Raw genomic sequence first — 47,468 nt, 5'->3', positions numbered from 1 at the left:
GGTTAACGCCAAATGAGTCAGAACGTTTATATTGGAATGACTCTAAAACCGTGGCCAATTTTACTTGACCACTACAAAGGATCCTCTTGATCTCTGCTTGTAGGCAGCCATTCCCATCCATATGTAGAACCCAATACGCCTTCAATGGGACTTGCAGCCGAGAGCCAGTCAATAAATTCAACTTGTTTGGCTAGATATTCAGGTGTCATAGGAGGTTAACGCCGTGTTAAAGGAGTTTCAAACTGAAGCAGCAGTTTGAACTTCCAGTGAGTAAAGCGAAGGATTTTAAACGCTTTGTTACGTTTTGGCTCCTTAGCTTAGTTTACCAGCCAAAGTCTAGCCACCCATTTTAAATCAACAACATAATGCACTTTCGGTTTCTCTACCACCTGTACTGGCTAAAATTACTTGAACAAGAGCCATCATATGTGGATGTCTGGCTAAAATGCTTAGCTAAAATTGCCTTTCTGAGTAACACAGTATTGCGCGGGAATAATAGTAGTAAAATTTAGTCAGCAACTCACAGAAAATTAAGCTCTTCATCTTGAAGGGATAAAGCACTATCAATGGAGGCTAATAACACACCATAGGTGTAACCGCAGTTGCCCACAAAAATCACTTGATTACCATTGAGTACCATCACTTCTACCCCATGATCGGTTTCCCAGTTGCAGGCGTAATGATAACGAATTGCCCGAGTCTCCATTGTGCTGGTGTCATCCAATATAATGTACAACGGCTGGGTATTTGCGGCTATTTCATTGATGGTATTTAAAGAAACCTCCAAATCACCACAATAATCTTCAAAGTACTTATGCATTTTGAGCATAGCATTTAGAATTTGATGCTTCGTTTCTGGTGTCATCAGAGAAACGTCTTCGAGCATTTTTATGCGTAACTTATCGTTGCCCTGAAGCTCACCTTCAATAATCAGTTCACTCGGTTTGTTGAATAATGGATCGTACATTTTTGTTATCCTTAATCCTCAATTAATTCATATGGATATAGCGCGATTTGCGCCAAGGATTGTGCAAAAAATTGGCTTAGGTTTGGGCTGATAAAGTCCATCATATCGGGGTCATGGGTGTATGCGATCACTTGTCCCATTTTACCTAATGCCGAGGGCGAATGATCTGCAATCAAGAGTAATGTGCCACCCCCAAATTGGGCAAAGGGCAGCCAACCTTCTTGATACCATCCCGATTGGATTTTGGGATCCCGCACTTCTGGCTCTTGGTAATCAGCGTAGTGCTGGGCCCGTTTTTTCATTCGGTCACGATATGTAAGAGATGAGGCTAATGACAAAAAATCATACCGGCAAAAGTAATCTTTCCGGGCAAAGACTGTGCTCCACTCATTGCCGCCATTGGCATATCCCCAAAGCTCCCTTAACGGAGAAACAAATTTAAAACCTAATTGTTTTTCGGCTTCATCTAAGACTGAGTTTGATAAGCCACGATCCAGTTCTAATGTTTGATTCATGTTGGCGTAAATAGCACTCAATGCTTGTAGATACGTCTTAACATCCATTGTATTTATTCCTTCATCTTGACACTTGGCCGCAGTGTTAATCCGTTTGCTTTATACCGCTAACATATACACTTGGCGAACTTATTTAATCGAATTAACCACATAAATTCTATTTTCATATTACTGCGACAGATTTTGTCGCAGCCTTCTATTACTAGAATGCTATTCCAGCCATACCTTATTAACTAGATATACAGCCTAATTTTCAGCGTCAAGTGACCCTTACTCAGTTTGAACCCTCGCTCGCCCCGCAAAATATCGGTGAATGAATTAATCGAGCGTCTTGAAAACCACACGCAGAATACGAGTAAACGTTCGGTGCAACATCCACTACTCGATGATATAGACCAAGCACTGGCGGCAATTGTGAGTGTAGTCGCGAGGAACACCATAGAACTCAGTTAATACAATCAGATAGGCGTGCTAAACAAACACCTTCCCCCACGATGCCCTAGTGATTATCGGGCTAACGGCTAACCCTAATCTTGAGTCAGAGCTTGAGGTATTAGTAATAGCCACTGGCATTGCAACAAAGCCCATAGAAAATCAGGCATCTATAGCGTCACAAATTGATGATAAGTACATTTAAGCGACAACAGCATTAACTCGACTGATGAATTCCTTTATGCATCTCTTTATGCCTCCCTTTATGCAAGAAGACTACGTCCTTATCAATAATTTCGAGTCGCCAGCCATAGTGATGCGCGATCCACTCAAAGGTCGCTTCAGCGTAAAAATTGATGTGGGTGGGATCGTTTTTATAGTGCCAGTGGGCAAATGCGATTTTATCCTGCACGCGCTTGGTCATGACCGCCAAAATGCCGTTGGGTTTTAATAACCTATCGAGCTGAGTAAGCAAACCTGCGGCACCACTCACGTGTTCTATGACTTCGGTTAAGGTAATAAAGTCGTATTGGCGGGCTAACGTTTCGGGATTATTGGCGTAATAAAGGTCGTAATTATCTATCTGATAACCGCGCGCCTTTGCCATTAGACTCAATGCCTTACCTTCTCCGCAGCCAAAATCGAGCCCTTGGGCCGAAGTGCTAACACGGCTAAGTAGTGGCTCGAGTGTGCGATTTAAAAATGTTTGATAGCCGAGATCATCGGCATGATTCTCGTGCTTATCGTACTCGGCTTTTTCTGCCTCGGCCGAAAGATAAAACTCAGAAGGCACGCTCACCAGTTGGCAGGTTTGGCATTGCTGGTAACTGCGCTTCCTATCTTGATGATAAGTGAGTAATTCAACGCCATGGCATAAGGGGCAGATATTCAACAACAATTCCTAGTGATAGTAAGGTGCATAGTAATGAGAATAGTCATAATGCCCACAAATAATGCTAGCACTGACCAGCTGAAATCGACTATGTCGATGGCCTGATTAAGGTTTAGGGATTTTACGCTCTTTTGCGGCGGCTTCTTTTGCTTCCCGTAAATATTTTTGCTCGCGACTTTCTCTTTCGTCGAACTGTTTTTGTGCCTTAAGTTTTTGCTGCGCTTCCCAATCGTTGGTTTGGGATTGTTGCTTAATGTTATCTTCCCGCTCTGTCGTCTCTTTAGTGGCTTGACGGGCCTTTTCTAATTGAGCCTGTTCTAATCGCTGTGAATCGATGCGTGCCTTATCGGCTTTTTGCTCTAGGGTCAATCTAGGCTTTGGCGCCTCGGCGGCATTCGCTAACGCGAGATGAAAACTAAAGATGAGGACTAGCGATATTAATATTTTAGAGATTAACACTTTAAATAAATACGCCATTCCATATCTCCTTGTATTCGATAATTGAATGAATCAATGATAAAAGCCAATTCACGCAAGATGTGCAAAACATAGCATAAAATCTGCCTAAGCTTGAAATATGCAGCAGGTGTTCTTAAAAAATATGCTTGAATACAAGTCTTAAACTACACTTTTTAAGTTTCTATTTGAGTGAAACAACAATTAGGTTTATTTTTAACCCCATTGGAATGATGTACTATTGGGCAACTTCGTGTTCAACGAAGACCTAAAATGGGATGTGACTATTTTGCGTCACAAGGGAGTATCCTGAATGATCAGATGGCAACACTTACTTAAGAAACTCAGTACAGATGATCCTGTACTGCAAGAAAAGCTGTCTCTCTGGCAAGCACATCCCCATAAAACCCCCTTAGCCTTAATTCAAGGCTTTAGCTTTATTAGTGCCAACCAAGCCACCCTCAGTTATTTTGAGACTGAATACGATGCTTTTGTGAATGCGACTCCCTATGATTTTTCTCCGAGAATCCAATCTTCAGGCCGCAATAGTGTTGAATTTGCGCGGGAAATGATCCTTGAAGCCATTGCTGGCAATAATGTTGAATTCAACTGGCTGCACATGAGCCAACAAGGCAATGAACTGCCGACTCGAATTAATCTCTATCGCTGTTATCTGCAACAACAGCCCGTGGTACTCGTTGAATTACAAGCTCTTAATCGCCGCAATCAAATACGCGAAACGATTTCTGATGGTTTTGCTCATATTCCCAAAGAAATTTTGTCGACCACGCTCGAAGAAAGTGCCGAAGCTGTGTATATCACTGACACTGATAATCAAATTTTGGCTGTCAATAAAGCCATGTGCCGTATTTGCGGCTATAGCGCTGAGCAGCTCATCAGTAAAACCCCTGAATTTTTAGAGGTAAGAACCCATAATATGGGGGAAGAAACTGAATGCCAAATCGCCTTGAAACAAAGGGGATTTTGGCAGGGCGAAACGTGGAAAAGACGTTCAGATGGCAGTAACTTTCCTGCTTGGCAGAGCAGTCGTAAAATCGTCACTGAAGATAATGCTCATTATAATGTGAATATTTTCAGTGATATTAGTACTAAAAAACTATTAGAAACCCAGCTAACAACTCGGGCTATGTACGATACCTTGACAGGATTACCTAACCGGTTCCATCTCAAGCAGATCCTCAATAGTGCCCTCGAAAAACTTAAAACAGATCCCCTCGCACTGGGGGCGTTGATGTTTTTAGATCTCAATGGTTTCAAGAATATCAATGACAGCTTCGGTCACTCCATGGGCGATAGAGTATTACAACTCGTCGCAGCCAGACTCGAAGCAGGTTGTATCGAAAAGGCCGATATAGCCCGTATGGGAGGAGATGAATTTACCTTAGTGCTGCAAGACTGTAGCTGTAAAGATGAAATTCAGCTGTTTGCAGAGCAAATTCTTAGCCTATTTGAGAGCCCCTTTGAAATTGAAGGCCAAAAGTTCTTCCTCGGCACCAGCATAGGCATTGCGCTATTTCCTACCCACAGTAACCAAGCGGGACAGCTGATTAGTCTTGCCGATACTGCCATGTATTGCGCTAAAAAGAGCTTACCGCATCTCGTGTTTTACGATAAGGCAATGAGCCTAGCAGCCGAGTTAAAATTACAGTTAATCAATAACCTAAGGCATGCGCATAGCCTAAAACAATTCACTCTCGCTTATCAAGCCATAGTCGATTTACACACAAATCAAACTATTGCTGCCGAAGCCCTGCTCCGCTGGCAGAAGTCACCGACAGAATATTATGAAGCTGCCGACTTTGTGCCATTGCTTGAGGAAACAGGATTAATTGTCAGCATTGGCCAATGGGTATTAGAACAGGCCTGTGTACAAGCGGCCCTCTGGCGAGCACATTATCAACCCGACTTTAGAATTTCAGTCAATGTGTCACCACTGCAATTGGAACACTTAGATTTTATCGACCAAGTGATAAATGCCTTAGAAATGGCGAAGTTACCCGCTGATGCACTGATTTTAGAAATTACCGAATCGGCATTGTTACGACAACCGGAGCAAGCACGACTCACACTTAATCGTATCAAAGCGTTAGGTGTCAGCATAGCCATCGATGATTTTGGGACTGGGTTATCGTCACTCAGTCGCTTAGGGACTTTGCCAATAGACAGCGTCAAAATTGATGCCGAGTTTGCCTTGCGCTTAAACGAAGTCTCAGGACAAAAGCTCTGCAATGCTATAGTGCAACTCGCACAAGCACTCGACATTCACTTCGTCGCAGAAGGTATTGAAACTCAACAACAAAAAGACATAATGACTAACATGGGCCAAGGTTTCGCCCAAGGATTTCTATTTGGCTACCCGAGTTCAGTTGAAAACTTCACCCAAGCCTTTCTTGCTGAAAAACGCTTAGCCTAGAACAGATTTAGGACTGCCGATGTTCGCATCGGCTCGATAATCCGACTTGCGTACCAAATTATCGCTCTCAACGTTTACAACGGAAAACGAAAGATTTCGCTAAGGTTTTATCGAAATATTTTGATGGGGCGCGAACGAAGTGGAAAGATTTTCTTGCAGAAAACATATGATTTAAGCTCGATAGCCCTGCCAGCACGCCATTTACTAATAGTAATGAATGGAATCACTCCCCTGCAAAGCCAGTGATGGCCTGGCAAAGCGCTCTCATCATTATCAATAAAAAACCATATTTTAAGCTCGATAGCCCTGCCAGCACGCTATTTACTAATAGTAATGAATGGAATCTACTCCCCTGCAAAGCCAGTGATGGCCTGGCAAAGCGCTCTCATCATTCTCAATAAAAAAACCATATTTAAAGCTCGATAGCCCTACCAGCACGCATTTACTAATAGTAATGAATGGAATTACTCCCCTGCAAAGCCAATGATGGCCTGGCAAAGCGCTCTCATCATTATCAATAAAAAAACCATATTTTAAGCTCGATAGCCCTGCCAGCACGCCATTTACTAATAGTAATGAATGGAATTACTCCCCTGCAAAGCAATTGGCTGGCAAAGCTATCTCATCATTTGCTGCGCAAATGAATCCCAGTTATTAAACCGTATTTCACATTACGTTAGCGTGATCTGAATAAGATTTTGACTATTTTAATTCGTACGGAGTCTCAAAACTCAATAACTTAAAAGCACTAATTCATACCTAAAACATCTAAGACTCAATAGCCTTAACCCCATCAACTATACCTTACCATTGGATTCATTTGAGTTCTGATAACGAGCCTGCACTGTACTCGGCATCGCCTTAATCCGCAGTTCCACCATAGTATCAAATGCCATCATTAACGGCTGAACATCAAGGGTAGGATCGAGGGCGCTTAACATATAAGCACAAGCTTCTAAGGTCGATAAACTATCGCTACGACTCGATTTACGGATCCGATAGCGCGATTCATAACCTTCAGCCAAATGCACCGCAGGATACTGGGCTAACCAAGGATTCAGCTGCAGCATTTTGAATGCCTTGCGCCAAGTGCCATCGAGCAACAGCAATATACAATCAGGATTAATACTTTGCTGTTCAACACTTACACTTAACGCAGAGGGATAGACGAGATAAATAGGCTTATTACACACCGCTAAATATTCCCGTAAACCGTTGAAATCAGACTCGCTTTCGCCCACATAAACTTGCGTTTTAGGTACAGCAAGACTCAATACCCGCACACTATTCTTCTTATGCTCGACTTCACTCGGGTGCTGTAAAACCACCAACTGAGTTATTGGAGAGATAGGCTGAACGCTCGCACATAAGCAAGCATTTTGCGGATAACGACAGATAGCACAATAGTGACGGGACAAGCTTTACCCTCGATTTAGTGAGTTATTTTACGAGTATACCAAAGGATAAAAGGGTATTAGACACAATAAAAAATACCCACAGTTCGCGGTCAAACAAACTGTGGGTAAAGGGTGTACTCTGTAATTAATCAGTGCCGCGAACTAATGCTCGCCAACTAACTGCTCTTGGTGCCAGTGGTCGAATCGACTCAGCGCCATCATCAACAATAAACCGATAGAAAACACACCCATGACGAGTGCCACTGCGTAAGGTGCAGTTAAATTCGTTTGCTGTATAAGTCCAGCTAAAACGGATGCACCACTCATCTGAATAAAACCTAGCATAGCCGCGGCAGTCCCCGCTCGCTCACCGAAAGCTGACAGCGCCATACTCGTCGCGGGGCCGAGTAAGAAGGCAAATCCCACACATAACAACATCATAGGTAACATAAAGTTAAAAGCTGCTGCCATCCCTGTATTTGGACCAAACTGTTGCCCCGCCACTGTCGCCACTGAAGACAAAACGAGTAAAGACAGAGCCAAAATAACCGTTGGACGATTACCCAGTTTGCGAATGACGATCGGTGCAGCAAAACAGGCCACGATATTAAACACAGCATTGAGCCCGAATAAACCACTAAACGCCAGCTCAGAAACCCCTAAATGCCCAATCAACCACACAGGCGCATAAGACACATAACTCAAAATAGCCGCCATAGCCGACATACAAGCAAAGGCATAAAACAAAAAGTGGGTGTTACCGAGTACAGGTTTGAATCTGCCCCAACGGTAAAGTGGGCCAGTAGTAACAGTGTTAACTGGACGAGTCTCAGGTAAGCGATAACCAACAACGAGCATCATCAACATGGCATATAACGTCATGAAAACGAAAGTTGAACGCCAGCCGAATTGCATCGCTAGCAAGCCACCTAAGGTTGGTGCTAAAGCTGGGATCACGCAAATCGCTCCATTTAAGTAGCTGTAAATTTTAGCGCCTTCTTTTTGTGAGTAGCAGTCACGCACCGCACTAAACACCACGATAGAAGTTGAACAGGCGGCTAAACCTTGCAGCACACGAGCAATCTGTAACCAATGAAACTCGATGGCCGCGGCAGCGAGAAGACTACTTGCGCCGTAGAGTAAGACCCCGAAAATGGCCACAGGACGGCGGCCATAACGGTCGGCTAATGGCCCAATCAACACTTGGCCTAAGCCCATGGCGAATAAAAACAATACGAGCGTGGATTGCACATCACTGGCAGATACGGCGAATTCTGTCGCCATAGTTGGCATTGAAGGTAAATAAATATCGATGGCTAATGGGCTGAGCAGCACCATAGACATCAGGATAGGTAACAGATTGCGCCGCATAAATAATCTCAGTTGATCAGGGAAAGGTATTTCAGTGGGCGCTATTTTAATTAACTCAAGGTATGAACAGAAATGGTATAATTTCCAAAGTAAATTTCCTCTGAGGAATATCTGTGAATATCGACAACTTAGCCAGAATCGATTTGAACTTGCTGGTCATACTCAAAGTGCTGCTAGAGGAGCAGAGTGTCACTCGCGCCGCCAGCCGATTACATATAAGTCAGTCAGCCCTCAGTAAGAGCTTAAATCGACTCAGAGAAACCTTAGATGATCCCCTATTTCAGCGCACGGCACATGGCTTAAAACCCACCGCGCACGCCCTCATTCTTGGGCAAAAACTGCCGAATATATTGCAAGACTTGTATCAACTCACTCAGCCTCCGACCTTTAATCCTGCCAGTAGCAATCGACAATTTTCTTTTGCCATGGTGGAAAGCGCCTATGAAACCTTAATCCCATATTTTATCGGCCCTATGCTGACCACGGCACCCAACGTCAAACTCGACTCCTATGTCTGGACCGAAAAATCGATGCAGGATTTGCAGCAAGGGCAAATCGACTTTGGCATTTCAGGGCGGGATTTGCATCCACTGTCGGATTTTCAAGTGGATCGCTTGCCAGAAGGGATTGCCTATCAAACATTATTTACCGATCAACAAGTCTGCTTAGTGCGAGAGGATCACCCGCTGATGGCGGCGCTCACCTCAGAACAATGGAATTTACCCCTTTACCTCGATATGGCCCATGTGCAGGTTCGTTGTGAAGGTAGTGATTGGTGGGCACTGGATTACTTTCTTGCCGATCTTGGGCATAGACGCCGGATCAGCACGACTGTACCCGACTTTTATGGTGCCGCCAGCGTTTGCGCCCACAGCAATTTAATCTTCACTCTGCCGTCGAGCTTTGCCCGCCACGCCTGCCAACTTTATCCGCTCAAACAACTGCCACTGCCTTTCGAATTTATGCCAATGGCCTATGTGCTGTTATGGCATCAAAGAAATGATGAAGATCAAGGGCATAAATGGATTAGAGAAACCATTTGTCAAAGTGTGGCTAAGTTATTCAATCCCACAGAAATGCTTTAACACGACAAAAACGGCTAGTAAAAAGCCCGACAAAGCAAAGGCTTTATCGGGCTAATATCGAGACAAACAATTAAGAATAGCGATTACAGAATAAATGTCGCGACTTGCGCATTCAGGTCATTAGCGCGGGCTTTTAAGCCCCTCGCCTGCGCCAAATCTGCCATGGCCGATGCGGTAATCTCATCGGTCACATCTTTAATCGCAACCGTATTCTGGGTTATTTCACCCGTCACTTGAGTCTGTTCTTCCGCTGCGGTAGCAATTTGGCCTGCCATATCTGAAATCACGTTGACCGCTTGCGTAATCTCTTCAAGGGCTTTCGCCGCCGCATTGGCATCCTCTACGCTATGACCCGCTAATGCTTGGCTGCTTTCCATCAAGCTGACTGCTCGAGCGGTAGTGCGTTGTAGCGTTTCAATCGTGGTATGTACTTCCTGAGTCGAATCCTGTGTACGACGTGACAGTACTCGAACTTCATCGGCAACGACCGCAAAGCCACGACCCTGCTCACCGGCACGCGCCGCTTCAATGGCTGCGTTAAGCGCCAACAGGTTAGTTTGCTCGGCAATCCCTTGAATTGTCGCCAGAATACTCGAGATAGACTTAGCGTGACGACTTAAATCGCCAATGACATCCGTTGCTTGAGTCACTTCATCGGCAAGGGAATTAATCGAGTTACGAGTTTTATTCACTAACTCTTTGCCCTGTAAACTGCTCGCTGCAGACTGTTGAGCCGCTGTTGCTGTGTTCTCAGCATTGGCTGCGATCTCATTAGTCGCACTCGCCATTTCAGTTACCGCAGTCGCGACCATAGCGACTTCTTGCTGCTGACGTTGTAACTCGGCAACTGAAGTTTGCGTGGTGGCAAGACTACGTTCAGCATCGGCATCTAACTCATTCGCTAATTGGCGAATATGGCTGATCAGCTGATGTTGACTGCCCACAAAGCGGTTAAAGCTGTCGGCAAGCACGCCCACTTCATCTTGAGTATCAACAGAAATACGTTGAGTTAAATCACCATTGCCATCGGCAATACGCGCCAGTGCTTGCGATACTCGACTCAGAGGACCCAGCAAGACACTTACTAGCCAAGAAATGGCTAATACACTTAAGATCAACACGAGTGCAGAAAGCCCAAACTGAGTGAGTAACAAGCTCGACAGTGGCGACTCTAGCGTTTCCTTATCAAGCACTAACACTAATTCCCAATCTGTATTAGGGATATCAACGCTCCAGACTAATTTGTCACGTCCTTCATTTTCAAAATACATAGGCAACAGAGTGCCCGCTGCACGGCTCTGTTCTGGTAAGTTACGATTAAGCTCGTTGTCGATTTCAGCTATAGGTTTCATCGTCTTAGCTTGATCTTTATAAGCGATCACTGTGCCGTCTTTGTGCATCATGATGGCATAGCCGTTTGCCGGTAATTTCATGCGGTTGACCTCTTCGATAAGATTACTAATCGATAGATCTCCAGCAATAACTCCGCCTGCAACAGGCTCGGCCAAAGTCACCACTAGAATATTAAAAGCAGTATCAAGATAAGGTCGAGTAAATACACTTCCACCAGTTCGCATAGTCTCTTGATACCAAGGTCGTGTACGAGGATCATAATTTGTATAGTCAGTTGCAGGCTCTGAATCTCTCATATTACCGTTAGACTCACCAAAATATGTCGATTCAAACCCTCCCGATTGCTTAGCCTGTTTCATTGCTTGCACAATGTCATTATTGCGCTGCCCAGCAAGACCTTTAACAATTTTCTGACGACTTGCAAGCCACTCACCAATCAGTAACGCTTGCTGGTCTCCAAGACGTTGAGCCTGTTCTAAATTCACGTCTAATAGTACTTTCTTCTGACTTGTATAACTTTGCCAAGATAACAGTAAAATTACCGATGAGAGAGCGAGAATTACGGAAAAAAGGATTTTTTGTCTTAATGAATATGATTTCATAATATATTTCACGAATAAAAACTGGATAATTATGCTGACCAAAAATAATAACTATTCCTAGTAGCGCTTAGTTTACTTAGATACGTAAAAATGACGGCGAATACACTTACTTTTGACCGCAAGAATAAACAAACGCAAAATAAAACCCAAGATAAATCAACGTATGTATCTGAGCATCGGTCTCTTATTTAATAGGACGCCTAATTTATGCATATTTAAATATGCACTATAAATCTCATTTAATTTAAAATGACTCTTATCTTAATGCTCACAGTTACGAATTAAATTCAACTTAAATAGAAATGAGTTATAAAAGCATTTAGATGAAAGTAATAAAAGTGCCATTTTTATTACATGGCACTTTTATATCAAGATCAAATCATTCGCTATTTTAAGCTTAGGCTACAGAATAAATGTCGCGACTTGCGCATTCAGGTCATTAGCGCGAGCTTTTAAGCCCCTCGCCTGTGCCAAATCTGCCATGGCCGATGCGGTAATCTCATCAGTCACATCTTTAATCGCAACCGTATTCTGGGTTATTTCACCCGTCACTTGAGTCTGTTCTTCCGCTGCGGTAGCAATTTGGCCTGCCATATCTGAAATCACGTTGACCGCTTGCGTAATTTCTTCAAGGGCTTTCGCCGCCGCATTGGCATCTTCTACGCTATGACCCGCTAAGGCTTGGCTGCTTTCCATCAAGCTGACTGCTCGAGCGGTAGTGCGTTGTAGCGTTTCAATCGTGGTATGTACTTCCTGAGTCGAATCTTGTGTGCGGCGCGATAATACTCGAACTTCATCGGCAACGACCGCAAAACCACGGCCCTGCTCACCGGCACGCGCCGCTTCAATGGCTGCGTTAAGCGCCAACAGGTTAGTTTGCTCAGCAATCCCTTGAATTGTCGCCAGAATACTCGAGATAGACTTAGCGTGACGACTTAAATCGCCAATAACATCCGTTGCTTGAGTCACTTCATCGGCGAGTGAATTAATCGAGTTACGAGTTTTATTCACTAACTCTTTGCCCTGTAAACTGCTCGCTGCAGACTGTTGAGCCGCTGTTGCCGTGTTCTCAGCATTGGCTGCGATCTCATTAGTCGCACTCGCCATTTCAGTTACCGCAGTCGCGACCATAGCGACTTCTTGCTGCTGACGTTGTAACTCGGCAACTGAAGTTTGCGTGGTGGCAAGACTACGTTCAGCATCGGCATCTAACTCATTCGCTAATTGGCGAATATGGCTGATCAGCTGATGTTGACTGCCCACAAAGCGGTTAAAGCTGTCGGCAAGCACGCCCACTTCATCTTGAGTGTCGACAGAAATACGCTGAGTTAAATCACCGTTACCATCGGCGATACGCGCCAATGCCTGCGATACTCGGCTCAATGGGCCCAGTAACATGCCAACTAACCAAGAAATAGCTAACACACTCAAGAGCAATACAAGTGCCGATAGCCCCAGTTGGGTGAGTAACAGGCTCGAGAGTGGCGCTTCTAGCGTTTCCTTATCAAGCACTAACACTAATTCCCAATCTGTATTAGGGATATCAACGCTCCAAACTAACTTGTCACGTCCTTCATTTTCAAAATACATAGGCAACAGAGTACCCGCTGCACGGCTCTGTTCTGGTAAGTTGCGATTAAGCTCATTGTCGATTTCACCTATAGGTTTCATCGTCTTAGCTTGATCTTTATAAGCGATCACAGTGCCGTCTTTGTGCATCATGATGGCATAACCGTTTGCCGGTAACTTCATCCGATTAACACCGTCAACTAGGCTTGCGATAGATAAGTCACCACCCACAACACCTTGTGCGGTAGGCTGCGCCATAGTCACAACCAGAATGTTATAGGCAACATCCACGTAAGGTTTTGTCAAAATAAGACCGCGCTCACTGATGGCTTGTTGATACCAAGGGCGGCTGCGAGGATCATAGCCCGTACGATCAATACTCGGATCAGAATCCAACATTTGCCCTGCTTGAGAGCCAAAATAGGTCAGCTGAAAACGGCCCGATGCCTGTGCTTGTTGAAGTGTATTGAGGCTGTCACCTTCAACTTTGTTCGCCAGGGCTCCCATAATATCTTGGCGGCCAGCCAACCATTCTTGGATCCGCTCAGCCTGCTGTTCACCTAAGCGCTGCACTTGTTCTAGGCTGTTTTGTAACAGCTGGGATTTTTGGCTGGAATAACTTTGCCATGACAACAAACCAATCACGAGTGAAAGGGCTGCCACGACAGAGAACAGAATTTTTTGCTTGAGCGAATATGAGTTCATGTTGGCGTCTAATTAATTAACAAAGCAGTGAAACAAGAGGGTGTTTGAGCGGGTCGAACGAACATTTACAACCAATATAATAAGGCGGCTAACTGAGTTAAAACTGCAGTTAAATTTGAGCTGAATTTTCTCATATTATGTACAGTTAGCAAAGAAATTGCTCAGATTTACATCAAAAAGATTTTAGCAAACACATATAATTAACCAACCGCTATTCGAGCAACAACATATAGATAGGCATGCGATTACATATCAAAGCAATGCGCAACACCAAAATGGTCTATGGAGTAAAATAAAGTAAATTAATCAAGATTAACGTGACCTAGACGCACTCGCTATTGCACACTAAATGTCCACTGCCTATCGAGGAGTTCTTATGATTTTTCAACAGTTCCAACAGAGCCCACTGCAGACCCGAATTTCTGGCCCACGGGCTTGGTTAGCGATGGCAATTAGCATTAGCCTAATTTGTTTATCACTATTTTTATTGCCCTTCGTGCTCTTATTTGGCGCAATGGCGCTCGGTTGTTTAGTCCTATTTAGCCGCTTTTATATGGCACGTCAGTTGGCTAAGTTTAATCAGGCTCAGGCAAACGCAACGCAGCATGCCCACGCGACAGAGGAGCCGCAGAGTCAGGTTTATGGATCTGACACTATTGTTAGGGAATCTAATGCGACACGCCATCAAGGGCGCACTTTTGAGCATAAAGAGGATGAACACTAGTTCAATCGAAGCAAAACTGCGCTCAAGCGAGTAAGGTCTGGGCGCGTTTAAGGCTATGAATTTCGGCGGGATCTTGGGTTACCTCAAGCACATTTTCAATCTGTAATACCAGTGAACGCCACAGAGGCTCGATAATATCCGCCTCTTTTTTATTGGCATTTTGCCGTGCCAGCTTAAGTAAAGCCGCAGATCCAACGACATCAATTCGCCCTAAGATACCGTCGGCCAGTGCCATACTCAGCTCAATCATCGCAGGCACACTGTGGCTATATTTGATCACTTGGCGCAAATAATCCTCAGCTTGAGTCAAATCACTGCCAAAGGCATTGTCATCATTGAGCATATGCTGCGCCCGCGTGAGCATAGCATCGAGTTGTCCTTGCTCGGCAGCTTCGGCCATCCAATGCTCACTGGCAATCATATCTCGAGTACAACCATCTCCATTGGCAAGCATTAATGCTAAATGATACTGGGCATGGGGATAACCTGCTTGTGCGGCTTTGCTTATAAAATGATAGGCTTGAGTTAAGTTCTTTTGCTGGTAATGCAACACTCCTAAATTCGCCATCGCTTCGGTTTGCTCGCCATCTGCAGCACCTTGTAAATATTGCTGTGCTAACTTACTATCGGGTTGAAACGACTCACTGCCTACAAGATAAAAATATCCCAATAACGCCATCGCATTGACCACACCTGCTGCTGCTGCAGTGGCAATGATCTGTTCACCTTTAGCCACTTCTGGCGCGCCTTGATAACCGTGGATCAGTGCTACGCCATGCTCATGTAAGGCTTCCATGTGCTTAGGTGCCGCAAGGGAAAACCAATAGGCCGCCCGGGCAAAACTGTCAGCTGCGCTAATGTGAGAAATGGCATTTAGAGGTGAAACTATGGATAAATCTTGGCTTGATATAGCTTCGGCTTCTGCCGCAAGCTCTTGCTCTTTGAGCAGTTCTTGTTCTTTCAGTATCAAAGCCTTGGTCTTAAACGATATCCCCACCAAATACTGCGCTTGCGGGTCATCTTCCATCACAGCGCGGTAACATAAGTCCCTCACCGTCATTGCGTCAGTCGCTTCATAACAGTAGTCAGGGGCAACTCGACCTTTAACCTTAGGATACAAGTGCTCGACTAAAGTCAGGACATCTTTAATGGATTTTTGCGCTAGCGCGAGTAATTGTTCTTGGGTGAGATGGTATTTCTCAGGATGAGCGCCGCGGTTACCGTCGGCACGCAATCGATGCAGGGCACGAGTGGTCTTCACATCAATCACGCGCCGCTGATTTAGCTGTTCGATCCTATCGTATAAATTCGGACTGGAAAACGCGATTTGCTTATCTTGCCCCAGTAACTCTGTAAGTTTATGGGTAAAACTGCGAATGTGCAGCAGCGACTGTGTCGGCACATCCTGCACATAGCTTTTCGCCTTGAGGTAATCATCACTCAAGGAGACCGAAAAATCGTGGATAAACTCACTATCCTTAATGACTGTTTTCGTCCCCATGAGTGATTCCCTACAGGCTGAATTGATGTTGCACTATTCGACGCTTGGTTTTTTCGACACCATATATAAGCGGAACAAAGCGACGTTAACGAATAATCCAATAAAAGACATAAAAGTATCCGCTAACATTTGCACAGGTAATCCGCCCATGGACGCTAACCCAGAAAGCTGGCTACCTATGACTGAGAGTGGTAAATATAACATCAATAATGCAATGGTTTTCAGTACGATAGGGCCACTAAAACTAAAACTACCCTTAATCGCTTCTAGCGGTGTTAAGCGCTCAACCACAACCATAAAGTTCACATAGGCTAAACGCGCAAAGAGATAGAAGCTAATTACCAATCCTACCAGCCACACAGGACCGAAGGCGGCAAACAGCATCACTGGTGCTAAAATCGCTAGACCAGAAAACACCCCAGCCAATAATAATGGTGGAACAAACGGTAAACTCGCCTTCAACACCACGCCCGCTGAAGGACTATGCCCTTGTGAGCGCAGTTCTAAAAACAGAGTCAAAGCGGCAATTAATACCGAAAAAGTAAGTAGTAACAGCATCATGGCGATCATATGCGGTGCGCCAAACTGTGGGTTTTCTAGATCAACTTTACTCATCTCTATACCAAGCCATAACTGGATCCCCACTTGGATCAAGAGTAATGGGATCGTCAGCATAGCGAGTTGCGCCAGATGATTACGGAAGAAGTTATAGGCTTCTGACAAAATTGCGGATAGTGACATGCGACTTTCCAAATAATTGAAATGAATTAACACTTAGAATTGCCGCTAAGGATACCGAAAATCCCTTGGCAATGCACAGTAGAAATCACCAGTGTGAACCGTAAATCACAGAAAACTACTGCAACAAAAGTGACAAACCCGCTAAACTGTCCAGCGAACTCGTGCGCAAACCATCAAGGACGCTTCCATATGAAACACACTCTGACCTTCTCTATCCTCCTCAGCACTTGTATTTTAGCGGCGCCCGCCAGTGCAGGCTGGTTAGATAACTTGGCAGGAACTCAAGCCAAAACTGAAAAAGCGACCACTACGGCAGCGGCAACTCAGTCGAATGATTTAGTTGGCAGCGTAATGTCACAATTGGGTTTAAACCAAACTCAAGCCGAAGGTGGCTTAGGCAGTTTATTAGGCTTAGCGCAATCAAGCCTAGGAACAACCGACTACTCAAAACTGGCTGCCAGCATTCCTAATGCCGATAGCTTGCTAGCCGCTGCGCCTAAGTTGGACTCAAAATCAGGTGTTTCTGGCTTATTATCCAAAGCGGGTGATTTAGGTTCATCACTGCAAGGCAGTGCTATGGTATTAGACGCCTTTGAAAAATTGGGTATTTCTAAAGATCTAGCAATGCCAATGATCAACATAGCTAAGTCTTACTTAGATACCAATGGCACTGAAGGCACCTCAGACTTACTGGTGAAAGGTCTGAACTCGCTACTGTAATTCAGTCTTACCTCACCCTAAGCAATACAAGGTTTAGGGTGAACTTTCACTTCCCAATCGACTCTACTTTATATTCCCTCCAGCATGAGAACCGCCAAATATGATTGCGAAATTAAGACGATTTTTTGAAGCTCATACTCAAGCAGTCTCCCCTGAAGACAAGGCACATCAACTTAAGCTGGCCGCAGCGAGTATGTTACTTGAAGTCGTATTTGCCGATGAGACCTTAACGGCAGAGGAAGAAGCCTTATTACCTAAGATGCTAACCGATACCTTATCAATGTCAGGCGTAGACGCTAAGATGCTGATTGATGAGGCTAAAGGCGTACAAGGCAGCGCGACCTCACTCTTTGAATTCACATCAGCCATTAACGCTGAATTTAGCCTAGCGCAAAAGCAGCAATTGTTGCTCGCAATGTGGCAACTGGCCTACGCCGATGGCCAGCTATCCCAATATGAAGACCAGATCATTCGACGCACCGCCGATTTGTTGCACCTCAAACACAGCGAGTTGATCCAAATGCGTAATCTTGCCATCGCTGCAACCCAACAAACTGGCTAACCACATACACTATTCAGTCAAAGTGCAAATCAACAAAAGCCAATAAAAAAGCGTGAATGCGAAACACCCGTTCCCCATTCACGCGATGGTCTTCTTAAGACTAAATTGATATCACTCTTTGGCTAAAAATATTTTTACTGCCGCCCTACTCACCAAAAAACTAAGCGAAACAAAATTCTAAGCTAACGCTTTACCGATTTCATATCCCGAACCGTGTAATTCAGTCAACTTAGTCCTTAGCCCGCCCATCTCCATCTTCAATCCTTTCTTAGTCGCTAATTGAGATAACCAACTGGTTTTCTCCTCATCCTCAATCGTATCCCACTCATCTAGAACTTTGTAAGATAAGCATAATAACGCAGCAAGTTTTGAAAATGGGTTTGAATCCTTAGGGTGGTCTTGATACAAAATGCCTTGCACTAACGCTGGTGTAAACTTCCAATTCTTCGCTAGCAATGCGCCAATATCCGGGGAATCATATCCGAGTAACTCGCGCTCAAACTGATGCTTATCTTTACCCTGCGCCACAGCTTCGGCAATTTTCGCCGCATCTTCAGGCGATACTGCCGCAATCAATAGATCGCCAATACGATGCAAGATACCGCAAGTAAAAGCTTCTTCTGGGACAGCACCACAACGCTTTGCCATTTCTTGACTATAAAGCGCAATCTCAAAGGTTTGCCCCCAAAACTGGGCTAAATCTATTCCTTCACACTTAGGGACTGCACCAATCACCGCCGATGCGAGCACTAAGGTTCGTAAGGTTTGCATCCCAAGACGCACAACAGCTTCATCGATAGTACCAACCTCTCGACTACGTCCATAGTGGGCACAATTAGCAAGGCGTAACACCCTAGCGCTGATTAAGGGATCGTGTGAAACTTTAGTGGCAATGCTTTTTACTGTCGCATTGTCATCATTGACCGCATCTAACAATTCACTGATCGCCTTAGGTAACCTAGGTAACTCATCGACACGATTGAGCAACGCAGCTGAATCCATATTTATTCTCCTTCCGTATGAATGATCAAAATATAGAACACAAGTTATCGCCTCGCTCACCGAGATACATTAAATATCAGTAATGTGCAGTCCTTCGGCAACAAAGCTTGGCGGCCATCAGACTTAAGGTTTACCTCTTTATTTCATTCAATTTAATCGCGCTCAATCATATCCAGTTTCGAAATCCACTAAGCCACACAAAAAAGCCCCAAACTCTTATGACAATAAAAAGTTCGGGGCTTTCTTAATTAACCCATCATGTTGATTTAGCCCCAGAGGGTGCGAATATTACTCAGGTAACGCCAAACTTTGTTTGCGACTAATATGGGTCTTTTGCCACCACAAAAATGGTGCGACCACTAAGATCAACACAAGCACGTAGGACATACTTGCACCTAGGGCAAAACCTAATACTAAGCAAAACGCACAACCCAGCGCCACCAGCGGCCAATTGTGCCGTGGTAATAACTTAGCGGCAGCGAGCATAGCCATCAAATAGATCACCACAAATACGCCGTTGCTCCATGCAATAAGGTGCTCTAACTCTTGCCCGGTAAGGTAAGTCAGTACAATCACGCTTGCCATCACAGATAACAGCGCAGCCAGTGCTCGAATGGGCACACCGTGGGCATTCTTAACGGCAAAGAAGCGCGGTAAAATGCCTTCACAACTAAAACTCCAGACCAGACGTGCCGCACTGGCCGCATACACGTTAACGGTAGCCAATCCACTTGCGATACCTAACACACCAATCACTTGCGCACCGTAACCACCGAGTAGTTGGTCAAACACGCCGATCATGGCGACACTTTTATCTGTCGGCACTAATAGCAGTAAAAGTGTACAAGCCACATAAATCACGCCCACCAGCACTGTGCCCATCATCATAGCGGGGATCATATCCTGCTGCGGACGACGAAAATCATCGGCAAGATGGGTCATAGCTTCTATACCCAAGAAACTCCAAAAAGCGATGCCAGCGGCAATCATCACGGTCGGCATTTCAGGCATACCATGGCTAGCAAGTGTCGTGAGATGACCTTGCTGAAGACTACTCGCACCAAACAAGACCACAACAACGGCGACTATGCAAAGTGTCAGGCCAAATTGCAGTTTAGCCGACACTTGGATGCCTCTTAAATTAATCAGAAACAAGCCAAAAATCACGAGTATTTCAACACCAACCTTGGACCAACCCGATATCGGTATTAAGGCATTCACAAACTGAAAGGTCATCAAAATCGCGGCCGGCGCCCCCATGGGCACAACCAGTAAAAAGATCAGTCCAATTGTTCGACCAGCAGTGCGACCAAAGGCTTTTTCGACAAAGTAAGCGGGGCCTGCGGCATGGGGAAATACACTCGCTAAACGACCAAAGACCAGTGCCACAGGAATAATGGCCAAGGTTAACAAGATCCATGCGACTAAGGCGCCAGAATGCGCTTTTTCAATAGTCATCTGAGGCAAAATAAATACCCCTGTACCGAGCAAAGTGGTCGCCATTAAACCCGCACCTTGCCAACGACCTATAGTTCCGCTATTTGAATTCATCTGTTAATATTCTGTGGTTTTTGAGCTGTCAGTATAATGAGATTTCGCCCTACAATCTGCCGTTAATTTCAGTGTTCTCCACGTCCAACACCGGCAAAATCGCGGCAAATAGCGTTATTTCCATCAAAATAACGGCCAGTTTAAGATTTGATGCAATTTTAAGTAAAAATACTCAGCAAATTCTGTGGTTATTCAAACCAATGGCAAAATAACACACAGATTCAATATAGCCATTTTCACTGGAGTCACCCTTGGATAAATTCGATACGGCCATCATTCATAGTTTGCGTCAGGATGCACGCCAGAGCGTGTCGAATATCGCCGAACAGGTCAATCTATCCCGTAGTGCGGTTGCCGAGCGCATAAAAAAGCTCGAACAAACTGGAGTGATCCGTGGCTATCAAGTGCTCTTGAGTGAGTCGCAAAAAGAAGGAGTATCGGCTTATTTCGAAATCCAGCATCAATGTCCACGTTGCGCCGACGTGGTACACGTATTCCAAGCGATTCCCGAAGTGATTACCTGCCGTGGTATTTCTGGTGATATGGATTTACTCGTGTACGTGCATGCGCCCTCGATGCGCCGCCTGCATGAGATCCGTGAGTATATCGACACTCACACTGACATCATCAAGATCAAAACCCATGTGGTAATGAGTGAATGGATTAATAACCTCGGCGAGTAAATCGTGCCTCCCTAAAACAAGAAACGCCACCCTTAGGAATAAGGTGGCGAGGCCCGTTTGGAGGCAGGGCAAAATATTGAAGTGTAAAATATGGCATCCTTGCCCAGCGACCTCCCTGTTACACAACCAACCGCGGCTAGACTTAACCCTTGAGAGCTCAGCCAGCGCCGCAAGGGCCTCATCTACAATGTTTTCCTTTGACATTGTTTCCGCGATCCGTCGATTCCATTGATTATTATGATTTTTTCGTCATTAATTAACGATACGCCTTAAGCGATCGTCATTTGTCCTGTATAGAGTATGAAGTTACGTAGCAGTAATACCCCGATCAAGCTCAAGCAAGCCGTCCCCGCCACGTAGGCCCATTTCCGTTTAGATGTCGCCGTCATAAACAGATTCATCGCCAATGGTCCAGACAAACCGAGTCCAATAATACCAAGCCAGAAAATCCATCCCCAGAAGCCATACCCTAAGGCATTAAAGGCGGCTATTTTACTCTGTCCACCTGTTAGCACTAAGCCCATAAAGAAGGTAAAAATCAGCACGATTTCAACTAAAATCAGTGGGATTTCAACCTTGTGGATAAAGTGCACCTCTTTGTCATTAGGTTTGCCATTCATCAACACGCCACCGAGTAAAGATGATGCCGCACCGGAAGACAAACCAGATGCCAAAAACAGCAGAGGTAACACAGGGTTTTTAAGCATGGGATAGCCTGGCAAGGCCGAGAGCAGGAAGCCTGTATACGCGCCCAATGCCAAGGATAGAATCACGAGCAATCCTGTAATTGTCGCTTCAAATCGAGCCAATAATGCGGTCAACTTAAGCACAATAGGAAAGCGTGTTTCACACCAAGCATCAACAGGTTTACGGAAGGTTAAACCAATCCACATAAACATAAATACTTGGTAAATCAGCAGAATAAGCACGCCCATCGACATGACAGATTTAGGGTTGTAGAACACCAAAATCTTCCAAAAATCGAGAGGTTTAGTTAAGTCTGCGACCAATATCCCTAACCCGGCCATCACAGCTACAGGCGCGACGATACAAGCGGCTCGCACAAAACCAGACTGATAGGCGTTTTGCTTCAAAACAAAATGTTTCAACAGTACGGCGAAGAACATGGCTCCCGCAGATACACCCGCTAAAAACAGGTAAATTGCAATCGGCCAATGCCACACTAAGGTATCAAAATGTAGGGCACTCATAGTATCACCTCCCCTGATTTTGCAACGATACGGAACAATTTAGGTCTCGTTCCAAGATCAACCTTAGTGCGCTGGGTTGGATTAGACCGCAGAACTTGAACAACCTCAGAAGTCGGATCTTTTAAATTCCCGAACACGAGTGCCTTTGTTGGGCAAGCAGCAACACAGGCAGGTTGTTTACCTTGAGCTAGGTTAGTTTCTCGGCAGAAATCACACTTATCCGCCGCATGGGTGACAGGATTAATAAAACGGACTTGATAAGGACAAGCTGCAATACAGTATTGGCAACCTACGCATTTCCATGCATCGACAGAAACGATACCCGTTTCTTTATCAATAAATGCAGCTCCCGTTGGACATACATTTACACAGGGTGCGTCTTCACAATGCTGACAAGACTTGCGACTAAAGTGATAAAACTGATTAGGGTATTCGCCAAAGGGACCCGCTTGCTTAATTTGAAGCCTAGAAACACCTTCGGGTACATTATTCACTTCACGACAAGCCACCTCACACGCTTGGCAACCTATACACTTAGTTTCATCATGAATAAGTGCATATTTGACATCAGGTTCTGCTTTAACGCTATCCGATGCATTCACTGTGGCGAGTAATGATGCACCTGTAGCGCCGGCAAATAAGGCACAGGTGCCTTTTAGAAATCTTCTTTTTGAATTTTCCATAACCTTACTCCTGCTTGCCAGTGTGGCAACTGCTACATAGCTCACTGCGAACCTTCGGCGTCATATCCGCCATTGGATCCGTTGGGCTATGTAATTTATGGCAGGCGGCACAAGGCACTTTTTGAGCATGTACGTTATGCGTCCAATCTGCTCCACTGAGTTTTTTCTTGGTATGACACTTCTGACACACTCTCAGCTGAACCGTCAGATCCGACGATTCTTCCATACCAAAGACCACCATATCATTCGGTTTCTTAGGGTGGTCGCCCTTTTCTCCATGACAGGAAGAACAGCTCATTTTCATCGCATCTTGACCATGATGCCCTAACATTTGACCATTACGCTTATGACACTTCATACAAGCATCACTGTTAATTTGATTGGCTGGCTCAGCACTCATTGCAGAAAAGCTTAAAAGCAACGCAGCAGCACCTAAGCGTAACGACCACAGCCATTGTCTTTTGGACATAGGAAGTCCTCACATTTATCCGTAGGAAGGTAAAGAAGGGGTCGAGTTCGGATAATTCCGAACCCGACGGTCAAGATCACACAGCCAAGGCTTGCTTAAGACTCTGAGTATCCCACTGTTTATGCTGGTTCATTTCAATGAAACTGATATTGAACTTGCTAAACAGTTTTTTCAGTGGTGAGTTAGTTTCTTTGCCAAAATCACTGATAACCATTTTCACTTCAGATGAATCATGGTCGATCAATACATAATCGAGTCGGCATTCATGATTTAATTCCGTATCATGTTTGTCCATCTCAAATACAGTGTCTAATGGCACGTTACAACAAACATCGTATTTACCTTCAACAACTGTTTTTAATGATTTAAAAAAATTGAAGCTTTGTTTATCAAACAATACTGGTTTAAGTTTCATCTCATGATGTGCGGCTTCATCAGGACCTGCTTTAAAAAACTTAATGCAAGTCATGACAAACATCACAAACACGAATGGTACTGCTACGAATAGTACGAAGTACATAAACGCATAGCTGAGAATGACTGAAGTATTCATACACGCCTCCAAAAACTAATTTATTTTTTGCTATCTCCTTTAAAGCAACTTTAGTATTATTTGAAAACACTTATCTTTTCTTGACGCATGTCACACTTGCAAATAACAACTTAAATATAAACAATGATTTACATCACGCATCACATTGCAGAATTATGCAAATCTTTAATACAAATATTGATACTTGATAATTCAGTATTTGCATTTTAAATATGTAAATATCAGTTTTTGAAATTTTAAATTTTATGAAAAACCATTTTAAATATTAAAAATAAAACAAAAAAACCTTTGATACACATAGATAAAATCTAGATCCAAAACTTGGGATTAGTTTCACATTAAAATTATTAATTAGCACCATAATTAGGCGTTGATTTAAGTATTTGCTCAATATTAAGGAATATAAAAAATGCACATTAGTAACATGGATGGCCTCGATATTCTGAGTTTAAAAATACTTGTTTCATTATATGAGAACAAGTCAGCAACCTATGTATCGAAAGCGCTAGACATTCCAGCTCCTAAAATCAGCCGTAGCCTTAAAAATCTACGGGAAATTTTTGGTGATGAGTTATTTATTCGTCGTAAATATGGCTTATTCCCAAATGAGTTTGCTACTCATTTATATCCAATTGCAAAAGAAGCAATTGAGTGTACTGATAAGTTTCAAAAAGCCAGAATAGCAAACACTCGCCAAGTTAAGACACATGTCGAAATTGCAGCGCCAGGGTTAATTGCCTACACCTTTCCTAAAGCCTTGATGCAGGCTATTAAAGAAGAGCAAAAACCCATGCACATTAATATAAACCCTTGGTCTATGCATACGACTCAAGACATTATTAATGGTGATACAACCCTAGGTATTTGTTGCAATAAAAGTGCTGCCGATGTTGCCGCCTTCGGCGATAAACTGCTAACGACTGAATTGCAACGTATGGACAAACTCTACCTGATTGCTAGCAGGCATCATCCTATTTTTAAACGGGAAATCACCCTAGAAACGATTGCGGAATACCCCTATGTCAATACGGATCTTGGTAATCCCAGCACCAAATTGAGTCCATACCAAGAGTTTTGCATAACAAATGGCATTAAACTCAATACTGAAATTACCATTACCAGTATTTCAAGTTTGTTTGAATATCTAGGCGAAAGTAATGCAGTCTCCCTATTGCCTTATCGGATAGTTTACGAAATGGTGAGCGATATTCCTGAACTGCATACTTGTCAACTATCGCAGTATGAAGCAGAACGTTTATATGCAGATACAGAAACCCCAACGATTTTCTTAGTGCAAAAAAATCAGCCTAATGCAATCAATGAGGACTTAAAATGGTTAAGCGGAGAGATTAAAAAAATCGTCGATCGTATTATCTAGCCAAGCAATAGCTCAACATATCCAAACAACAAACCACCGATACACGAGGTGACAGGCATCCTCTGCCTTAGCTTAGGCTCCACCTCAGCCCCCATGCGATCCACTCGAGAATTGTTAAACCAAGCATACATCTTGGAGCATAAACACGTTACACTAAGCCCATCTTTATCCTAATAGATTCAGCTATGCGGACCGAAAATACAGCCACTCTTAATCTTATTTGGGGCGCCCTTATTCTTGAGGAGTTAGCACGTCTTGGCGTGCAACATGTGTGTATGGCGCCGGGCTCGCGCTCAACACCGTTAACCCTCGCCGCCGCCCAGCAAACTAAACTCCAGCGTCACTTACATTTCGACGAGCGTGGGCTCGGCTTTATGGCCTTAGGTCTAGCAAAAGCTAGCCGCGCACCGGTCGCTATCATTACGACCTCAGGCACAGCAGTCGCCAACTTGTACCCTGCCATTGTGGAGGCGTGGCTGACCCATGTACCTTTAATCGTCTTAAGTGGCGATCGTCCGCCCGAATTACTCGGCTGCGGTGCCAATCAAGCCATAGTCCAACCGGGAATTTTTGCGAATTATGCCACTCAAGTAAATTTGCCAACACCGGATACACATATCGCACCGCAGGCGTTGCTTACCACAGTGGATGAAGCAGTGGCGAATCAAACTCGTCCAGTGCACATCAACTGTATGTACCGTGAGCCCTTGTATCCGAGTGAACTCGGTGGCGCGATTCTCGATGCCGAATCACCCTACCTCAAACCATTGCAAACTTGGCTGCAGCTCGCACGCCCGTATACCCAATACGGTAAGAGCAAACAGGTGAGCAGCCCAAGTGATGATGCCATTATGCGGTTCGTTCACGGTAAAGGGGTGATCATTGTCGGTACTCTCACGCCTGAACAAGATCCACAGCAACTAATTGCCCTATCGCAAAAAATCGGCTGGCCATTACTTACCGATGCCCAGTCGCAACTGCGTCAGCATCCCGCGGCGATAGGTAATATTGATCAACTGTTGCAACATCCAAGGGCGCGCAATCTATTGCAGGAAGCGGATCGTGTACTCGTATTCGGCGGCCGTTTATTATCAAAACGCTTGATAGGCTATCTCGCCGAGCAAAATTGGCACAGCTATTGGCAGGTTTTACCAGAACAAGACAGGCTTGACCCTAGCCACAATGCTAAACACATTTGGCACGCGAATGCACAGCAGTTTGCGGCCTTAAATTGGTATCGCTCATCCTCGGCAAACTGGGCGAATACCCTCATTACCTATAACGATGAATTGCATAACTTATTTGTGCGCAATATCGACCAAGGGGAATTTGGTGAAGCACAAGTTGTGCGGGCCATCGCCAATACTCGTCCGCTAGAACAGCAGCTTTTTATCGGCAACAGCCTGCCTGTACGCTTGTACGACATGTATGCCCCTGTCAGTTGTTGTACGGCAACCACTTATACTAATCGTGGCGCATCGGGTATTGACGGATTACTCGCCACCGCCTGCGGTATTGCGGCCCATGAAGGCAAACCCACGAGTTTAATCATCGGTGATTTATCACAACTGCACGATCTTAACTCGCTGGCCATCGCTAAAGGCTTAACCAGCCCGCTGGTGATCGTGATCCTCAATAACGATGGCGGTAATATCTTCAACTTATTGCCCGTTCCCAATGAACAAGTCCGTAGCGATTATTATCGACTCAGCCACGGTTTAGAATTTGGCTACGCCGCAGCTATGTTTAATTTGCCCTATAATCAAGTGGATAATTTAGCCGATTTTCAAGATAGCTATAATGAAGCGCTGGATTTTCAGGGGGCTTCGATCATTGAAGTCAATGTAAGTCAAACACAAGCCAGCGACCAAATCGCCGAGCTCAACTTGTGGGTGAAACAAAGCTAATGCCAACCATGGCCCGTTACGGCAATTCTTCACTACCGACCTTAGTGTTACTGCATGGCTTTTTAGGCACTAAGACAGACTGGTTGCCGTTAATGCCTGTGCTAAGCCAGCACTTTCATTGTATTTGCTTAGATCTGCCGGGCCATGGGGATAACCAAAAGGAGTTGAAGCCAACCGAATTAGATGGATTTAACCAATGTGTTGAAGATGTGTTGGCACACCTGAATGGCCTTCATATTGGTCAATTCCATCTCTACGGTTATTCTCTCGGTGGCCGTATTGCTCTGCACCTTGCCAAAGCCTATCCAGAAAGACTACTGAGCCTAAACCTCGAATCCTGCCATCCTGGACTTACAGACCCGCAAGAAAAACTTGCCAGAACCAAAAATGATACCCAGTGGGCCGAGCGTTTACTGCATCTGAATGGCAAAGACTTTTTAAGCTTGTGGTATCAGCAGCCCGTATTTGCCGATATGACGGCTACCAAACGAAAAACCTTAATAGAGCATCGTTCTGCAGCATTAGATCTGCATCCTAAACAGCGGCTTAAAGAGGTATTCATAGCCACCTCACTCGCACACCAAGCATCGATGTGGGATGTACCTTTGCAGCTTACCTGTGAGTGCCATTTCTTTGCGGGCAACCAAGATGCTAAGTTCCACGCACTCGCCCAAGAGTGGCAATTACACGCGCCCATCCTCGTCCATAGTATTCACGGCGCCGGCCATAACATACACCAAGCCGCTCCCGAGGCATTAACCTCAAAAATAGTGAAGTTGCTAGGGTAATGACAGAATTAAAATGTAGGTAATATATGATATTAACTTCGCTTAACCTGTATCAATATCGACTACCGCTCGACGTATTATTGCCCGTAGGCAAGCAACGTGTCGATCACAGAGCGGGATTAGTACTACAAGCCAGTGTCAGTGCCAGCGGTAATGTTGGTGGCGAGCACAGACAAGTCGAAGTTGAAATAGCCCCACTCTCTGGCATAGATGTCGATGAACAAGCCTTGATGGGGTTCAGCCGTGAAACACTCACTCAAGTGCAAACGGCTTTGACTGGATTATTACCCCAACTCTGCGGTCGGCATATTGATACATTGCTGGAATGCGCCGAGCAAAGCCCTTACCCTTCTCTGGCCTTTGGTTTAAGTCTGTTACATGCCAAGTTAATGGGCAAACTCGATGCCATTCGTCCACAAACGGCCACAGTCCCTTTGATTTATCATCCAACGGATGCCAGCAAAGACTTGCTCGATAGCAAAATTGCCGCCCTTGGCAGGGATGTTCGTTCGGTTAAAGTCAAAGTCGCGCAAACTTCAATCGAAGATGAACTAAGCCTGATTTATGGCATTTTACGTACCCGCCCCGATCTCAAATTGCGTTTGGATGCGAACCGAGGGTTTACACTTGAGCAAGCAATCGAATTTGCCGCTTGCTTGCCCCTAGAGACCATAGAGTACATTGAGGAACCTTGCCTGAATCCTCATGATAATCATGAATTTTATCAAGCAATTGGTATACCCTACGCCCTCGATGAATCGCTCAACGATCCAGAATACCAGTTTGTAATGCAAAATGGCCTGACTGCGCTTGTTATCAAACCTATGCTGCTCGGCAGTATCGAAAAGCTAGCTAATTTAATCGATACGGCGCAAAGCTATGGCGTACGTTGCATTATCAGTTCAAGTCTAGAGAGCAGTTTAGGCATTAATGATCTGGCCCATTTAGCCGCGATTCTCACTCCGGATGAAATCCCTGGGCTCGATACCCTCAGCGCCTTTAGCCAAGATTTAGTCGTGTCATCGGGTAAAAAATACTGCCTCACACTCGCGCAACTTGAGCCCATTGCACTGCATACCATTGATTCAATTCAACAAAATGATGATACAGCTACAAGTGAGGGAAACGAGTTTGTCTAATGCCAGCCTATCAAAACCGCTTGCACTGTCACCCTTGCACCAAGCTGCGCTTGCGTTTCCACAGCAGACAGCCATCAAGTTGGCGGGGCAAGACATTAGTTACTCAGAGCTTAGCCAGCGCGTTATCGCACTGGCTCAGCAGCTAAGCGCTGCGGGGATCTCAAACGGTGAGCCGCTCGCCTGTATTGCTAGCAATAATCTCGAGATCATTTGTCTCTATTGGGCCTGCATCGATATAGGAGTAATCTTTTTTCCTATCTCACCACGTTTCCCCCTCGCGCAGATCCAAGACTTAATTAATGAACATCAGATCCGCTATGTTTGGAGTGCTGAGGTTTGTGAACTACAGAATTGCCATCACTTGCGCTTAAATTTCAATCGCGTTAGCAGTGACTTAGCCCTGACTGTCGACTTTACTCGTCCAGCTAATGTGATTTTAACTTCAGGCTCTAGTGGCTTTCCCAAAGCGGCGGTGCATTGCTTAGCGAATCATATTGCCAATGCCGAAGGTGCCCGCAGCTTAATCCCACTCGAACAAGGTGATGCCTGGCTACTCTCCTTGCCCTTATTCCATATTGGCGGTCTTGCGATATTAAACCGCTGTGCCTTAGTCGGTGCCAGTGTTGTCATGCCAGATCAAGCGCTTAGCCTTGGTCAGCAGATTGACCAAGATCAGTTGACTCACATATCTCTCGTTCCCACACAACTGAGCAAGTTACTCGCCGATACGAGCAGCAAGCTTAAAAGTATCAAAGCCTTATTACTTGGTGGCGGCGCAGTATCAATCGACTTACTCCAACAACTTAAGCAACGCAATATCGCCAGTTACACCAGTTACGGCATGACGGAAATGGGCTCGCAGATCACCACAGGTCACGCTTTTAGCGACGGCAGCAGTGGCAAATTACTCCCCAAGCGTGAGCTTAAAATCGAAGATGGTGTGATTTTGGTGCGCGGCGCATGCCTGTTTATGGGCTATCTCACCGCAGATGGAATACAAAAGTGCGTTGAACAAGACGGCTGGTTTTACACCAAAGACATGGGCGAATGGGACGAAAATGGTAATCTGCGTATTCTTGGTCGCGTCGATAATATGTTTATCTGCGGCGGCGAAAACATCCAGCCAGAAGAAATCGAAGCCGCGCTTAAACAGCACCCACAAATAGACGATGCAATCGTTTTCGCCATACCAGATGTACAATTTGGCAATCTCCCAGCCGCCATCATTCGCGGCAGTTTACCCCACCACCCAGAGTCGATTGCAAATACGCTCGAACTGTTCCTTGCCAACAAAATCGCCCGCTTCAAACGTCCAAGACAATATTATTCATGGCCAGAAAATAATGAACAAATAGGACTGAAAGTGAACCGAAAATCCTTGATCCGTGAGCTAACAAAAACAAGTTAGTCCACTAAAACTCAAGGCTAAGCTCCTGTAGTTCTTTAAGCTGTAAACTCGCAGGGAAAAAACGTTGGATAAATGTTTGCTCATCAATAGGACGAGAAAAACAAAAACCCTGTCCAATCGTACAGCCAAGCTGTTGCAACAATACTAATTGGGAATTTGTTTCAATACCTTCTATCACTAACTCCATATTAAGTGCTTGTGATAACGCTATCACGCTGGATATTGCGGCTTGGCACCTAGGCTCAACACTAAGTTCACGCACAAAACAACCATCTAATTTAATTTGTGAGAAAGGCAATTCGCATAAACGTGCCAATGAAGAATGTGCAGCACCAAAATCATCAATCGCCAATTCAAATCCTAGCATTCGCAAGCGGATTAAATTCTCCATATTCACTGCTGGCGCAGCCAACAAACCCGTCTCAGTAATTTCGAGGGTAATGCATTGAGGAAGAATGTTAAATTTCTTTACCATATCGACAATCTGATACACTAATTTAGTCGAATTAAGTTGAGAGATATCGAGATTATAGGCGAGAGAAATTAGGCTTTCATGTTGTTGTAAACGCTGTTGTAAAGCGCAGCCTTGCTCGAATAACTGTAAGAATAAATCGTCAAGTAAGCCATGTGAAATTAACCGGTCAATAAAAGTACTGGGATTTAACAATCCAAAATCAGGATGATGCCAGCGTGCGAGCATTTCTGCCCCTTTCAAGCTAAAGCCTGCAACATCAAATTTGGGCTGATAAAAACCCACGAACTGCCTTTGCTTCAATGCTTGTTCAAAATCCTCAAATACAAAATTTTCGGGGCACCTAGCAGCGATAAAACCCGAAGAAATTTGACTCCTTTGAATGCGACTGTTGGTAAATCTATCTAACATACGCTGCAAATTATCCACTGAAGGGCACTTACTTAAATCACCAAGATATTCAAAATTAAGCATTTTAATCATCTGCGATACAGACCGCCTGAGTTCCTTATCAATACAACTAAATAATGCAACTGAAGCTATATCGTATTTTGCTTTTGCTTTGCGCAAAAACGATAGACCATCAATACCTGCCATCATGAGATCGCATATCACTATGTCCGCACTATGATGCTCATCGAGCCAAACAAGCGCATCTTGTGCTGCCCCAAAAGCAAACACCTCAACGTTGCTAAGAGATGCAAGATTATGCTCAAGTACTGCACGTTGAAAGGGGTGGTCTTCTAAGACAATCACTCTAACCTTACCCATTGAATACCCTTTAAAATTAAAATACTAATAGACAAATGCCTGTTACGCCCTTGCCGCAAAAAAGCTGCAACACCGAGATATAGATAGTCAGCTATAATTTAAATCACTAGAGGATCAAAACTCGAGATACAAATATATACAAATGTTTATGAATTAAAAACAATGAGAATGCCTATGATTAAATTCATCTGCCTTCAAATATTTTACGACTATTATTTAAAAGAAATTGCTGAAAAATATGTAGGAAAAATCTTAATCACATAGTTTTATTTCACTGTAGCGACTTACAAAGGATAAAATCTGTACTCAATAGTTACGGAGTTACATGAATGAAAAGAAAAATATTAATAGTAGATGATCATCCAGTTGTTGTTTTAGCACTAAAAATCATTTTAGAACAAAGTGGCTTTGAAGTGATAGCAGAAACCAATAATGGTGTTGATGCATTAAAACTTATTAAAGAACTCTCACCCGATGCTGTTATTCTCGATATTGGCATCCCCCAATTAGATGGATTAGAAGTGATAGAAAGGTCAAGAAAACTCGTAAAGAGCCCGCCAATTTTAGTCTTGACGGCACAACCATCTGATCACTTTGTTTCCCGTTGTATTCAAGCCGGAGCTTCAGGTTTTGTCTCTAAACAAAAGGATATGAATGAAGTCACTGGCGCGCTTAGAGCAATTCTCACCGGCCACTCCTATTTTCCGATTATAAGCAATAACAACATGATTGCTAAATCAAGTCAGGACGAGGCTGAACTCGTAAAAAAGCTTTCAACTCGCGAAATGGTGGTATTGCAGCAGCTAGCAGTAGGCTTATCTAATAAAGAAATAGCCGAGCGTATGCTGTTAAGTAACAAAACCATTAGCACATATAAAACTAGACTACTTGATAAACTAAATGCAAAAAATTTGGTAGATATAATTGAAATAGCAAAGAGGCAAAACTTAATATGAGAAATGTTATTTTCATTCTTATATTGAGCCTAAATTCAATTTATTCACTAGCACATGAAAGTAAATTCACCCATTATCATTTGGTCGGCTATCAAGAGAAGGCTGCATTGCCTATCCAGCTATCATTAGAAGAGATTGATACACTTAAAAAATATAGATTGCTGAATATTGGCATATCGTCGCCTGACTATCCACCATTTGACATGACAGTAAATGGTGAACAAGAATTTTATAAAGGAATTAGTGCTGACTATATACATATTATTGCTAATATGCTCAACATTGAAGTCAATATAAAACGTTATGCATCTCGGGAAAAAACAATTACCGCAGCGCTCAATGGAGAAGTAGATCTAATTACTACAGCAAATAAATTTGAACAAATGCACGGTCTTCTACTAAGCACACCTTATACCGTTGATAAGCCTTCTATATTCAGAAATGCTAACTTAGGTGATAATGAACAAATCAAGTCGATGTCTATGGCCTATGAGTACTTACCAGATGAAGCGATAACAGATATTTATCCAAATAGAAAATTACTCAAATTCTCCTCTAGACAGGCGGCCGTTGCTGCAGCTGCATTTCGACAAGTTGATGCTGTGATAGTCGACCAAGTCTCCGCCAACTATTTAATAAACAACAACTTCTCTGGAAAACTTAAATTAGACACTCACTTGTCTCTAAACTCCTATGGCAGCGCCTTTGCTGCAACAGAACAAAATAAGGCCTTAATAGATATAATTAATAAATCTATTAGTAATATTTCACTCGAACAGAGAAAGTTGATTAGAAAACGCTGGAGTGGCGGTGGAAGCACCATTCCTTTTACCTCAGAACTCCCCAGTTTTACAGCAGATGAGACGGCTTGGTTACAAAAAAACCCTAAAATAACAGTGGCAATTAATAAGTATGCGGCACCGCTAACATACCTTGACGATACACATAACGCTGAAGGGTTTGGCATTGAGGTTTTGGAACTAATACAAATGTATTCAGGGCTAAAGTTTGACTATATTGTTAACAATAGGTTTTCAGAACAGATTAGTTCCGTCCTCAATCATAAAGCTATGATGACAATATTCTCACCAAGTGAAGATCTTAATAAAAATATTATTTTTACTAAAGAATTTTCAAATTCACCTTATGTTTTTGTAACACAGAAAAATGCACAAGACCTAGATATTAACGCTATAGTTGTTCCCGATGGTACTTTTAATGATAACATGCTCAGAAAAATAAATCCTAATGCAGACATTATAATCGCTGACAATTATCTTGAGGCATTGAATGATATAGCGACTGGTGCAACAAATACCACTATTGTGCCACTGGCTTTAGCCGACTTCTATGTAAATAGTTATTTCAGCGATACTTTAGAAGTAAGTAAGATCATAGATGAAATGCCAAGAGCGTCTGTGGCATTCGGAATGGCGAGTTCAAATAAACTACTTAAGAGTATACTTAATAAAACATTAACTGTTATTCCTCCTGATGAATTACAAATGGCAGAAAATCGCTGGCGCCGTAATGCACTGCCTGCACGCCAAAGCTGGAAGGATTATAAGTACACTATTTACACTATTGTGATTGCCTCAACGATCATGATTTTAGTCTCAATTATTTGGGCTCTTTACACTCGAACTCATTATCGCAAGCGGCTATTAGCCAAAAAAGAACTTAATCAACAACTGCAATTTATGCAGTCCATTGTTGATGCCATACCTCATCCTATTTATGTAAGAAATAAGCGGCGTGAACTGACTATGTGTAACGAGAGTTACCTTAATGCTTTCAACGCCTCACGCGAAGATTTGCTATATAAGACCACAATGGAAGGAGCCAGTCGCTCTAAAGAGGCTCCTATTGTAGATAAAGAATATGTACAAGCCTTAGAGGATGGTCTTGCCGTATTTAAGGATAGAGAACTTCATATAAATGGACATAAATATAATATTTATCATTGGTTTAAATCCTATGGCGATGAAGCTGGCAATATAGAAGGGATTATTGGTGGTTGGATAGATGTCAGCGATAGAGTCAAGCTTATTGAAGAATTAGAATATGCTAAGGAAGCTGCGGACAGTGCAAGCCAAGCAAAGAGTACTTTCTTAGCAACTATGAGTCATGAAATCCGTACGCCAATGAATGCCATCATAGGAATGTTAGAACTGGTACTAAAACGTACAAATTCACAACAGTTTGATTTAAATTCAATTAAAGTTGCCTATGATTCCGCTAATGACTTACTTGAACTTATTGGTGATATTTTAGATATTGCTCGTATTGAAGCGGGTCAGCTGTCACTTTCGCCCATGAGAACCAATCTTAAGACAATTGCAACCTCTGTCGTGAGAGTGTTTGATGGACTAGCAAGGCAAAAAGGAATCACTTTACAGTTGGATTTCGATCCTGTTATTGCGAATGATGTACTCGTTGACCCTATGAGGATTAAACAAATACTGTCAAATTTAATTGGCAACGCCATTAAATTTACTGACAGCGGTGGAGTAAAAGTGAAAATTCAATCAGAAAGTTTCACCAATACAACCCACACGATTCTATTTACTGTCACGGATACAGGAATTGGCATCTCGGGGGACGACCAACAGAAACTATTTACCCCTTTCAGCCAAGCACAAGGGACCCATACAACCCATGGTGGTACAGGGCTTGGGCTCATGATTAGCCGCTCTCTGTGCGAAATGATGGGTGGGAGTTTAACCCTTGAAAGTAAATTGCATCAAGGAACTCAGATCAGCATGCAATTAACCCTCACCCAGCTTGAAGCCGAAGCAATCCATAACCCTTCACAACCCATTCCAGAATCGCATGTGAGTAATCCCCTCGATATCTTAATTGTTGACGATCACCCTGCGAATCGCTTGCTATTAGCCCAGCAGCTTAAATATTTAGGCCATAGTGTTGATGAAGCAGAAAATGGCTTAATTGCCTTAAACATGTTCGAAAGTAAACAGTACCCTGTGGTGATCACCGATTGTAATATGCCAGAAATGAACGGTTATGAACTCTGTCAGAAAATTCGCCAACTCGAACACAAACGTCACACGCATGCTATCGTCATCGGCTATACCGCTAATGCCCAAAAAGAAGCCAAGGATGCCTGTTTAACTGCAGGGATGGATGACTGTTTATTCAAACCCATCAGCCTAATGGAGCTAGAAAGTATGATTAAACGGTTTACCCCAGAGAAAATCACCATAACCGCCACACATTTTGCCGCTGACGCAGTAGAAAAACTCACAGGAAATAATGCAAAGTTAGTCGATAAATTGCTTAAAGAACTCCTTAAAAGCAATCAAAGCGACTTGCAGTCCCTGTATGTAGCCCTCGAAAATAATGATTTGAGTACCATCAAAGATCTCGCCCATAAGATCAAAGGTGCTGCGAGAATTATCGATGCACAGAAGCTTATGTCTGCCTGTGAAATGCTGGAAAATGCGAGCCATCAGCAGTTGAATACTTATGTTGAAGCCGTATCTCAGGCTATTGCTTCACTCGAGGCAGAAGTGATCTCTTATACCCAAACAGCCTCAAAATAATGCCCAAGCCCATAGCTTCAAGTCACGCTGTATAAATGCATATACATAAGGCCCTGTTGTAAACAGAGCCTTATGTTCAATTCACTGTCAAAGCAAGCGGCTGAGCATTCCCCTCATCGTCTATGTACTCGGCCTTTAGGATAAGCCCAAGCTGATCGATTAACTCGCTCTCAGTGATAGTCACAGTTTCTGCAGAGTAAGGGGCTAGCATTCCTTGAAAAATAGCATAATCCCTCCCTTTAAAACTCAAACTGAGGTTCTGATAGGTCACATAGTAAGGTGACTTATTCTCTATTGATAACATATTGTCTTTCAATATAAATGACTGCCACTTTGCTAAGTCTAAAACATCAATAGCTAGCTTATTGGGCCGCACAAAAACCTTCATTTGAGTACGTAAAGCGACAATCAACAGTTGCCCCTCAGTTTCATCAATATTTTTGGCGGGGGTGGGTGGAACTTCGTATACATTCAGCCAGTATAACTGTTCTTGTTTTTCAGGTTCCTGCTCCGCAATATTAAGCAGATTTATGTGCTTGCGCTCCTTTGGGGCAATTTGCAACAAGCCAGGATAGGGCAAAATTGGCGCATTTGCCGTTTCAGGGCCAGAGTCTGGATCGCCGTCATCCACCCACAGTTGCACCATCACAGGGTAGTCATTAATATTCACCAGTGACAACCCTTGCTCCCGATCGGAAGCCGCAAAAATAATTCGACTACGATCGGCGACTACGCCAGCCAGAGCGTTTTGCAGCATTAGGAGCCATAAAACTAAACTACTGAACCCGAATAAGCACTTCCGCTTTTGCATAAAATTTTCCTGCCGTTGGACTCATTCCGGGCAACTTGCCAAAAACAACTCTGTAATTATCCATATATTGATAACTCGTACCGACAATACCTGTCTGATTCCCCTGTAATGGCCGCCAACCGTCTTTCCATGCATTATATTGTGAGTCTAAGCTGGTTCTATTATCAAAATTTAAAAAGGGTTGAATCACACCATCATTGCGTTGTAGCTTTATCCCCACACCATTAGCAACCATATTAGCACCATAGGCATTACTGACTAGATATGTCACAGCATCCTGAGTAGTAAACCCCAACCGTCTCGCCATCTGGTAATTATTACTCTCAATCTTAAAGGCGATAGCGTTCGCATTAACTGCGGGGCCATTGATATTGGCTTTCTGTTGGCAACGATAATTAATCTGGATGTCAGCTTCTCGGGTAATGCCGCTGTTTAATTCCGCGATAGTCACAGTGGGGAACAACACATAAGGCGTGACATTCATTACCGCACAACCTCCAGCCCTTCGCGTATACAACTGTTGATATAAGCTGATATTCCCAGGCCAATTCGCATACCAGCCTGGATAATGACTAATATGGTCAACCCCTTCCGTAGGATAGGCAAGGCCAGGCCCACCAAAAGCAATATAAGCTGCAGGTTGATTATAACTGTATGCTATAGACTCAGTCACACCTCTGATATTGCCAATCTGGAACAGCTCTATCGTGACATCAGTAAAGTTTTTCGCCTTCACTAATATTCTTCCCTGAGCATCACGGTCTAACCCCCGCAGCGGCCGATATTGCCATAAGCGCGAAAAATACTGACCGGTGGCATTATTCTTAACCCTGAGCACAACATTTCGATGGTAAGTGGCATAACCTTTGTTAATACCATAAGCCACGCCATCTTCGTACATGCCGCCATAAGCATTATCAGCGTTTACTGAGTAGATCTCATTTAGTTGGTGCTCATCCGCCGCATCGCAACGAAAAAGTACCTGATCAGGATCATACCCGCCAGTCTGTCCATAGGTACTGAAGGGCACAACACTCGATCCCAATAACGTGCCATTGGGCTGAAAACTTTCATCGGTAACATTGATAATAGGCAGATTAAGTATGCCCCTATTAGGATCGAGACCACCAGACCATATAGCTGTTTTACCATACGCAGGTGCGACATAATAAAAATTTGCCGGATCTGTTGTAGTCGTCGATATACGGTAGCAAGTCGCCATAGCTTGACCACTAACTAAAGTGGCAAACACAAAAGATACCACTGCCAATAGCCGACCTAGGTTGAACTCAATCATAGTTTTTATCTCAATTAATCCGCTCACATAGCGCGGGCATTCTTAATAAAGTGTTATCACGACTGCTTTCGAGGGTATAGTCAAAGTGACATTGCTGATCGGGTTTATTTCCCCAATTAACGGTCAACTGACCACTCGGTTTAGAAGCTCTGACATAAGCCATACCAGCCTGTCCAACCATGCCCAATACTAGGCCATCTTCGTCCACGACTTCGGCGCCAATAGGAATAACGCCGCCGTTGGCTTGCTGAGTCATGAAGACGACGGCTATCCCGTGTCTAGTCTCGAATTTCATCTTAACGATAGAGCCGGCATAGGGCGCAACTTGCTGTTGTGTCTCGATAAGTTCTGTACCACTTAACATAGATCCCGTATCAAGCGTGACACTATTTGTGCGATAAGGCGTCAAAGATGGGATAATTGCATATCCCAAGTCATCAATCTCAGTACCCCAATTATTAGTCACTTTTGCGCCAGAAGCTCCCTCAGCTTGAACAATCGCAAAAGTATCACTGAGGTTTTGGCTTAATGTTACGCCGCCAGAATGCACCACTGCAGCACCACTCAAACCAGCGCCAACCTGTTGATAAGTATCAGAAATAGAATAGTTGCCCGATAAAGTCGCTTGGCTAAAACGCTTTTGCGTATTAACGCTGACACTTTCACTCGAACTATCCTGCCGCTGCAATGAAGCATTCAGGCCATATGTCCAAGTATTATCATCGTCCACAGTGCCTGCGAGCCCTAGATTATACTGTTCATTACCCCTAGATGAGTGACTAAACCCACTGCTAAGCATGTTTGACTGGCGACTACCAAATGGAATGGACACGGTGAGACTCACAAGATCTTCCTTCACCCAATCAGAGGAATAACCGCTCATTTCAGTTAATAGCTGACCACCAAACCCATTCTGTAGCGGAACTTGACTGGTATATTGACGTGAAAAAGTGAGTCCTATATTCACACGACCAATACCCACCGTATAACCGAACTGTAGTTGATCGTCATCATCGCGCCCATCACGGTATTGACGTTTAGAACCACTCAAATACACAAAGCCAAAGTCATCTAAACTCTGATTCACACTCAAACTCATTTCAGACCGCTGACTGTAGGTCTCAGATTCAAAAATATTCCCACTCTCCAATGCCCTCCTCAAACCTAAAACATCATTCAACTCCCGAAATGACTCAGTAGAGTAGTGATATCCAGCAAGTGCCACTGATGTCCCCGAATCGAACGAATGGCTATAATTAAGTCCAACACGCCAGCCATTTTTCCACTCATTTAATACTGAAGACTGAGAAATACGAGACATAGAATGTACTGCGGTTAACCCCAGAGCCCCCCATTCTGTACCTAATACAGTCCCTAGACTCAAAGCAAAATAATCATCTCCGACACGCCCACCGCTATTTAGCGTCAGCATATTACTCAAACCATATTCAGAAATTAAATCTACAAAGTACCCACCAGACTCTGCTTGATCTACTTCACCAAATGATAACCCGTACTGGAAACTTCCTTCACGCAACGAGCCAGGCACAGCACTGAATGGCACAGTAAAACTAGAGACCTTTCCATCGGCTTCACTAATTTCAACTAACAAATCCCCCTCATAACTTGTGGGAAATAAGTCATTAATAACAAAAGGCCCCGCCGCTACTGTGGTTTGATAAATACTCACACCATTTTGCTTAATCGCTACGCTAGCGGTTGAGTTAGCGAGTCCTCTGACGACAGGTGCATAACCACGCTGGGATTCTGGTAACATACGATTATCAGTCAGCAACTGTACGCCGGTAAAAGCTAAACTACCGAAAATATTTCCTCGAGTGTAGGCATCACCAAGCAAGAGTTCGCTCTGCATATCCGGCAAGGCTCTGGTGATATAAGTTCTAATAGAATTAAAACTTTCTTGGGTATTTTGGCCAACATCGTTGTACTGATAACTCGATTGATTTCTCAGGCGCCATAATCCTAAATTGACACCTGAATTAAGGCCCGTATAAATGGCACGCATATCGCTACCAGCACTGCGGCTATTAGTTTGATAGTAGTTACTGTTGTAACTGATAAATCCAGCATTTTCTCCCTCACTCCAAGATGACGGATCAACATAGCCACGCGGAATCTGCCGTAAATAAGCTTGTGGGATCGCAATCCCTAATCTTAATTTCTCGGCATCAAATTGCGTCGATACCCCCTTGACCACAGTATCAGGGGCCGCACATTCAGCCTGCAATAATGCATCTTCGTTTATGTATATTGCAGTTACATTCGACTTGTTCCAGAAATTAAGGTCGAGACAAGGCACAACTCCTTGGGAGCCAACCTTAATAAAATTAATAATTTCCCTATTTAAGTAAGTACCATTTATATAGATATCAACTTGGTATTGACCTGGAATAGTTTCTGCAGTCGAGTTAAAGCGAGAAAGATAACTATCGCCATAACCACCACCAAGTAATAGGCTGTCATCAAATGTGAAATCCTGTAAGTCATCAGCCCTCAACGATGAAGACATGCAAAAGATCACACCAATCAATAGCAGCAAAGAGTAAATTTGGCTCATCAAACCCATGGATTTTTTCATAACTAATCTTATCAATGATGTTCAGATGCAATGACATATTCACTTTTTACAAATCCGCCGTAATCATTTACTAAAGTGAATTCAATCGTCATTGGATATGTGATGACAAACTGCTGATTCTGAATGTCTATCAACTGATTAGACTTAGGTTCAAGCATGGTAATAGGGATGATTAACTCTTGTTTTCCAGATTTAATTTTTGCCTCAACAAAAGAGGCAAAAAAAGCCGCATTATTTTTCACATCAAGGTGAATTCCAGCGTCAGCATACTGAACATCAAAGGCAATCTCTTTTGCTACATCATCTGGATTAGATTCAATCTCTACAGGCCGATAAAATATTTTCACTCTATTTTTGAGCATCACTAGCATCTGATTTTCACCAGCATTTTCTTTCGATAATGGAGGTATCTGTAGAAAATTAAGATAAAACACACTCTCACGGTCTTTTGGCAGCTCACCGCCGCTATAAATTAAGCGAATTAACTGCCCTCGCTTAGGCTCTATTCTAAAAATAGCGGGTAAGGCCAAAAATGGGCCATCAGCATACTCAGGTGCCGACTCTGGGTTATTAATATCAGTCCAGACCTGAACAACATTTGGAAAAGCATCGTTATTTGTTAACTGAACACTGCGCTCTTTAGCATCACTAGGATAAATGACTCGCGTATTGGTCATGACCACACTCGCATTAACTGAAAAACCGATCATGAGTAGAGTCAAAAATATTAAACGAAGAAGTAAGCTAGAAAAAATCATAGAAGCCCCAAAAAGCAGCAGCGCTCACCCATGGGCTGGGTGAGCGAATAATCATAATTTATCGTATATTAAAGATAAGAAACTGAATATTGGACAGAGCTAATCACACGACCTGCTGTTGCACTACCAGTTTCAGAAATATACTGCACAGCAAAATCATGGGAGGCAGAGTCTGCACCTGCAGCAACATTTAATCCATCAACAGCACTTCCTGCTGTTAAATTGATACTCGTTCCACCAACTGAATCAAGAAGCTGTAATGCTACATTCGTTGCCGTACCAGTATTGCCTAAGTTACCTGCGGTTGTGATATTGTTACCCAAAAATACAGTTTTAATAGGTAAAGCTTGCGTTGCATTGACAGTACAACCACTGACTGAAATGGTAAAAGGTGTTTCACCAGCAACTGAGCCTGCAGTGGCAAGTTGAGCCGTAGAAACTGTTGGTAGCAAGACACTGGGATTAGCCGCATTTCCGTTAATCGCCACTTCACAAGTTTGGTCCGATACATCACCCAAAAAAGTAATAGTATTATTCGCTTGAACACTAGTACCAAACAATGCACCTAAAACTAAAATAGATAGCGTTAATTTTTTCATCAGACATCCTACTGTTATTACTATATGGAAATATTAAGGTTATGGCTCATCAAAGCTGAGCACACAATAGCAACAACACTAACAATTACATATAGGACTAGACTTGCGATCTTGTAGGAAATTTCTGACAATGAATATACTAAAGATAAAAATGAAAAAGCGATTTCAAAAAATGAAATCGCCATTATTAATAGCAAAATTGTGCATCAATTATAATGAAGAGCAAGAATAACTTCATTCTCATTTTTTCGGCTAAAAACCAGATTATTAATTTGTTTGAACTGGGTTAATAAAACACGTTTTTCGCCACTATACATAGCGTTCGGAAATATCTTAGGCTGTATAACTTGGGTAAGAAATTGATTAAAATTCTGGTCATAACAAGAAATGGTAGATAGATCGGAGTTGCAACTTGGTTCTGCTATCTCACCTTGAAAAGAAAGAGTTCTAAACTCAGTTTTTGCTATCACGTTACAGCTTATCACCGCGCTCAACATGACTGTAGTTACGCCGAATAACGATACCTTTAACATCTCATCACCCATTTCGATTTGTAGGACACCTCCTAACTATCGACCAAGAATGGATGTTCTGAAGTATATTTACTGGCAATAAATGTACTTATTGATAAGTTAAAAATTTATAACTAACTAATCACACTTATCTAGCTTAAAACACTACTCATTCATATAAAAATGTCATGGCAAGAATAAGCATTTAAAAAAAACAGTAGTCAACACAGGTTTGGTTAAGATCAACCGCTATACTATTCTTCCACTGCGCATAGTAGATTGTTGATACATTACGGGGCAGCAACCATCGCACTTGGCTATCGTCTTGAAAATAATGAATGTTATTTTTTTTAAGCAACTCAATTAAAACTCTCGTCTCAAATTGGCATAGAATGACCTCAGCTCCCAATACATAACTAAGCTTTAAGTCCTCGCGTTCAAAAGCGATACCCTTGCAAACTAACCAAAACAAGCTCTGCTGACATACTTCGACGCCCCCATTGACACGAAATGCAGTACCCCAACCAGATTCTGATGATAGGGCTAACTTAGTGATCATTGAGAACATAACTTCCCACCTTTGTAAGCATTAAAAAAAACGCATAATGAGTATCTATCGTAAATTGGCGGGTATCCCTTCTAACTTAAATGCTTTCCTTGGTACATAATCCATCGCTACCCGACCAAATCTTCCGTGCTCAATATCCATATCAACTTTGCTTAAGGCGATACTCAAAATGCGGAGGAACAAACCGTTCGATAATAAGCATCGAAAATAACTTTCGAATTGAGGCTCAAAAGTTAGCGATATATTAACTATTTATAACAGCTCTAAATGTAGGATAAATCCGATGTCTCGTGGTGAAATCAGCCATAGTCGCGTACGTTTCAATACGATTGAGCTTTATAGCTATAGCGAAATTCACTTTAAATAGCGCGATTAAATCCATTCTTTCTCCCATAAAAAAACCTGCCGCAGCAGGTTTTTTTATGGTTAAGTTACAATCATTTTACACGTGATGTGACTTAGGCTTCCATGCAAGCTTTTAGCTTGTTCATGGCATTTTTCTCAAGTTGGCGAATACGTTCGGCCGACACTTGATAAGTCTCTGCAAGTTCTTGCAGTGTGGTTTTATCGTCATCTAACCAACGGGCGCGCAGAATATGCTGGCTACGTTCATCTAAGGTTTTGATGGCCGATAATAAACGACCTTGAGCATTGGATTCCCAGTTGTCGTTTTCAATATTTTCCGCTAAATCCGATGAATGATCTTCCAAATAATGGACGGGGGCAAAATCATGCTCCTCGTCTTGATCATTGGTTAAATCAAATGCCGGATCTTGCGCAGCCATACGTGATTCCATTTCGGTCACATCGGCCTTAGATACACCTAAATTTTCAGCCACCATAGTGACTTCTGCATCGCTGAACCAACCTAAGCGTTTTTTCGCTTTACGGATATTAAAGAACAACTTACGTTGTGCTTTAGTGGTCGCGACTTTAACAATGCGCCAGTTTTTCAGCACATATTCATGAATTTCAGCTTTGATCCAGTGCACAGCAAAAGACACTAGACGCACGCCAACATCGGGATCGAAGCGTTTAACCGCTTTCATCAAGCCTATGTTGCCTTCTTGGATCAGGTCAGCCTGTGGCAAACCATAGCCTGAATAGCCCTTTGCAACGTGCACTACAAAACGTAAGTGCGACATAATCAGTTGCTTCGCAGCTTGTAGATCACCAGTTTCCTGTAAACGCTTGGCCAACTCATACTCAGCCTCAGCGTCCAGCATGCTGATGCTAGTCACTGAATGGATATAAGCTTCTAGACTACTGGCGCCCTGTGGGACTGTCAGTGCCATTGATTGCGTTTGAAAGGTCATTCGCTCTCCTACATTTATCAGACTACTTAACGAGTGCATTCTTAAGTTCAACAACAAAATACCCTAAGAATAAGCTCACGAACTATCGGCTAATTGACAGAGTATGTCAACCTCAGCTCATTTGCAGATACCCTTTTTACCTCGCTGAAGTAGACATTGCAAGTGAACAAAAGTTCATTACTCAGCATTTTTTTCGTCACTTTTTTTAGTTTAATCGACTGATTATTATGAAGGTTCAATCGACCGTAAATGCTGGCGTACAGACAAATACGAACCTAACCAACCTAAAAATGAGGCAAGTCCAACCAATTGCAGCAGTTCAATAAAAGTGAGTGATTTCATTTCAAGCTGACTGCCATACAAGCCTAAAAGTTCGGCAAGGGCGGAATCGAGATACCACACTAATAAGTTGATGATAAGCCAAGCCAATATGCCGCCAATAACCCCGTACCAAATCCCTGTGTAGAGAAATGGGCGCTGGATAAAGGCTTCAGTTGCTCCGACTAGCTTCATCACTTCAATTTCGCTGCGCCGATTTATAATTGCCAAGCGAATCGTATTACCTATCACTAAGACCACAGCCAGAACAAGTAACGCAGCAATCGCCATCACAGTACGTTCGAGTAGACGCACTACCGCCTGTAACCGTTCTAACCATTCAATATCTAAGCGGCCAAAGCTAATCTCAGGCTCGCGCTCTAGTTTAGTTAAGAGTTCACGGGCGCCCACTGGTGTTGAGTAACGCGGCGTAGGCGTAACGGTAATGACCGCGGGCAAAGGATTTTTATCTAAATAGGCCAAGGCCTCACCAAACCCAGATAAGCGTTGGAATTCTTCTAGCGCTTGATTTTTATCTATGTATTGCACTTTATCCACTTCGGGATATGTCCGAATGCGCGTCAGCAGGCTCTGAATCGTTTGTTCACTACGATTATCGTCGATAAACAAGGAGATCTCTGCCGCGCTGTTCCAGGAACTGGTAATGGTCTCGGCATTTTTAACTAACACTTGCAATGCTGCAGGCAAACTTAGGCTCACCCCTAAGACAGCCATGGTCATCACAGAGGATATTGGGTTGCGCCAGAGCTCTCCCATGCTCGCCATTGCTTGCTGCGCATGGCGAATAAAAAACATCACAATCCGACCAGACAGAGGCAGCTTGCTGCGAGTTAATTTTGCGCTATCGCTCATTGCCCTTCACCTCTATTCGTCGGTGCACTGCGAGTGTGCACATTAGGATGCAACTCTTGTGCACCTAACATACGGCCCTGTTTGAGGGTAAAAGTGCGATATTTCATTCGTGCGATAAGACCTAAATCATGGGTGGCAATTAATACGCTGGTTCCAGCATCATTAAAGGTTTCAAACAGACGCAAAATATCCATAGATAATTTAGGATCTAAGTTACCCGTCGGCTCATCGGCGAGCAGTAAAGGTGGTTTATTCACAATCGCACGGGCAATGCCAACACGTTGCTGTTCGCCGCCGGACAACATAATTGGGTTATGCCGCTCCTTGCCATATAAACCCACCATATCGAGCGCACCCGCAACACGCTTACGGATTTCACCGTGTGAGAATCCCTCAATCACTAGCGGTAAAGCCACATTGTCGAACACACTTCGGTCCATCAATAGGTGATGGTTCTGGAAAATCATCCCGATATTGCGGCGCAAATAAGGCACATGTTTAGGGCTGACTTTGGCGATATCGTGACCGTTAATCGCGACGCGCCCCGTTGTTGCCCGCTCGATTACCGTGATTAATTTCAGCAGCGTACTTTTACCCGCCCCCGAGTGGCCGGTTAAAAATGCCATTTCACCTTGCTGTAGATGAAAATTCACATCCTCCAGCGCCATTTGGCCGCCTGGATAAATCTTACTGACCTGCTGAAAATCAATCATAAATTAGCTATCCGCTTTTTCTTGAGTGAACAAGGCATCGATAAATTCTTTCGAATTGAAGGTACGCAAATCATCAATTTGCTCACCCACACCTATGTAACGGATCGGAATATTAAACTTATCAGCAATCGCAAATACCACGCCGCCCTTAGCCGTTCCATCTAACTTACTGATGGTAATACCCGTTACACCTACGGCTTCCTGGAATAATTGTGCTTGGCTAATCGCGTTTTGCCCCGTGCTCGCATCTAATGTCAGCATGACCTCATGTGGCGTATCTGGGTCGAGTTTCTTCATCACTCGCACGACTTTCTTCAATTCTTCCATCAAGTGCGCTTTATTCTGTAAACGACCAGCAGTGTCGGCAATCAATACATCCACTTTACGCGCCTTGGCCGCTTGCAAAGCATCGAACAACACAGAGGCACTATCGGCACCTGTATGCTGGGCAATCACTGTAATATCATTACGTTGACCCCAAACCTGTAGCTGCTCAACCGCTGCAGCACGGAAGGTATCACCCGCGGCTAACATCACTGACTTA

General features: G+C 43.6%; 41 protein-coding genes (1 of these 41 only partly in view). 14 read left to right on the top strand and 27 right to left on the bottom strand.

Annotated features, from left to right (window positions below; genetic code table 11):
- Positions 1–520: 520 nt before the first annotated feature.
- Together HGO26_RS19320 and HGO26_RS19315 are read right to left on the bottom strand one after the other, a co-directional pair.
- On the bottom strand, positions 521–967 hold the full coding sequence (locus HGO26_RS19320; protein WP_168827277.1) for a DUF6985 domain-containing protein: 447 nt from the start codon (positions 965–967) through the stop codon (positions 521–523).
- A gap of 11 nt (positions 968–978) precedes the next feature.
- The gene (locus HGO26_RS19315; protein ID WP_168827275.1) at positions 979–1,530 is read right to left on the bottom strand and encodes an SMI1/KNR4 family protein; all 552 of its coding nucleotides are present in this window, start codon (positions 1,528–1,530) and stop codon (positions 979–981) included.
- A 261-nt stretch (positions 1,531–1,791) separates the two neighbouring features.
- On the opposite strand from HGO26_RS19315, the gene HGO26_RS22310 reads away from it, so the two are divergent.
- A complete protein-coding gene (locus HGO26_RS22310) occupies positions 1,792–1,935 on the top strand; it encodes a hypothetical protein (RefSeq protein ID WP_211085969.1) in 144 nt (47 codons plus the stop codon).
- A 196-nt stretch (positions 1,936–2,131) separates the two neighbouring features.
- Here the strand turns inward: HGO26_RS22310 and HGO26_RS19305 are convergent, their stop codons facing one another.
- Together HGO26_RS19305 and HGO26_RS19300 are read right to left on the bottom strand one after the other, a co-directional pair.
- Complete coding sequence (locus HGO26_RS19305; RefSeq protein WP_168827273.1) at positions 2,132–2,806, bottom strand: class I SAM-dependent methyltransferase; 675 nt, start codon at positions 2,804–2,806, stop codon at positions 2,132–2,134.
- A 105-nt stretch (positions 2,807–2,911) separates the two neighbouring features.
- Complete coding sequence (locus HGO26_RS19300) at positions 2,912–3,283, bottom strand: hypothetical protein (protein WP_168827272.1); 372 nt, start codon at positions 3,281–3,283, stop codon at positions 2,912–2,914.
- Positions 3,284–3,575: 292 nt separating this feature from the next.
- On the opposite strand from HGO26_RS19300, the gene HGO26_RS19295 reads away from it, so the two are divergent.
- Positions 3,576–5,696 carry a putative bifunctional diguanylate cyclase/phosphodiesterase gene (locus HGO26_RS19295; RefSeq protein WP_168827270.1) on the top strand — a complete coding sequence of 707 codons (2,121 nt, stop codon included), beginning with the start codon at positions 3,576–3,578 and terminating at the stop codon, positions 5,694–5,696.
- A gap of 797 nt (positions 5,697–6,493) precedes the next feature.
- On the opposite strand, the gene HGO26_RS19290 is transcribed toward HGO26_RS19295, so the two are convergent.
- Together HGO26_RS19290 and HGO26_RS19285 are read right to left on the bottom strand one after the other, a co-directional pair.
- Positions 6,494–7,114: a tRNA-uridine aminocarboxypropyltransferase gene (locus tag HGO26_RS19290; protein ID WP_168827268.1), complete on the bottom strand. Its 621-nt coding sequence runs from the start codon at positions 7,112–7,114 to the stop codon at positions 6,494–6,496.
- A 141-nt stretch (positions 7,115–7,255) separates the two neighbouring features.
- The gene (locus HGO26_RS19285; protein ID WP_168827265.1) at positions 7,256–8,464 is read right to left on the bottom strand and encodes a multidrug effflux MFS transporter; all 1,209 of its coding nucleotides are present in this window, start codon (positions 8,462–8,464) and stop codon (positions 7,256–7,258) included.
- A 113-nt stretch (positions 8,465–8,577) separates the two neighbouring features.
- Here HGO26_RS19285 and HGO26_RS19280 point away from each other — a divergent pair, with 113 nt between their 5' ends.
- Positions 8,578–9,549 carry a LysR family transcriptional regulator gene (locus HGO26_RS19280; protein WP_113940290.1) on the top strand — a complete coding sequence of 324 codons (972 nt, stop codon included), beginning with the start codon at positions 8,578–8,580 and terminating at the stop codon, positions 9,547–9,549.
- An 83-nt stretch (positions 9,550–9,632) separates the two neighbouring features.
- On the opposite strand, the gene HGO26_RS19275 is transcribed toward HGO26_RS19280, so the two are convergent.
- Together HGO26_RS19275 and HGO26_RS19270 are read right to left on the bottom strand one after the other, a co-directional pair.
- The gene (locus HGO26_RS19275) at positions 9,633–11,504 is read right to left on the bottom strand and encodes a methyl-accepting chemotaxis protein (RefSeq protein WP_168827263.1); all 1,872 of its coding nucleotides are present in this window, start codon (positions 11,502–11,504) and stop codon (positions 9,633–9,635) included.
- Between the two features lie 402 nt (positions 11,505–11,906).
- Positions 11,907–13,778, bottom strand: a complete 1,872-nt coding sequence (locus HGO26_RS19270; RefSeq protein ID WP_105250585.1) for a methyl-accepting chemotaxis protein — start codon at positions 13,776–13,778, stop codon at positions 11,907–11,909.
- Positions 13,779–14,154: 376 nt separating this feature from the next.
- On the opposite strand from HGO26_RS19270, the gene HGO26_RS19265 reads away from it, so the two are divergent.
- Positions 14,155–14,502: a hypothetical protein gene (locus HGO26_RS19265; RefSeq protein WP_168827261.1), complete on the top strand. Its 348-nt coding sequence runs from the start codon at positions 14,155–14,157 to the stop codon at positions 14,500–14,502.
- A 22-nt stretch (positions 14,503–14,524) separates the two neighbouring features.
- On the opposite strand, the gene HGO26_RS19260 is transcribed toward HGO26_RS19265, so the two are convergent.
- Both HGO26_RS19260 and HGO26_RS19255 read right to left on the bottom strand, forming a co-directional pair.
- Positions 14,525–16,003, bottom strand: coding sequence for a DUF4145 domain-containing protein (locus HGO26_RS19260; RefSeq protein ID WP_113940286.1), 1,479 nt, complete (start codon positions 16,001–16,003; stop codon positions 14,525–14,527).
- A gap of 33 nt (positions 16,004–16,036) precedes the next feature.
- A complete protein-coding gene (locus HGO26_RS19255) occupies positions 16,037–16,744 on the bottom strand; it encodes a hypothetical protein (RefSeq protein WP_105250588.1) in 708 nt (235 codons plus the stop codon).
- A 189-nt stretch (positions 16,745–16,933) separates the two neighbouring features.
- Here HGO26_RS19255 and HGO26_RS19250 point away from each other — a divergent pair, with 189 nt between their 5' ends.
- Positions 16,934–17,464 carry a DUF2780 domain-containing protein gene (locus HGO26_RS19250; protein ID WP_168827259.1) on the top strand — a complete coding sequence of 177 codons (531 nt, stop codon included), beginning with the start codon at positions 16,934–16,936 and terminating at the stop codon, positions 17,462–17,464.
- A gap of 100 nt (positions 17,465–17,564) precedes the next feature.
- Positions 17,565–18,026, top strand: coding sequence for a tellurite resistance TerB family protein (locus tag HGO26_RS19245; RefSeq protein WP_168827257.1), 462 nt, complete (start codon positions 17,565–17,567; stop codon positions 18,024–18,026).
- Between the two features lie 177 nt (positions 18,027–18,203).
- On the opposite strand, the gene HGO26_RS19240 is transcribed toward HGO26_RS19245, so the two are convergent.
- Both HGO26_RS19240 and yjeH read right to left on the bottom strand, forming a co-directional pair.
- Positions 18,204–19,028, bottom strand: coding sequence for an HDOD domain-containing protein (locus HGO26_RS19240; RefSeq protein ID WP_131525752.1), 825 nt, complete (start codon positions 19,026–19,028; stop codon positions 18,204–18,206).
- Between the two features lie 288 nt (positions 19,029–19,316).
- Positions 19,317–20,579 (bottom strand): L-methionine/branched-chain amino acid transporter, encoded by a 1,263-nt coding sequence (gene yjeH, locus HGO26_RS19235; protein ID WP_168827255.1) that lies wholly within the window; start codon positions 20,577–20,579, stop codon positions 19,317–19,319.
- Positions 20,580–20,830: 251 nt separating this feature from the next.
- Here yjeH and HGO26_RS19230 point away from each other — a divergent pair, with 251 nt between their 5' ends.
- On the top strand, positions 20,831–21,262 hold the full coding sequence (locus HGO26_RS19230) for an Lrp/AsnC family transcriptional regulator (protein ID WP_006079646.1): 432 nt from the start codon (positions 20,831–20,833) through the stop codon (positions 21,260–21,262).
- Positions 21,263–21,531: 269 nt separating this feature from the next.
- Here the strand turns inward: HGO26_RS19230 and nrfD are convergent, their stop codons facing one another.
- From nrfD to HGO26_RS19210, 4 genes are all read right to left on the bottom strand, one after another.
- Complete coding sequence (gene nrfD, locus HGO26_RS19225) at positions 21,532–22,473, bottom strand: cytochrome c nitrite reductase subunit NrfD (RefSeq protein WP_105250593.1); 942 nt, start codon at positions 22,471–22,473, stop codon at positions 21,532–21,534.
- Positions 22,470–23,156, bottom strand: coding sequence for a 4Fe-4S dicluster domain-containing protein (locus tag HGO26_RS19220; protein ID WP_105250594.1), 687 nt, complete (start codon positions 23,154–23,156; stop codon positions 22,470–22,472). The genes nrfD and HGO26_RS19220 overlap by 4 nt, the downstream gene beginning before the upstream one ends.
- A 4-nt stretch (positions 23,157–23,160) precedes the next feature.
- On the bottom strand, positions 23,161–23,625 hold the full coding sequence (locus HGO26_RS19215; protein WP_105250595.1) for a cytochrome c3 family protein: 465 nt from the start codon (positions 23,623–23,625) through the stop codon (positions 23,161–23,163).
- A gap of 76 nt (positions 23,626–23,701) precedes the next feature.
- Positions 23,702–24,178: a DUF2726 domain-containing protein gene (locus HGO26_RS19210; RefSeq protein WP_105250596.1), complete on the bottom strand. Its 477-nt coding sequence runs from the start codon at positions 24,176–24,178 to the stop codon at positions 23,702–23,704.
- Positions 24,179–24,587: 409 nt separating this feature from the next.
- Between HGO26_RS19210 and HGO26_RS19205 the strand changes: the two genes are divergently transcribed.
- The 5 genes from HGO26_RS19205 to menE all read left to right on the top strand — a co-directional run bounded on the left by HGO26_RS19205 (position 24,588) and on the right by menE (position 30,798).
- Complete coding sequence (locus tag HGO26_RS19205; RefSeq protein WP_105250597.1) at positions 24,588–25,556, top strand: LysR family transcriptional regulator; 969 nt, start codon at positions 24,588–24,590, stop codon at positions 25,554–25,556.
- Positions 25,557–25,741: 185 nt separating this feature from the next.
- Positions 25,742–27,463 carry a 2-succinyl-5-enolpyruvyl-6-hydroxy-3-cyclohexene-1-carboxylic-acid synthase gene (gene menD / locus HGO26_RS19200; protein ID WP_168827254.1) on the top strand — a complete coding sequence of 574 codons (1,722 nt, stop codon included), beginning with the start codon at positions 25,742–25,744 and terminating at the stop codon, positions 27,461–27,463.
- Positions 27,463–28,251 carry a 2-succinyl-6-hydroxy-2,4-cyclohexadiene-1-carboxylate synthase gene (gene menH / locus HGO26_RS19195; RefSeq protein WP_168827253.1) on the top strand — a complete coding sequence of 263 codons (789 nt, stop codon included), beginning with the start codon at positions 27,463–27,465 and terminating at the stop codon, positions 28,249–28,251. Before menD ends, menH begins: the two co-directional genes overlap by 1 nt.
- A 26-nt stretch (positions 28,252–28,277) precedes the next feature.
- Positions 28,278–29,390: an o-succinylbenzoate synthase gene (menC, locus tag HGO26_RS19190; RefSeq protein WP_168827252.1), complete on the top strand. Its 1,113-nt coding sequence runs from the start codon at positions 28,278–28,280 to the stop codon at positions 29,388–29,390.
- A complete protein-coding gene (gene menE / locus HGO26_RS19185) occupies positions 29,353–30,798 on the top strand; it encodes an o-succinylbenzoate--CoA ligase (RefSeq protein ID WP_425596662.1) in 1,446 nt (481 codons plus the stop codon). The genes menC and menE overlap by 38 nt, the downstream gene beginning before the upstream one ends.
- A gap of 4 nt (positions 30,799–30,802) precedes the next feature.
- On the opposite strand, the gene HGO26_RS19180 is transcribed toward menE, so the two are convergent.
- Positions 30,803–32,041 (bottom strand): EAL domain-containing response regulator, encoded by a 1,239-nt coding sequence (locus HGO26_RS19180; RefSeq protein ID WP_168827250.1) that lies wholly within the window; start codon positions 32,039–32,041, stop codon positions 30,803–30,805.
- Between the two features lie 329 nt (positions 32,042–32,370).
- Between HGO26_RS19180 and HGO26_RS19175 the strand changes: the two genes are divergently transcribed.
- Together HGO26_RS19175 and HGO26_RS19170 are read left to right on the top strand one after the other, a co-directional pair.
- Positions 32,371–32,997 carry a response regulator transcription factor gene (locus HGO26_RS19175; protein ID WP_113940277.1) on the top strand — a complete coding sequence of 209 codons (627 nt, stop codon included), beginning with the start codon at positions 32,371–32,373 and terminating at the stop codon, positions 32,995–32,997.
- Positions 32,994–36,560, top strand: a complete 3,567-nt coding sequence (locus HGO26_RS19170; RefSeq protein ID WP_168827249.1) for an ATP-binding protein — start codon at positions 32,994–32,996, stop codon at positions 36,558–36,560. Before HGO26_RS19175 ends, HGO26_RS19170 begins: the two co-directional genes overlap by 4 nt.
- Before the next feature lie 76 nt (positions 36,561–36,636).
- On the opposite strand, the gene HGO26_RS19165 is transcribed toward HGO26_RS19170, so the two are convergent.
- The 10 genes from HGO26_RS19165 to ftsY all read right to left on the bottom strand — a co-directional run.
- Positions 36,637–37,317, bottom strand: a complete 681-nt coding sequence (locus HGO26_RS19165) for a fimbrial biogenesis chaperone (RefSeq protein WP_168827248.1) — start codon at positions 37,315–37,317, stop codon at positions 36,637–36,639.
- A 19-nt stretch (positions 37,318–37,336) separates the two neighbouring features.
- Positions 37,337–38,668, bottom strand: a complete 1,332-nt coding sequence (locus HGO26_RS19160; RefSeq protein ID WP_168827247.1) for a fimbrial protein — start codon at positions 38,666–38,668, stop codon at positions 37,337–37,339.
- A gap of 10 nt (positions 38,669–38,678) precedes the next feature.
- Positions 38,679–41,267: a fimbria/pilus outer membrane usher protein gene (locus tag HGO26_RS19155; protein WP_247651590.1), complete on the bottom strand. Its 2,589-nt coding sequence runs from the start codon at positions 41,265–41,267 to the stop codon at positions 38,679–38,681.
- Positions 41,268–41,278: 11 nt separating this feature from the next.
- Positions 41,279–42,025, bottom strand: coding sequence for a fimbrial biogenesis chaperone (locus HGO26_RS19150; protein ID WP_168827246.1), 747 nt, complete (start codon positions 42,023–42,025; stop codon positions 41,279–41,281).
- Positions 42,026–42,093: 68 nt separating this feature from the next.
- Positions 42,094–42,624 carry a fimbrial protein gene (locus tag HGO26_RS19145; RefSeq protein ID WP_168827244.1) on the bottom strand — a complete coding sequence of 177 codons (531 nt, stop codon included), beginning with the start codon at positions 42,622–42,624 and terminating at the stop codon, positions 42,094–42,096.
- A gap of 717 nt (positions 42,625–43,341) precedes the next feature.
- Positions 43,342–43,704: a hypothetical protein gene (locus HGO26_RS19140; protein WP_168827243.1), complete on the bottom strand. Its 363-nt coding sequence runs from the start codon at positions 43,702–43,704 to the stop codon at positions 43,342–43,344.
- Positions 43,705–44,162: 458 nt separating this feature from the next.
- Positions 44,163–45,020: an RNA polymerase sigma factor RpoH gene (gene rpoH, locus HGO26_RS19135; protein WP_006079635.1), complete on the bottom strand. Its 858-nt coding sequence runs from the start codon at positions 45,018–45,020 to the stop codon at positions 44,163–44,165.
- 225 nt (positions 45,021–45,245) lie between these two features.
- On the bottom strand, positions 45,246–46,211 hold the full coding sequence (gene ftsX / locus HGO26_RS19130) for a permease-like cell division protein FtsX (RefSeq protein WP_168827242.1): 966 nt from the start codon (positions 46,209–46,211) through the stop codon (positions 45,246–45,248).
- On the bottom strand, positions 46,208–46,924 hold the full coding sequence (gene ftsE, locus HGO26_RS19125) for a cell division ATP-binding protein FtsE (protein ID WP_105250626.1): 717 nt from the start codon (positions 46,922–46,924) through the stop codon (positions 46,208–46,210). Before ftsE ends, ftsX begins: the two co-directional genes overlap by 4 nt.
- Before the next feature lie 3 nt (positions 46,925–46,927).
- A protein-coding gene (ftsY, locus tag HGO26_RS19120) for a signal recognition particle-docking protein FtsY (protein WP_168827241.1) crosses the window boundary here: on the bottom strand, positions 46,928–47,468 show its 3' portion. It continues 1,070 nt past the right edge of the window; 541 of the gene's 1,611 nt are visible here — the last part of the coding sequence; its start codon lies beyond the right edge, outside the window; it ends in the stop codon at positions 46,928–46,930.

Origin of the sequence: Shewanella oncorhynchi, from assembly GCF_012584455.1 — a bacterium.
GTDB classification, from domain to species: domain Bacteria; phylum Pseudomonadota; class Gammaproteobacteria; order Enterobacterales; family Shewanellaceae; genus Shewanella; species Shewanella oncorhynchi.
Note: the sequence above shows the minus strand (reverse complement) of the source record. Positions and strands in the feature narration are given on the sequence as shown.

What these genes read in the sequence shown, in the direction of transcription:
- HGO26_RS19205 (WP_105250597.1), top strand. Translation starts at nt 24,588, where the DNA reads ATGCACATTAGTAACATGGATGGCCTCGATATTCTGAGTTTAAAAATA.
- HGO26_RS19300 (WP_168827272.1), bottom strand. Translation starts at nt 3,283, where the DNA reads ATGGCGTATTTATTTAAAGTGTTAATCTCTAAAATATTAATATCGCTA.
- yjeH (WP_168827255.1), bottom strand. Translation starts at nt 20,579, where the DNA reads ATGAATTCAAATAGCGGAACTATAGGTCGTTGGCAAGGTGCGGGTTTA.
- HGO26_RS19220 (WP_105250594.1), bottom strand. Translation starts at nt 23,156, where the DNA reads ATGGAAAATTCAAAAAGAAGATTTCTAAAAGGCACCTGTGCCTTATTT.
- HGO26_RS19295 (WP_168827270.1), top strand. Translation starts at nt 3,576, where the DNA reads ATGATCAGATGGCAACACTTACTTAAGAAACTCAGTACAGATGATCCT.
- menD (WP_168827254.1), top strand. Translation starts at nt 25,742, where the DNA reads ATGCGGACCGAAAATACAGCCACTCTTAATCTTATTTGGGGCGCCCTT.
- HGO26_RS19180 (WP_168827250.1), bottom strand. Translation starts at nt 32,041, where the DNA reads ATGGGTAAGGTTAGAGTGATTGTCTTAGAAGACCACCCCTTTCAACGT.
- HGO26_RS19285 (WP_168827265.1), bottom strand. Translation starts at nt 8,464, where the DNA reads ATGCGGCGCAATCTGTTACCTATCCTGATGTCTATGGTGCTGCTCAGC.
- HGO26_RS19255 (WP_105250588.1), bottom strand. Translation starts at nt 16,744, where the DNA reads ATGTCACTATCCGCAATTTTGTCAGAAGCCTATAACTTCTTCCGTAAT.
- nrfD (WP_105250593.1), bottom strand. Translation starts at nt 22,473, where the DNA reads ATGAGTGCCCTACATTTTGATACCTTAGTGTGGCATTGGCCGATTGCA.
- HGO26_RS19215 (WP_105250595.1), bottom strand. Translation starts at nt 23,625, where the DNA reads ATGTCCAAAAGACAATGGCTGTGGTCGTTACGCTTAGGTGCTGCTGCG.
- HGO26_RS19145 (WP_168827244.1), bottom strand. Translation starts at nt 42,624, where the DNA reads ATGAAAAAATTAACGCTATCTATTTTAGTTTTAGGTGCATTGTTTGGT.
- HGO26_RS19160 (WP_168827247.1), bottom strand. Translation starts at nt 38,668, where the DNA reads ATGATTGAGTTCAACCTAGGTCGGCTATTGGCAGTGGTATCTTTTGTG.
- menH (WP_168827253.1), top strand. Translation starts at nt 27,463, where the DNA reads ATGCCAACCATGGCCCGTTACGGCAATTCTTCACTACCGACCTTAGTG.
- HGO26_RS19260 (WP_113940286.1), bottom strand. Translation starts at nt 16,003, where the DNA reads ATGGGGACGAAAACAGTCATTAAGGATAGTGAGTTTATCCACGATTTT.
- HGO26_RS19315 (WP_168827275.1), bottom strand. Translation starts at nt 1,530, where the DNA reads ATGGATGTTAAGACGTATCTACAAGCATTGAGTGCTATTTACGCCAAC.
- HGO26_RS19275 (WP_168827263.1), bottom strand. Translation starts at nt 11,504, where the DNA reads ATGAAATCATATTCATTAAGACAAAAAATCCTTTTTTCCGTAATTCTC.
- HGO26_RS19250 (WP_168827259.1), top strand. Translation starts at nt 16,934, where the DNA reads ATGAAACACACTCTGACCTTCTCTATCCTCCTCAGCACTTGTATTTTA.
- HGO26_RS19210 (WP_105250596.1), bottom strand. Translation starts at nt 24,178, where the DNA reads ATGAATACTTCAGTCATTCTCAGCTATGCGTTTATGTACTTCGTACTA.
- HGO26_RS19165 (WP_168827248.1), bottom strand. Translation starts at nt 37,317, where the DNA reads ATGCTGCAAAACGCTCTGGCTGGCGTAGTCGCCGATCGTAGTCGAATT.
- HGO26_RS19140 (WP_168827243.1), bottom strand. Translation starts at nt 43,704, where the DNA reads ATGTTCTCAATGATCACTAAGTTAGCCCTATCATCAGAATCTGGTTGG.
- HGO26_RS19270 (WP_105250585.1), bottom strand. Translation starts at nt 13,778, where the DNA reads ATGAACTCATATTCGCTCAAGCAAAAAATTCTGTTCTCTGTCGTGGCA.
- ftsE (WP_105250626.1), bottom strand. Translation starts at nt 46,924, where the DNA reads ATGATTGATTTTCAGCAGGTCAGTAAGATTTATCCAGGCGGCCAAATG.
- HGO26_RS19245 (WP_168827257.1), top strand. Translation starts at nt 17,565, where the DNA reads ATGATTGCGAAATTAAGACGATTTTTTGAAGCTCATACTCAAGCAGTC.
- HGO26_RS19150 (WP_168827246.1), bottom strand. Translation starts at nt 42,025, where the DNA reads ATGATTTTTTCTAGCTTACTTCTTCGTTTAATATTTTTGACTCTACTC.
- menE (WP_425596662.1), top strand. Translation starts at nt 29,353, where the DNA reads ATGATACAGCTACAAGTGAGGGAAACGAGTTTGTCTAATGCCAGCCTA.
- HGO26_RS19265 (WP_168827261.1), top strand. Translation starts at nt 14,155, where the DNA reads ATGATTTTTCAACAGTTCCAACAGAGCCCACTGCAGACCCGAATTTCT.
- HGO26_RS19175 (WP_113940277.1), top strand. Translation starts at nt 32,371, where the DNA reads ATGAAAAGAAAAATATTAATAGTAGATGATCATCCAGTTGTTGTTTTA.
- ftsX (WP_168827242.1), bottom strand. Translation starts at nt 46,211, where the DNA reads ATGAGCGATAGCGCAAAATTAACTCGCAGCAAGCTGCCTCTGTCTGGT.
- menC (WP_168827252.1), top strand. Translation starts at nt 28,278, where the DNA reads ATGATATTAACTTCGCTTAACCTGTATCAATATCGACTACCGCTCGAC.
- rpoH (WP_006079635.1), bottom strand. Translation starts at nt 45,020, where the DNA reads ATGACCTTTCAAACGCAATCAATGGCACTGACAGTCCCACAGGGCGCC.
- HGO26_RS19155 (WP_247651590.1), bottom strand. Translation starts at nt 41,267, where the DNA reads ATGAAAAAATCCATGGGTTTGATGAGCCAAATTTACTCTTTGCTGCTA.
- HGO26_RS19320 (WP_168827277.1), bottom strand. Translation starts at nt 967, where the DNA reads ATGTACGATCCATTATTCAACAAACCGAGTGAACTGATTATTGAAGGT.
- HGO26_RS19240 (WP_131525752.1), bottom strand. Translation starts at nt 19,028, where the DNA reads ATGGATTCAGCTGCGTTGCTCAATCGTGTCGATGAGTTACCTAGGTTA.
- HGO26_RS19170 (WP_168827249.1), top strand. Translation starts at nt 32,994, where the DNA reads ATGAGAAATGTTATTTTCATTCTTATATTGAGCCTAAATTCAATTTAT.